Below are 57226 nucleotides of genomic sequence, written 5' to 3'. Positions count from 1 at the left end.
CGCGACCGCTCGCGGGTCGGAGCCTGGACCTGGTTCGCGTGTTGTTCACGGGAAGCCGCGGTCAGCAGACTGACCATCGAAAGGGTCGATTTTTCGGCGGCCAGGTCCACGGGCCTCTGACCGGCGTTGTCGCGGGCGTTGACGTCGGCACCAGCCTGGATGAGTTCGCGGGCGACGTCGAATTTGTTGTGGGAGGCTGCAGAGTGGAGGGGGGTGTTGCCGGCGTTGTCGCGCGCGTTGACGTCGGCGCCCGCGGCAATCAGGACCTTCGCCGCCTCGCTGGTGGCTTTGTGAAGCGGAGTGCGGTCGATGTCGTCGCGGGCGTGGATGTCGGCGCCGGCCTCGATCAGGAGCTGAGCCTTGTCGCTGTCAGCGTAATGGAGGGGGATGCAGCCGTAGGTGTCGCGAGCGTGGATGTCGGCGCCGGCCTGGATGAGGAGCTTGGCCATGTCGCTGTCGGCGTAATGGAGGGGGGTGTTACCGCCGTTGTTACGAGCGTGGATGTCGGCGCCGGCCTCGATCAGGAGCTGGGCCTTGTCGCTGTCGGTGTAATGGAGGGGAGTGTTGCCTTGGCTGTTGCGGATATTCACGTCGGCGCCGGCCTGGATGAGGAGCTTGGCCATGTCGCTGTCGGCGCGGTCGAGTGGAGTATCACCGAAGTCGTCGTGAGCATCGAGATTCGCGCCGGCGGTGATCAGGAGCTTTGCTGTGCCGATGTCAGCTTCGTGGAGAGGGGTGCGACCTTTCTCATCGCGGGCGTTGACATCGGCACCCGCGGCAATGAGGGCCCGGGTCGTCTCAAAATCAGCGTCGTGAAGGGTAATGTCAGTCATGGTGAAGGCTCCGGTGAGGACACCTCCAGCGTCCCAAAAAACCGCGAGTTGTCCAGCCCTCATGGCCAACTTTTTTCAGTGCTCGCATGCCGTCCAACGAAAGTATCGAGATAGGCAACTTTCATTGGACGAGCGGACGCCCAAAACGAAGCAAGCCGCCCGGAGCGGCTTGAGGATGTCGGGTTATCGGTCAACCGGTGTACATGCGGCGGGCCTATTCACTGGCCAGGTCATAAGTTGTCCGATCAGCGCGGCCTTCTGCATGACTTGTATACACAATACTGGAGCCTCGGCGAGTGGGTAGAACATCAGTTTGCCTACGACCTCATCCCCGAGATCGAGGTAGGTTGGGCGGGTGGTGTTCAACCAGACTTCGCGCGGCCGCAGCCAGTGAACCAGGCGGTGCCCGACATACCCCTCGGGGAACACCAGGCCGATTTCCTCACTCTTTACAAGCATCACCATCGTGTCGCCCGGTTGCTTGCTGGACTGTCGATACAACAACAGATCGTTGTAGCCCTCGAACCGCCGGTAGTTCTGGTGTCGCCAGGCCGGATGGGCAGGGAAAAAACGGAAATCGGCGAGATGGGGCAGGGTGGGGTCAGGCAGTGGATTGAACATCGCGAGGTGTTTCTTGAACAGCTCGGCGTCCACGATCCAAACCATTCGATCATAGAAAGCCTCGCGGCTGCGCATTTCTTCCAAGGGCATTTGTGAGTGCTGCAGCTCGATCACCAGTCCGCTTGGCAGCTTCACGTCGGCGATGTGCTTCTCGCCCGTCGAATCGAAATGGACTTGTTCGTGGCACTCTGGCGAAAACAGCGCCTTCCATGCACGGTGCCACGGTCCTTCGTTCTCCCACCACGGGTCGCACTGTTTGCGTCCCTTGTGCGCCCAGTGCCATAGGATCTGCTCGCCACACTTGGCCACCATCGCTTGGCCGCAGAACTGACAGGCACCCTTCAAGCCCGGCTCGGGCGTATGGCGCTCCCCTTCGACCAGCGCAAATTCCATGTTCTGACCTCCTGGTGTTGCCGCCGCGATAGCGAACTTAACCGCGCCACTTGAAAACATTGTGCGTTGAAATGGTCGTGACGGGATCCTTCGATTGCTCAGTGAGCGGGACCTTCACGGCCTCACGCTTGCCAGCGGATACCTTACTTATAGGGGCGTTTTCGGACATCGGAGGAGGGCCGGGAAGGAGCGCGACACGCGTATCTCGAACGCTGCTGTTTTGTGTCTCCGGTATGTCTCCCCCCAGTTGGACATCTTGCCACCTCTTGGCACTTTGAGCAGGATGGACAAATGGCGTGGTTGAGCCATTTGTCTCATTTTTGGCAGGGTGGGCGGCTCCCCGCCGATGGGCTCTTTGTTCACTCTTAATCAATTGGTCGAAGGTTCGAATCCTTCACGGCCCACCAATAAAAACAGGCACTTAGGCTACCTAAGTGCCTGTTGTTAATTGTTAGGGGACGATCATGTCTTCCCTAATGTCTCCCCCCCAAGGCCCCGCCATGGCTTCCCGTGGCTCTTCATGTCTCCCCCGGGATTTCCCCCCTGGCTCCCCCGTTGGGCGCTTCGCTAACCTGACCCGAGCCCAAGCGCGCCCCTGCAGCTGCCAGGGACGCACGCGATGGGTGCCAGCTTGGCCCACGTAGCGACGGATGGTCCTGAACCATGCTTCCGCTGGACTGTGGCCCTTCGCCCTAGTGGGGCGCCTACAGGCGCCCGTTGGACATCTGGACCACGATCCGTGGAGAGGCGCCCATGGCGCGCATAGACGGTCTGGGATGGCTTAAGGCTTACCCTGGGATGACTACCTGCGTGAGCGTCTCAGGGCCGCACAGGACGAGGACACGGCCGCTGACCAGGCCCGCCAGGGTTGCGTCTGAATTCTTCGTAGCGAACCCCAGCCACGGCTTTTGGGCACCGGTTCGCTGCTGCGCGGCAACCTGTGGGAGTGCACCGCCATGCCGGAAATCCGCACGGCGGCCAGCCGGCTTGCGCAGGCGCTGTCCGGGCTGGAGAGCACTGCAGATCTGAATTCCTCGACGCAAGGCTGACTCGATAACGGAAATATGACATTTGGACGTCCAAGCCGATACCTCATTACGATATATCCACATGCCAACTTGCGATTTCACAGCGCGCTTTACCCACCGCTAGCTTGATCGTTCCACTCGAAACGGGGAGACCAAGACGATGAACTTACGTACCGCGCTCGTGGCGCTTGTGGGCACACTGCTGACGACGTCCGTCCTGGCCAAGAACGTCACCTTGCTCAATGTGTCCTACGACCCGACCCGTGAGCTCTACAAGTCCGTAAACGCCGCGTTCGCTGCGCAATGGAAGGCCGAGCATGGCGACACCGTGACGATCCAGATGTCTCATGGCGGCTCGGGGAAGCAGGCGCGTTCCGTGGTGGACGGCCTCCCCGCCGACGTTGTGACCCTGGCACTGGCGTACGACATCGACGCCGTGGCTGATCACGGTCTGCTCGACAAGAATTGGCAGCAACGCCTGCCCGACAACGCTTCGCCGTACACCTCCACCATCGTGTTCCTCGTTCGCAAGGACAATCCGAAGGGCATCCACGACTGGAACGATCTCATCAAGCCAGGCGTGCAGGTGGTCACACCCAATCCGAAGACCTCGGGCGGCGCCCGCTGGAACTTCCTGGCCGCCTGGGGCTATGCGCTCAAACAGCCCGGTGGCAACGAGGCGAAGGCACGGGCTTTCGTCAAAACACTGTTCGAGCACGTGCCCGTGCTGGACACCGGTGCGCGCGGTGCGACCAACACGTTCGCCCAGCGCGGTATGGGTGACGTGCTCTTGGCGTGGGAGAACGAGGCTCTTCTCGCCAAGCGCGAACCAGGGGGCGACCAGTTCGAGATCGTGGTGCCCTCGATCAGCATCCTGGCCGAGCCGCCGGTGGCGGTAGTGGACAAGAACGTCGACGCGCATGGCACCCGTGCCGTTGCCGAGGCGTATCTGAAATTCCTGTATTCGCCACAGGCGCAGGAGATCGAGGCGCGCAACTTCTACCGTCCGCGTTCCCAGGCCATCGCCGCGAAGTACGCAGCCCAGTTCCCGAAGGTAAAGACGTTCACCCTGGCGGATGAGTTCGGCACCTGGCGCAAGGCACAAGCGACGTTCTTCGCGGACGGCGGTGTGTTCGACCAGATCGGGCCGGGCCACTGAGCATGCGCCGTCGCGTGCTTCCAGGTTTCGGTCTCAGCCTCGGGTACGCGTTGGCGTACCTGGGGCTGATCGTGCTGCTGCCCCTGGCCGCGTTGGTATGGAAGGCCAGCGGCATCGGTCTGCAGGGTATGGTGCATCTGCTCGCCGCTCCGCGCACGCTCGCTGCACTCAAGCTCAGCTTCGGGGGCGCGCTGGCGGCCGCGCTGATCAACGTGGTGGTCGGCTTGCTCGTTGGCTGGGCAATGGTGCGCTATCGATTCCCAGGGCGGCGCCTGCTGGATGCGCTGATCGACCTGCCGTTCGCCTTGCCCACCGCCGTTGCCGGCATTGCGCTGACCGCGCTCTATGCGCCGAACGGCTGGCTTGGGCGCTGGCTGGAGCCCCTGGGCATCAAGGTCGCCTACACCCCGTGGGGCGTACTTCTGGCCATGGTGTTCGTCGGGTTTCCGTTCGTGGTGCGCACGCTGGAGCCGGTGCTCCAGTCCCTGGAGCGTGATGTGGAGGAGGCTGCCGAAAGTCTGGGTGCGACGCGCTGGCAGACCTTTACGCGGGTGATCCTGCCGCTGCTGATACCAACGCTTCTCACCGGCTTTGCCCTGGCACTGGCGAGAGCGGTCGGCGAATACGGCTCGGTGATCTTCATCGCCGGAAACATTCCTATGCGCTCGGAAATTGTACCGCTGCTGATCGTGCAGAAACTCGAGGAATTCGACTACGCCGGCGCCGCTGCGCTGGGCGTGGTGATGCTGGCGTTTTCATTCCTGCTTTTGGTGCTGGTTGCGCTACTGCAGCGTTGGAGCCGGCGCTGGGCGGAGCGCGCCGCATGAATGCTCCGCGTCATAGCCCCCGGAGGGGCACAGGTCGTCGGCTCGGCCATGCGCTCATTATTGTGTCCGCAAGCCTATTTCTGGGCGTCTTCCTACTTCTGCCGCTTGCCTCGGTGTTCGTCGAGGCCTTTCGCCAAGGCGTGCACGCCTATCTGACCAGCCTGCACCAGCCAGAGGCGTTGGCAGCCATCCGGCTAACCCTGCTGGTGGCGGTGATCGCGGTGCCGCTCAACCTGGTGTTCGGCGTCGCCGCGGCCTGGGCGATGACCCGCTTCGAGTTCCGCGGCAAGGCGGCACTGGGCGCACTGATCGATTTGCCGTTCTCGGTCTCGCCGGTGATCTCGGGCCTGATCTATGTGCTGTTGTTCGGTGCTCAGGGCTGGTTTGGTCCGTGGCTGGTTGCACACGGCATTCGGGTGATCTTCGCCGTGCCGGGCCTGGTGCTGGCCACCGTGTTCATCACGCTACCCTTCGTGGCGCGCGAGCTGATTCCGCTGATGCAGGCGCAAGGCAGCGAGGAGGAAGAGGCCGCTCGCATCCTAGGTGCCAACGGGTGGCAGCTGTTCTTACGCGTGACATTGCCGAACATCCGTTGGGCACTGCTGTACGGCGTATTGCTCTGCAATGCCCGCGCGATGGGCGAGTTCGGCGCGGTATCGGTGGTCTCGGGTCATATCCGTGGCCTCACCACCACGCTGCCGCTGGAAGTGGAGATGCGCTACAACGAATACGACTATGTTGGTGCCTTCGCGGTCGCCTCTTTGCTGGCTCTGCTGGCCCTGCTCACCTTGGCCCTGAAGGCCCTGCTCGAATGGCGTTACCGGGGCGAACTCGCCGCGCATGCGCCGGGCGGCCACTGAGACCACGCCATGTCGCTAGTCATCGATAACCTCAGCCGCCGCTTTGCCGATTTCGCCGCACTCGACGACGTCAGCCTGCACCTGGCGCCCGGGGAATTTCTGGCCCTGCTCGGTCCATCCGGCTCGGGCAAGACCACACTCCTTCGCATCCTTGCCGGCCTCGACTATCCGGATGAGGGCAATGTGCGCCAGGGGAATCGCGACTTTCTGGCGGCAGGAGCCCGCGATCGCAATGTCGGGCTGGTATTCCAGCATTACGCGCTGTTCCGTCACTTGACTGTGCGTGAAAATGTCGCCTTCGGCCTTCGGGTCAGGCCGCGCTGTACACGGCCGTCCAAGGCGCAGATCCGTGAACGCGTGGAGCGCCTGCTCAAACGCGTCCAGCTCGAGGATTTCGGCGATCGCTACCCCACCCAGCTCTCGGGTGGCCAGCGCCAACGGGTCGCTCTGGCGCGGGCCTTGGCCGTGGAGCCCGAACTGCTCTTGCTGGATGAGCCGTTCGGTGCGCTGGACGCGCAGGTTCGCGTGGCGCTCCGCCGCTGGTTGCGCGAATTGCACGAGGAACTGGGTCTCACTACGGTGTTCGTCACCCATGATCAGGAAGAGGCGCTGGAGCTGGCCGACCGCATCGCTGTAATGAATCGGGGACGCATCGAACAAGTCGGGACGCCGCAGGCCATCTATCAGGACCCGGCCACCCCTTTCGTGTGCGAGTTCATCGGACGGACCAATCGCATCCCGCTGAATCGCGTCCGCGAGGGTTGGGCTGCCGGTGACTGGCCGTTGGCGATGGATCCCTGGGGCGGGCGTTATCAGCACGCAGTGGCTTACGTGCGGCCGGAGCATCTGGTTTTGGTCGTGCCGGAGGGGCAACCGGCATGGAGCGCGCGGTTGCGGCACGTCTATCCAGCGGGAAGCGTGACCCACCTCGATCTGCAGGTTGCCGAGATCGATCTCAGCCTGGAGGTCGACGTCGCCAGCGAAGACATTGCTCGTTGGGGCTGGCAATCCGGCGCCATCTTGCGTGTCGCACCCCAGCAACTGGTTGCGTTTCCGATCGAGAGCGACGCGGGCACCACGGTAGTCCGCGATCGCTGGACCTGGCGCCCACCCGACCTCTGTTGAAGCGCAAGACCTCCCCATGAACCGCGATCCGGCCAAGCGCCGGATCGCGCGGGACGGCGTGCGCCTGCGTCGGCCCGTCGACGGCTGCAGCTTCACGCTGCGGCGTGGCAGGCGCCACCAGAAAAGGGAAACCCCATGAAAAAGACGACACTGATGGCCGCCTTGGCGATGGCGATCCCGGCCGTGGCAAACGCTACCGGCGCTGCGGCGGGCAGCCACGACTTCACGGGCAACTGGCCGACTCACTATGTGTTCGACGATGGCACCGATCTGGGCCTCACGCTCAAGTATCAGTACGACGTCGATCGCTTCTCCATGGTGTCACGCACGATCCAGTCCTTAACGTGCGACGGTGTGGGCTCGGCGATCAGTCGGTGGCCGTCCCACTGGATGGACGAAGTCGAGGCTCTTTACCAGGGTAGCGGTGAGCTGGACCTTGATGATCTCGCGCTTGGCTGCGGACACCTTACTTATGGGGGCGTTTTCGGACATCGGAGGAGGGCCGGGAAGGAGCGCGACGCGCATATCTCGACCGCTGCTGTTTTGTGTCTCCGGTATGTCTCCCCCCAGTTAGACATCTTGCCACCCCTTGGCCCTTTGAGCAGGGTGGCAAAATGGCTCTGTTGAGCCATTTGTCTCATTTGGGGCAGGGCGGGCGGACACCCACTGATGGGCTCTTTGCTCACTCTTAATCAATTGGTCGAAGGTTCGAATCCTTCACGGCCCACCAATCCAGAACGCCGATCGCCTGCGATCGGCGTTTTGCTTTCCGCGGTGCGAAGGCTTCGCATCGGCACACTGGCGCCGTTACTGTGCTTGTGCAGAGGGCTGGTGCAACCGTAGAATGGTCCGCTTTCGTATAAGGGAATCATCGACTTAGGCGAGCGTAGCGGTGGGGCGCCTACAGGGTGCCCCGGCAGGCGACAATCGGTTTCAGAATCCGATGGTTACGCGCGTCTGGCGAGGGTGGCAAGGCGAGAGTGGCGGAATTGGTAGACGCACCAGATTTAGGTTCTGGCGGTTAACCCCGTGGGGGTTCGAGTCCCCCCTTTCGCACCATGCCCCGCTGATTCCTTGGTTTTTCTGGCGGCACGACCGCCCTGGCGCCGACGACAGGCCCACAACATCAGGTAGTACCAGGAGACGTCATGCAGGTTTCGGTTGAGAACATCGGCACGCTCGAGCGCAAGCTCACGGTGAAATTTCCCGCGGAGCGGTTCGAGACGCAGGTGAGCGCACGCATCGCGGAGATGGGCCGCACGGTGCGCCTGAAGGGTTTCCGTCCGGGCAAGGTGCCGACCACGGTGATCAAGCAGCGTTTCGGCGACCAGGTGCGTGGCGAGGTGTTGTCCGAGCTGATCGGCAGCACGCTGCGCGAGGCGGTGCAGCAGGAGAAGCTACAACCGGTCGCGAATCCGGCCATCGACACCACCGGCAAGCCGGAGAACGGCGAGATCGCCTATACCGCGACGTTCGAGATCATGCCGGAGTTCCCCGCGATCGATGTCGCCGGCCTCGAGATCACCCGCCCGGTGGCGGTGGTGACCGACGCCGACATCGACAAGATGCTGGAGACCTTGCGCCAGCAGCGTCGCAGCTTCGACGAGGTGGATCGGGCCTCGGCCGAAGGGGACTTCGTGATGTTCGAATACTCGGCCGAAGCCGGCGACTACCGTTTCCCGGCCGAAGGCCTGGAGCGTGCCGGCAGCGTGCTGGGTTCGGGCACCCTGTTCAAGGCGCTGGACGAGGCGCTGATCGGCCGCAAGGCCGGCGATGCATTCGAAACCGCGATTGACTTCCCGGGTGACTTCCGCAACGCGGAGTTGGCCGGCAGGACCGCCAAGGTCAGCTTCAGCATCCTGAAAGTGCAGGAGCCGAAGCTGCCCTCCGTCGACGCCGAGTTCGCCAAGTTGTTCGGCATTGCCGACGGCGACCTGGAGACGTTCCGCAAGGAAGTCCGTGCGAACCTGGAACGCGAACTGAAGGCAGCGCTGATGGCACGCCTGAAGTCCGAGGTGGCGGAGAAGCTGGCCACGGCGCACGCGGGGTTGGACGTGCCGAAACTGATGGTGCAGTCCGAGGCGCGCAACATGGCCGCCGGCAGCGCGCCGCAGGGCCAGCAGCCGCCACCGCAGCTGATCGAGGCCGTCATGCCGATCGCGCGCCAGCGCGTGATCGCCGGCCTGCTGATGGGCGAGATCGCGCGCAAGCAGGAGATCAAGATCGACCGCAAGCGCGTGGCCGAGCAGCTGGCGGCGATCGCCTCCACCTACGAGGAGCCGGAGAAGGTCATTGAACTCTACAACGGCGACCCCCAATTGATGTCAGGGCTGCAGAACCGCGTGATGGAAGACCAGGTGGCCGAGTGGGTGGCCGAGCACGCCAACACCACCCAACTGGACCTGAGCTTCGACGACGTGATGCGCCCAGCCAACGCCTGAGCAATCGGGCCCATCGAGCGGAGAGCTGCAAATATGGCCATGGATCCGATCCAGAACCTCAATTTGGTACCGATGGTCGTCGAGCAGACCGCTCGCGGCGAGCGCTCCTACGACATCTACTCGCGGCTGCTGAAGGAGCGGGTGGTTTTCCTGGTGGGCGAGGTCAACGACCAGGTCGCCAACCTGATCGTCGCGCAGATGCTGTTCCTGGAGTCGGAGAACCCGGACAAGGACATCAACTTCTACATCAACAGCCCGGGCGGTGCGGTCACGGCCGGTCTGGCGATCTACGACACCATGCAGTTCATCAAGCCGAACGTCAGCACGATGTGCATCGGCCAGGCCTGCAGCATGGGCTCGTTCCTGTTGATGGCCGGCGCCAAGGGCAAGCGTTTCGCCCTGCCGAACTCGCGCGTGATGATCCATCAGCCTTCCGGCGGCGCGCAGGGCCAGGCCACCGACATCGAGATCCAGGCCCGCGAGATCCTGTATATCCGCGAGCGCCTGAACAAGCTGTATGTCCAGCACACCGGCCAGACGCTGGAGAAGATCGAGGCGGACATGGAGCGCGACCGCTTCATGAGCGCCGCCGACGCCAAGGCCTACGGCCTGATCGACGAGGTGCTCGACAAGCGTGCCGGAGAAACGGTGAAATCGGCCTGATTTCCAGGTTTTAACCCAAGGTCGCGGGATGGGCTCTGCGTCTGCCTGCAGACGCGGGGCCCTGTGCTATTCTCGCGGCGCATTCAGATTTACCAGCGGGATCGAGAGTATGAGCGACGACCGGCAGGGGCGTTCCAGCGACAGCGGCAAGATTCTCTATTGCTCGTTCTGCGGCAAGAGCCAGCATGAAGTGCGCAAGCTGATCGCGGGTCCGTCCGTGTTCATCTGCGACGAATGCGTGGAGCTGTGCAACGACATCATCCGCGAGGAGCTGGAGGAAAAGGCGGCTTCCGGCCGTACGCAGCTGCCCAAGCCCAAGGAGATCCGCGAATCGCTGGATCAGTACGTGGTCGGCCAGACCCGCGCCAAGAAGGCGCTGGCGGTGGCGGTGTACAACCACTACAAGCGGATCGAGTCGCGCCAGAAGAGCGATGACATCGAACTGGGCAAGTCCAACATTCTGCTGATCGGCCCCACTGGCTCGGGCAAGACGTTGCTGGCTGAGACGCTGGCGCGCCTGCTCAACGTTCCATTCACCATCGCCGACGCCACCACGCTGACCGAAGCCGGCTACGTGGGTGAGGACGTCGAGAACATTATCCAGAAGCTGCTGCAGAAGTGTGACTACGATGTCGAGAAGGCGCAGTCGGGCATTGTCTACATCGACGAGATCGACAAGATCTCGCGCAAGAGCGAGAACCCGTCGATCACCCGCGACGTATCCGGCGAAGGCGTGCAGCAGGCGTTGCTGAAGCTGATCGAGGGCACGCTGGCCTCGGTGCCGCCGCAGGGCGGGCGTAAGCATCCGCAGCAGGAATTCCTGCAGGTCGACACCAAGAACATCCTGTTCATCTGCGGCGGCGCGTTCGCCGGGCTGGAAAAGGTCATCCAGCAGCGTTCCGAGAACACCAGCATCGGTTTCTCGGCCGAGGTGCGCAGCAAGGAACGCACCGAGAACCTGGGCAAGGTGCTGGCCGACGTGGAGCCGGCCGACCTGGTGCGCTTCGGCCTGATCCCGGAGTTCGTCGGACGCCTGCCGGTGGTGGCCACGCTGGACGAGCTGGACGAGGCGGCGCTGGTGAAGATCCTCACCGAGCCGAAGAATGCGGTCACCAAGCAGTTCAAGCGGCTGTTCGAGATGGAGGAGGTGGAGCTGGAGTTCCGCCCCGAGGCGCTGCAGGCGATCGCCCGCAAGGCGCTCAAGCGCAAGACCGGCGCGCGCGGCCTGCGCACCATCCTGGAACAGGTGCTGCTGGACACGATGTACGAGCTGCCTTCGCTGGAGCACGTCAGCAAGGTGGTGGTGGACGACGCGGTGATCGAGGGCCAGGCCGAGCCCTACCTGATCTATCGTGGCAACCTGCAGCAACGGGTTGCGAGTGACGGTGGCGGCGCCGCCTGATTTCCTGCCTCGGCGGTGCTGACGACGGCTCCGGCGGTTTCGCCGGGGCCGTTCTGTTTTGGTCGGCTGACTTGAGTAGGCTCCCGACCGCCTCCACTTGACGAGTTGCAAGGCCCGGCGCAGTGTCGGGACGAAACCAGATCCAAACCCGAGGGACTCTTCTTTACATGGCCAAGAACGCCCCCCTTCCTGTCGTGCTGGACGCTCTGCCGGTGTTGCCGTTGCGCGACGTGGTGGTCTATCCGCACATGGTCATCCCATTGTTCGTCGGTCGCGACAAGTCCATGCGTGCGCTGGAGCGCGCGATGGAGGGCGAGCGGCAGATCCTGCTGATTGCCCAGAAGAGCCCGGATATCGACGACCCGGAGATCACCGACCTGCACCAGGTCGGCACGCTCGCTGGCGTGCTGCAACTGCTGAAGCTGCCCGACGGCACGGTCAAGGTGCTGGTTGAAGGCCAGTCGCGCGTATTGGTGGAGGACTTCAAGGAAGAAGATGGCATGCTCACCGCCCGTTCGCGGGTGATCGAGCCGGTCTACAACGCCAAGGAGCGTGAGCTGGATGTGGTCTCGCGCACGCTGATCTCGCTGTTCGAGCAGTTGGTCAAGCAGAGCCGCAAGCTGCCGCCGGAAGTGCTGGCCAGTCTGTCCGGCATCGACGACCCCTCACGCGTGGCCGATTCCATCGCCGCGCACCTGTCGGTGCGCATGGCCGACAAGCAGAAGGTGTTGGAGACCGCCGACGTCGGTCAGCGGCTGGAATTGCTGATCGGCCTGGTCGACGGCGAGATGGACCTGCAGCAGGTGGAGAAGCGCATCCGCGGCCGGGTCAAGTCGCAGATGGAAAAGAGCCAGCGCGAGTACTACCTCAACGAGCAGATGAAGGCGATCCAGAAGGAGCTCGGCGACGGCGAGGATAGCCCCAACGAGCTCGAGGAGCTGCACAAGAAGATCGAAGGCTCCGGCATGCCCAAGGCCGTGCTGGCCAAGGCGCGGCAGGAGTTCAGCAAGCTCAAGCAGATGTCGCCGATGTCGGCCGAGGCCACCGTGGTGCGCAACTACCTCGACTGGCTGGTCGGCGTGCCGTGGAAAAAGCGCAGCAAGGTGCGCAAGGACCTTCAGCTGGCGCAGGAGGTGCTCGACGCCGACCACTTCGGCCTGGAGAAGGTCAAGGAGCGCATCCTCGAATACCTCGCCGTGCAGCAGCGCGTCTCGGTGATAAAGGGGCCGATCCTGTGCCTGGTCGGCCCGCCCGGCGTGGGCAAGACCTCGCTGGGGCAGTCGATCGCCAAGGCGACCAACCGGAAATTCGTGCGCATGAGCCTCGGTGGCGTGCGCGACGAAGCCGAGATCCGCGGCCACCGACGCACCTATATCGGCTCGATGCCGGGCCGCATCGTGCAGAACATCAACAAGGTGGGTACGAAGAATCCGCTGTTCGTGCTGGACGAGATCGACAAGATGTCGATGGACTTTCGCGGCGATCCGTCATCGGCGCTGCTGGAAGTGCTCGATCCGGAGCAGAACCACGCGTTCAACGATCATTATCTGGAGGTCGACCTGGACCTTTCCGAGGTGATGTGGATCGCCACCGCCAATTCGCTGAACATTCCCGGCCCGCTGCTGGACCGCATGGAAGTCATCCGCATCCCCGGCTACACCGAGGATGAGAAGCTCGGCATCGCGCAGAAGTACCTGCTGGCGAAGCAGCTCAAAGCGAACGGCCTGAAGCCGGAGGAACTCAGCATCACCGAGGATGCCTTGCGCGACATCGTGCGTTATTACACGCGCGAATCGGGCGTGCGCAACCTGGAACGCGAGATCTCCAAGATCTGCCGCAAGGTGGTCAAGGAGCTGGCGCTGGGCCAGGTGAAGAAGGCCAACGCGAAGGCCTCGCCCGCGAAGGCGGCCAAGGGCAAGGCGAAGGCAGGCCCCGACCGGGTCAAGGTGGATTCGTCCAACCTGGATCAGTACCTGGGCGTGCGCCGGTTCGACTTCGGCCGCAAGGAACTGCAGAACGAGGTGGGCCTGGTCACCGGGCTGGCCTGGACCCAGGTCGGCGGCGAGCTGCTCAGCATCGAGGCCTCGGTGGTGGCCGGCAAGGGTCGGCTGGTGCATACCGGTCAGCTTGGCGACGTGATGAAGGAATCGATCCAGGCGGCACTGTCGGTGGTGCGTGCGCGCGCCGACCGGCTGGGGATTGATCCGGAGTTCCATCAGAAGTTCGACATCCACGTGCATGTGCCCGAGGGCGCCACGCCGAAGGACGGCCCCAGCGCCGGCATCGCCATGTGCACGGCGCTGGTTTCCGTGCTGACCAAGGTGCCGGTGCGCTCGGAGGTGGCCATGACCGGCGAGATCACCTTGCGCGGTCGCGTGCTGCCGATCGGCGGCCTCAAGGAAAAACTGCTGGCGGCACATCGCGGCGGGATCACCACGGTGATCATCCCGGAGGACAACAAGAAGGATCTGGTGGACATGCCGGCCAACATCACCTCGTCGCTGGAGATCCATCCGGTGCGCTGGATCGACGAGGTGCTGGATATCGCCCTGGAGCGCCCGTTGCAGCCGAATCCGGCCAAGGAAACCACTCCCGCTGCGGTTGCCGGCGAGTCGACGGAAGGACACTCGTTGACGCACTGATTCGCCCGGCTCCGCTTCCCCAGTGGTGTTCCATCCGAAGTGCCCCGCCGTGCGGGGCACTTTTTTTGTTTTTCCCCGTGGGTCGACGAAGTTGTCCCGTTGCTCCCGCGGTATCGGTTTTGCAAGCGTTTCCGCAAGTCGCGAATCTTCGGGAAACCTTGCTGTGACTTGTGTTGCGGAGCCCGGCAGGGCACTGGTATAAAGGCGCTACCGCAGTCCCGGCGTTGTATGTCAGCGCAGCGATGCGGGGTTGCGTTACGGCCCAGGCATGAGCCAACCATCCATGTCGCTGCTGTCCGTCTCCGTACCGACCGCACCGACGAAATCCGAACAAGGGAGTTTTTCAATGAATAAAACCGATCTGATCAATGCCATCGCCGAGAAGGCCGAGCTGACCAAGGCCGACGCTGGTCGTGCTCTCGAAGCCTTCTTCGAGACCGTGCAGAAGTCGTTGAAGAAAGGTGAGGATGTCTCGGTGGTGGGCTTCGGTACGTTCACGGTGCGCAAGCGCGCTGCCCGTACCGGCCGCAACCCGCGCACCAACGAGGCGATCAAGATCAAGGCCTCGAAGGTGCCTGCCTTCAAGGCTGGCAAGACCCTCAAGGATGCCCTAAACTAAGCGGCTAACGCTTGGTTTCGGGTGCTTAGCTCAGCGGTAGAGCGTCGCCCTTACAAGGCGGTGGTCGTAGGTTCGATCCCTACAGCACCCACCAGAAAAATGCGGAGTGGTAGTTCAGTCGGTTAGAATGCTGGCCTGTCACGCCGGAGGTCGCGGGTTCGAGTCCCGTCCACTCCGCCACAGTTCGCAAGGGCGCCCGTGTGGCGCCCTTGTCATTTGAGCGATGTGCGCACGCGCGGTCCTGCACGCACGTCGGCAGGCGGTTTGTTCCATCCGCGTATCGCGCGCTTTCACCACCTTGCGGGAAGATTGCAATGCTGCAGGCAATGCGTAACAAGATGCACGGATGGCCGTCCATCATCGTGCTCGGCCTCGCCGTCCTGGCGATGTCGCTGTTCGGCATGGAGAGCTACTTCATGTCCAACGACGACGCCTTCGTGGCGAAGGTCGGCAAGCACGAAATCGACCAGCGCGCCTACCAGGATCGCGTGAACCAGCTGCGGCAGCAGGCAGCCGAACAGCAGGGCGAGCATTTCGATTCCAGCGCCTTCGAAAAGAACGAGACGAAGCTGCGCATCCTCGACGGCATGATCGACGAGCAGTTGCTGCTGCAGGCCAATACGGACTGGGGCCTGCGGGTTTCGGATCTGTCCATGCGCGATTACATCGCCTCGATCCCGGCGTTCCAGGTCAACGGCCAGTTCGATGCCACCAGCTACCGCGCATGGCTCACCAGCCAGTACAAGACGCCGGAGATGTTCGAGAACGAGATCCGCGCGTCATTGGCCACCCAGTTGCTGCCGGCGGCGATCAGCGCCAGCACCAGCACCAGTGACGCCCAGCTCGACGGCTTCCTGAAGCTGCTCAGCCAGCGCCGCGACCTGCGCTACTTCCAGCTGCCGCGTCCCGCGCTGGAGAACAACGCGGTCAGCGATGCCGAGATCGAGAGCTGGTACAAGGCGCACCAGGCTGATTACATGAACCCCGAGCAGGTCTCGGTGAAGTACGTCGAAGTCGTCGGCGCCGACCTGCCGCTGGCGGCCGAGCCGAGCGACGAGGAGCTGAAGAAGCGCTACGCGAGCGAGAAGCAGCGTTTCGTGCAGCCGGAACAGCGGCAGGTCTCGCACATCCTGATCAACGTGCCGGCCAACGCCACGCCGGAGCAGCAGAAGGCTGCCCTGGCGAAGGCCGAGAAGATCGCTGCGGAGGCCAACCCGGGCGACTTCGCCAAGCTGGCCGAGCAGGATTCGCAGGACCTGGGTTCCCGTCGCCTGGGCGGCGACCTGGGCTGGCTGGAAAAGGGCGTGACCAACGAAGCCTTCGATTCGGCCCTGTTCGCGATGCAGAAGGGGCAGATTTCCAAGCCGGTGCTGTCCTCCGACGGCTACCACATCATCTGGCTGCGCGACATCCGCAGCGGTGAATCGAAGCCGTTCGAGGAGGTGCGCGACCAGCTGGTCAAGGAAGCGACTACCGCCGAACGCGACCGCACCTACAACGACGTCGCGGGCAAGATGTCCGACAACACCTACCAGAACCCGACTTCGCTGGAGCCGGCCTCGGTCGCCCTGAAGCTGCCGATCAAGACCACAGCGCTGTTCACGCGCAAGGGCGGTGAAGGTGTGGCGGCGAACCCGAAGGTGATCGCGGCGGCGTTCAGTGACGACGTACTGGTCCAGGGCAACAACTCGGGGTTGATCGACCTGGGCAACAACCACTCGGTGGTGATCCACGTCGACCAGCACGTGGCCGCGGCGGCCAGGCCGCTGGCGGAAGTGCGGGCCGACGTGCAGCAGAGGATCCTCGACGCGCGCGTCGCCGCCATCGAGAAAAAGCAGGCCGACGACGCCTTGGCCCGCCTGCGCAAAGGCGAGTCGATGGACGATGTGGCGAAATCGCTGAGTGCCAGCATCACTACGGCGAACGAAGTGGTCCGGCGTGCGCAGATGCCGGCGCCGATGCTGACGCAGGCATTCCTGCTGCCGCACCCGGCGGCGGGCAAGCCGCAGTACGCCGCAGTGGATATGCAGGACGGCAGCTATGTGCTGCTGGCCGTCGACAAGGTGCAGGACGGTGACTTGTCGAAGGTGCCGCCGGAGCAGCGCGAGTCGCTGCGCCAGCAGATGGCCCAGTCGTACGGCTATGAAGCCACGCGCGAGCTGATCGACCAGCTCAGGGCGAAGGCCAAGATCAAGATCAACCAGCAGCGACTCTGAGCCGTCGGCGATCGGTCGCGACCGGCATCATGCAAAAGGGGCAGCCAGTTTCGGCTGCCCCTTTTTACCTATGGCGGATGGACTGTCGAGTGCTGCAGTGGAACACCGACGGCGCGGATGATGCGGCGCTTGCCGTTCGGGCAACGGAGCCAGGGGTGTCCCGATCTGGCCCGTCATCCCCGCTTTTGCGGGGGTGACGGCAGTTGTTCGGACCGTTTCTGGTCCGGCGCGCTTACCGTCAGGGTCTGACCAGGCTTCAGCGCATGGCTGCCCAGGCGGTTCCAGCGCTGCAGCTGGCTGACGCTGATCGAGTAGGCGCGGGCGATCTGCCACAGGCTGTCGCCGTGCCTCACGGTATGGGTCTTCCGGGCCGTACTCGGATCAGGCACCGGCGTGGCCGCGATGTCGCCACCGCCAAGGCTGGCCAGCAAATCGCCGCCGGCGCTGCTGGCTTGTTCGAGCAGGGCATCGCGGAACTGGCGGGCGTGGCGGGCCGGCAGGATCAGGTAGGGGGCCGTGCTGGCATCGATCGTGTTGCTGCGGAACGCCGGGTTGAGGTGTCTCAACGCCTCCACCGACATGCCGGCGTGATCGGCCGCCCGCGTGATCGGCATCGAGCGGGAGAGCTCGGTCCGCACCAGCTGCTGCTCGTCCGGCAGCGTGGGCAGGCTGACGTTGAAGCGTTCCGGTTCGCGCACTACGCAAGCCATGCCGAGCAGCCTGGTCAGGTGTTCGCGCGTCACCTTGCGCACGGGCAAGTGCGGGATCGCCGGCTGCTCCGCGGGCATGCCGTGCGTCTGGATCATCTGGCGTATCTTGAATTCGCCGGCGTTGTACGCGTAATCGGCCACGCGCCAGTCCTGGAACTGTTCGTGGTACTGCTCAAGCAGTTTCATCACGGCGTTGGCGGCGGCGGGCACGTCAAGCCGGCCGTCGTAGTGGCCATCGACACGCAGCCCCATCGCGCCGGCGGTCATCGGCATGATCTGCCACATGCCGGCCGGGCGGCGCTTGCGCGCAGCTACCGGCTGGAAGCGGCTTTCCACCCAGGGCAGCAGCACGAACTCGCCGGCGACGTCGTAGCGGTCCGCCACTTGTTGCACGTACACCAGGCGCGGCAGCACCGCCTGCAGCTGGCTTTCGAACTGCCGCGGATGGCGCGTGTAGTGTCTGGCCCACGCCAGCACAGCGGGGTCGGCGTCGCAACCCGGCATGGCAAAGCTGCTGCGCAACCGCTCCCAGACGTCGGCTTCGGGAGCGGGTGCAGGTGCGGCAGTCGGCGGCGCGGTTTCGGCAGAAGTCGCCGCGGTCGGCAGGTTCGCCGCGGTCGTTGGTCGCGGGCCGTGCGAAGGTGCACTGGCGCAGGCAGCGAGCAGCATCGCCAGGAATGCCGGCAGGAAGCGGGCAGGCTGTCTCATGCCTGGAATCCGTCTTTGGCACTGCGCACGGCGGCAAAGCGCGCGACGCGGCTCTGCCCGGCGCCCTGCCGCCCGCACCAGGCGATGACGGCATCGGCATCGACACGCAGGAACGGATTGGTCGCCCGCTCGCGGGCAAGCGGCACCGGCAGGGTGGGGCGAAGTTGCTCGCGCAGCGCGGCCACCTCCTGCAGCCGTTGTTGCAGGTCGGCGTTGGCCGGTTCGACCGTGCGCGCAAAGCGCCCGTTGGCCTCGGTGTACTCATGGCCACCGCAGACCAGGGTATTGCCAGGCAATTGCGAGAGGCGATCCAGCGAGGCGAGCATCTGCGCCGGCGTGCCTTCGAACAGGCGGCCGCAGCCCAGGCTGAACAAGGTGTCGCCGCACAGCAGGAAACCGGCGCCGACGTAGGCGACGTGGCTGAGCGTGTGGCCGGGAATCGCGATTACCTCGAAGTGCGCAGAGGGCGCGGCCAGCTCGACCCGATCGCCGTCGCGCACCCGCGTGGTCGCGCTGTCGATGCGTTCGTCGTCCGGCGCGTAGACCGGCACGTCGTGGCGCGCGCGCAGGGCCGGCACGCCGCCGATATGGTCGTGGTGGTGATGGGTCAGCAAAATCGCACGCAGCTGCAGACGATGCGTGACCAGTGCCTGTTCGACGACCGCGGCATCGCCCGGGTCGACCACGATGGCGTTGCCGTCGTCGTCGTGCAGCAGCCAGATGTAGTTGTCGGCCAGCGCCGGTAACGGGATGAGATGCAAGGCGGGCTCCGCTGCGTTTGAGGAACATCCGGCGAACCGGGTGTCTTCCCTGTGGAACGACAGACGCAGCCATCCGGGGCGCGCATGAGACGGTCGAATATAAAGGGGCGTCGATACCTGCTCGTTAGCAGAACGTTAACCAGCAGTGCAGCTGTTCAGCAGCGTGCGGCAGTTCCGTCTCGCCCGCGACCTGCTCTGCCCGCTGCCGCCAGCGGCTACACTCCTGCTTCAGATGAATGACCGGGTCAGCCGCAAGCAACAACGTGATGACCGCATCTATGCCAGCGCGCCGTTGCGCCGCTTGCTGGATGCGCAGACCTGCGCGCTGAAGCCGGCCCTGCAGCGTTGTGCCGGCGTCCACGCGCTGCTGCTGGGCGCCGTCCGCGGCGATGCGCCGCCGACATTGCCGATGCTCGGCTGCTGGACCAGCCTGCAGCTGTCGGAAGGATGCTTCACGGGCGATCTGCAGGCCGCCGCGGACGAACCCTTGCCCTTCATCGACGATGCGTTCGAGCTGGTGCTGCTGCGGCATGCGCTGGAGGTGGCGCCGCTGCCCTCGGGCCTGCTCGATGAGGCGGTTCGCGTGCTGGCGCCGGGCGGCGTGCTGGTGTTGACCGGGATGCACCCGTTCAGCGGCTGGTCGCCATGGTGTTGCTGGCATGCGCGTCGCAAGCGCCCGGCCCTGCAGATGCCGTGGCGGCTTCGACGCCAGCTCGAGCTGGCCGGCATGACGATCGAGCAGCTGCAGCGGGTGGGCAGTGTGTGGCCGGGAGGAAAGACCGCGCGGCGTACGCTCGCCGGCGCTTTCGGTGGCGGCTACGTGCTGGTGGCGCGCAAGCGTCGGCGTCTGGCCACGCCGCTGCGGCTCAAGCCGGCGCCGGTGCGCGTGCCGGCGAATGGTCGGCTGTCGCCGGGTACCCGGCGCAGCGCGGCTCTGTGATTTCCAATGGAGTACGTGGGCAACGATGAGCGAAGTGGAAGCATTTACCGACGGCGCCTGCCTCGGCAACCCGGGGCCGGGCGGCTGGGCTGCATTGTTGCGGGCTGGGAGCAGCGAACGCATGTTGGCCGGCGGCGACCCAGCCACCACCAACAACCGGATGGAGCTGATGGCCGCGATCGGTGCGCTGGAGGCATTGAAGCGGCCGTGCCGGGTGACCCTCACCACGGACTCGCGCTACGTGATGCAGGGCATCGAGCAGTGGCTGCCGAAATGGCGCGCGAACGGCTGGCGCACGGCCGACCGGAAGCCGGTGAAGAACCAGGACTTGTGGCAGCGCCTGTCCGATGCGATCGGCGACCACCAGGTGCGCTGGCAGTGGGTGAAGGGCCACAACGGCCACAGCGAGAATGAACGCGTCGACCAGGCCGCGCGCGAACAGGCCGAACTGTTGAAGGGCAGGGCATGAGGCAGATCGTTCTCGACACCGAAACCACCGGCCTGGAAGTGCGCCAGGGCCACCGGCTGGTGGAAATCGCCTGCGTCGAACTGGTCGAGCGCCGACTTACCGGTCGGCACTACCAGACCTACCTGAACCCGGATCGGGCGATCGACCAGGGCGCCCGACTGGTCACCGGCATCGAGGACGAGTTCCTGCTCGACAAGCCGCGCTTCGCTGAGGTGGCGACGGAGTTCCTCGCCTTCATCGACGGCGCCGAGCTGATCATCCACAACGCCAGCTTCGACATCGGCTTTCTCGATGCCGAATTGGCCCGGCTGGGTGAACACGCCGGCCGGATCGGCGACCGCTGCAGCGTGCTGGACACCCTGGCGATGGCGCGCGAGCGCTACCCCGGCCAACGCAACAGCCTCGATGCGTTGTGCAAACGGCTCGGCGTGGACAACTCGCGGCGCGACCTGCACGGCGGCCTGATCGACGCGCAGCTGCTGGCCGACGTGTACCTGGCGATGACCTCGGGACAGGTGGCCTTCGACCTTGGCTTCGAGGGGGCGAGCGAACAGCTCGACGTGATGGTGGCTGCGCCGGTGGTGCTGCATGTGCGGCCGCGGGTATTGCGTGCCTCGGCGGAGGAGTTGTCGGCACATGAACAACGCCTGGATGCATTGGACAAGAGCGGTGCGGATGGGCAGAGCGTGTGGCGGCGGTTGGGGTGAGTGTGCAGCGCCGGCTCAGCGGGAACGCACGATCAGCACGGTGATATTGTCGTCGCCGCCACCGTCGAGCGCGTCCAGCAGCAACTGGTCCACGCATTCCTGAGCAGCCAGCTCGGAGCGTGCAATCGTGCGCGCGATTGCCGTGTCATTGACGTTCTCGGTGAGCCCATCGCTGCACAGCAAGAAGGTCATACCCGGCTCCAGCTCGCCGCGGGCCATACCGATGTGCAACTGTTCGGCAGTGGTCACGCCGAGCGCCTGGGTGAGCACGTTGCGCTGGGGATGCTGCGATGCCTGTGCCGGGTCGAGCCGGCCAGCCTCGACCAGCGCCTGTACCAGCGAGTGGTCGTGGCTGATCTGCCGCAGGCCCTGTTTCCACAGGTAGATCCGACTGTCACCGACCCAGGCGACTTCGTAGCCGTCGTCGCTCGTCCGCAGCGCAGCAATCGTGGTGCCCATCGGCAGCACGTCGATGTTGTGCCGGCTTCGTGCCAGCAGCCGCCTGGCAGCGACGTGTATCGCCTCGATCAGGCTCTGGCCGCGGCCGACCACCTCGATCACGGTGTCGCGCACCAGGGCCGATGCGACTTCGCCGTGCTGGTGCCCACCCATGCCGTCCGCGACCAGGAACAGGCCGAGCGAGGCGTCGGCGTAGTAGGTGTCCTCATTGCGCGTGCGACGCAGGCCGACGTGGGTGCCGTGTCCGAATTCGATCATGGGAGGCGAGGCAGGATGGATGTGGAGGAGCATGACGGATGTTGGAGGCTGGTGCAAAAGCGCAGGCTGCGCGCGATGGTTGGGTGGGGATTGCCGGGGCCATTCATGGCCCCGACCCCTCCGCGCTGCGCGTTGCGGGACCAGCCTGCGGCTGTCCGAATTCGCTCCCGGCGAATTCGTCGCTCGCGAAGGCAGGATGCCGAAGCGAACATCGGCGTAGCCGATGGCCCGAAGGGTGAGGCGTAGGGTGCGCCGGATCACCCGGGTGGGTTCGTCCACACCACCCTCTCCGCCAGACACAAAAACGCCCCACGAAGGGGCGTTTTTGTGTCTGGCGGAGAGGGTGGGATTCGAACCCACGGTACGCTTACACGTACGCCTGATTTCGAGTCAGGTACATTCGACCACTCTGCCACCTCTCCGAAGGGGTGCGCGTGGTCCACGCGAGCCGGCAAGTCTACGCGGTGCTCCCGGTCATGACAAGCAGGGCGGACGCCCGCCTGTCGCGACCGGATGGGCGGCTCAGCCAGCCTTCTTCTTGGCCAGCCGCAGCCAGGTGTCGACGACGGTGTCCGGGTTCAGCGACAACGATTCGATGCCCTGTTCCATCAGCCACTCGGCCAGGTCCGGGTGGTCGCTGGGACCCTGGCCGCAGATGCCGATGTACTTGCCCTTGGCGCGCGCGGTCTTGATCGCCATCGCCAGCAGCTTCTTCACCGCCGGATCGCGTTCGTCGAACAGGCCGGCGACGATGGACGAATCGCGGTCCAGGCCCAGGGTGAGCTGGGTGAGGTCGTTGGAGCCGATCGAGAAGCCATCGAAGATGTCGAGGAACTCGTCGGCAAGCAGCGCGTTCGAGGGCACCTCGCACATCATGATGACCTTGAGCTCGTGCTCGTTCTGCTTGAGGCCGTTCTTTGCCAGCGCCTCGATCACCTTGCGGCCTTCACCGAGCGTGCGCACGAACGGGATCATCACCCACACGTTGGTCAGACCCATCGCCTCGCGCACGCGCTTGACCGCGCGACATTCCAGGGCGAACGCCTCGGCGAAGCTGGGGTCGACGTAGCGGCTGGCGCCGCGGAAGCCGATCATCGGGTTTTCCTCGTGCGGCTCGTAGCGCGAGCCGCCGATCAGACCGGCGTATTCGTTGGACTTGAAGTCGGACAGGCGCACGATCACCGGCTTCGGGTAGACCGAGGCGGCGATGGTGGCGATGCCCTCGGCGAGGCGGTCGACGTAGAACGACACCGGATCGGCGTAGCCAGCCATGCGTTCGTCGATCTTCGCCTTGGTCTCGGCATCCTGCTTGGCATATTCCAGCAGCGCCTTCGGGTGTACGCCGATGTGGCTGGCGATGATCATCTCCAGGCGGGCCAGGCCGATGCCGGCGTTCGGCAGCATGCCAAAGTCGAACGCGCGCTCGGGGTTGGCCACGTTCATCATGATCTTCAGCGGGGCCTCGGGCATCGCGCCGAGGTCGGCGGTGATGCGCTCGAACTTCAGGAGGCCTTGGTAGATCGTGCCGGTGTCGCCTTCGGCGCAGGACACGGTGACCTCGGCGCCGTCCGGGATCAGCTCCAGCGCGTTGCCGGTGCCGACCACGGCGGGCACGCCCAGCTCGCGCGCGATGATTGCCGCGTGGCAGGTGCGGCCGCCGCGATTGGTGACGATCGCCGAGGCGCGCTTCATCACCGGCTCCCAGTCGGGGTCGGTCATGTCGGCCACCAGTACGTCGCCGTTCTGCACCTTGTTCATGTCGGCCAGCGAGCGGACCACACGCGCCTTGCCGGCGCCGATCTTCTGGCCGATGGCGCGGCCCGTGGCAAGCACCTTGCCCTTCTCGTTGAGCTGGAAGCGCTCGAGCTGGGTGGCATGGGCGCGCGACTTCACCGTTTCCGGACGTGCCTGCACGATGTACAGCTTGCCGCTGTAGCCGTCCTTCGCCCACTCGATGTCCATCGGGCGGCCATAGTGCTGCTCGATGACCAGCGCCTGCTTCGCCAGCTCCTGCACGTCCGCATCGCTGATGCAGAAGCGGTTGCGCAGTTCGACCGGAGTGTCTTCGGTTTTCACCCGCTCGCCCGGCGCGCTGGAATAGACCATGCGCAACTGCTTGGCGCCGAGGCTGCGGCGGAGCAGGGCGGGCTTGCCGGCCTTCAACGTGGGCTTGAACACGTAGAACTCGTCCGGGTTGACCGCGCCCTGCACGACCATCTCGCCGAGGCCGTAGCTGCCGGTGACGAACACCACGTCGCGGAAGCCCGACTCGGTGTCCAGCGTGAACAGCACGCCGGCGGCACCCACGTCCGAGCGCACCATCAGCTGCACGCCAGCGGACAGGAACACGTCCTCGTGCTTGAAGCCCTGGTGCACGCGGTAGGCGATGGCGCGGTCGTTGTACAGCGAGGCGAAGACTTCCTTGACCTTGTACAGCACGTCGTCGATGCCGATCACGTTGAGGAAGGTTTCCTGCTGGCCGGCAAACGAGGCGTCGGGCAGGTCTTCCGCCGTCGCCGAAGAGCGCACCGCCACGGCGATATTGTCGGCGCCGGCGTCCTTGCACAGCTTGGCGTAGGCGTCGCGGATGGCCTGTTCAAGCTCGGCCGGCAGGGCGGTGTCGATGATCCAGCCGCGGATCTCCTTGCCAGCGGCCACCAGGGTGTCGACGTCGTCGACATCGAGCGACGCCAGTCGCTCCTGGATGCGCTTGGCCAGCCCGCTCTTTTCCAGGTATTGCTGGAACGCGCTGGCGGTGGTGGCGAAGCCGCCGGGCACTGACACGCCGAGCTTGGCGAGGTTGCCGATCATCTCGCCGAGCGAGGCGTTCTTGCCGCCGACCTTGCCCAGGTCGGTCATGCGCAGGTGGTCGAGCCAAAGCACCAGGTCGTTCAAGGGTGTCTCCTTAAGGGAAAGCACTGCAGGTAAGTGGAATGGGCGCGCCACGAAGGCCCGGAGCGGGTTGCAAAGAACTGGTATTGTCCGCTGCGGATGGTGCGCGGCACAAGAAGACCATTGCAGGCAGATGTCATTCCAACGGCATACCAGTCAGCTGGCGGTGGATTTCCCGCTTGCGCTAAGGTGCCCCCAAACGCTTTCCCCAAGCAGGACCCCGTATGCAGCGAACGGTTTTCTTCATCTCCGACTCCACCGGCATCACCGCGGAGACGATCGGCAACAGCATCCTGGCGCAGTTCGAGGACGTGCGGTTCGACAAGCATCGGCTGCCGTTCACCGACAATGCGCACAAGGCGGAAACTGCTGCGCTGCGGATCAAGACCAACTACGCGCAGACCGGGCAGCGGCCGATCGTGGTCAACACCATGGCCGATCGCGCACTGTGCGAGATCGTCGCCGCCAGTGGCGCGCTGATGCTGGACGTGTTCGCGCCGTTCATCGGCCCGCTGGAGGATGAGCTTGGCACCAAGCGCACCGGCCTGGTGAACCGCTCGCATGGGCTGGTCGATTTCGACAAGTACGAAGCACGCATCAACGCCACCAACTATGCGCTCACGCATGACGACGGCATCGACGTGAACTACGCCGAGGCCGACTTGATACTGGTGGGGGTGTCGCGCTCGGGCAAGACGCCGACCTGCCTCTACATGGCCTTGCATTACGGCGTGCGCGCCGCCAACTATCCGCTGACCGACGAGGACCTCGAGAAACTCGAACTGCCGTCGCGCCTGTGCCCGTACCGGGACCGGCTGTACGGACTGACCATCGACCCGGTGCGGCTGGCGCAGATTCGCGAGCAGCGTCGCGCCGGCAGCCGCTACGCCACCTTGCAGCAGTGCCGCTGGGAACTGAAACAGGCCGATCGGTTGATGCGCCAGGCCGGCATCCCCAGCCTCAACACCACGCATGTGTCGATCGAGGAGATCGCCAGCAAGATCTTCGACCGCTTCGGTATCGAGCGGACCATGTTCTGACAGGAGCCCGCGTTTCGCATGAGCGTCGTACTGGACAACCGCCGCAGCCTGTTGCCGGGACGCTTCGAGTTCCTGATGGGGCTGTACGCGGAGAACTATCATCGGCTGACGCGGCTGTTCGCGCCGCAGCAGCTGGCGCCGGGCCGCTACGTTTCCAATGTCGGCGACGGGCTGGACGTGCACCTGTACCTGCAGGAGTGCCACCCGTACACGCTGGAGCTGGAGCTCACCTACGATTTCGTCGACGCGCATACCGGCCAGCGCGCGCCGTCGGCACAGTTGCGCATGTATACCGACGCGCACGTGGCGGAAGCCTTGCACTGCCATCCCGGCCGGCACCTATGGCAGGTGCTGGGGCCGTTCCCACCGGCGCATACCGTGTTCCAGCATCGTCTGCGCATGAACGGGTTCCTGTCACGCTGGCTGGAGTATCTGGCCGAGCAGGGACACTCCGTCGGCACGCTGCAGCCGCAACCGGAACAGCCGAAAGGTGGCAGCCTTGTTTGAAAGTGCGGCCAGGGATGGCCGCCTTTTGACTTTCCAGCGCGCAGGGATGAGCGCATAAGTACAAGCAAGTGCAGCCATGGATGGCTGCCTCTTGATCTTTGCGCACATGGATGAGCGCACAAATACACTGACACCCACAGCAAAAAGCCCGCGCAAGGCGGGCTTTCTGCTTGGATGATGGCGGAGTGGACGGGACTCGAACCCGCGACCTCCGGCGTGACAGGCCAGCATTCTAACCGACTGAACTACCACTCCGCGTTTGCAACGCTTTCCGCGAGCCAACTTGGCGTCCCCACGGGGATTCGAACCCCGGTCGCCACCGTGAAAGGGTGATGTCCTAGGCCTCTAGACGATGGGGACGTTGCTTTTTCGAAAAGTCCGCACATGGAAGTGCGGGTTCTCGCAAAGGACTTGTACTGAATCATTGGTGGAGCCAGGCGGGATCGAACCGCCGACCTCCTGCATGCCATGCAGGCGCTCTCCCAGCTGAGCTATGGCCCCGCCGCTGGAAGCCGAGAAGAATAGGTGCGACCAGCATGTCCGTCAAGCCTTTTTTGCGCATGTCGATGCGAAATTGTTCGCCGCCATCGTCCCGTCCGGCGATCCGGCTGGATGCCGTCGTGCTTCGTTTAAGCTGCAGCGGTTCGCGCCTTCCTATGTAGAGTCGATGCATGCACGAAATCGGTTTCATCCGCGACCTGGCCGTGGTGATGATCGTGGCCGGTGCCACCACGATTCTGTTCCAGCGGATGCGGCAACCGGTGCTGCTGGGCTACATCCTGGCCGGCGTGCTGATCGGGCCGCACACGCCGGGCGTGCTGGTGGGCGATCCGCGCGCGATCGACGACATCTCCAATCTCGGCGTGGTGCTGCTGATGTTCACGCTGGGCCTCGAGTTCAGCGTGCGCAAGCTGCGCGAGGTCGGTGTCGGCGTGCTGGTCGCGGCCGTGGCCGAGGTCGGGCTGATGCTGTGGATCGGCTACGGCATTGGCGGTCTGTTCGGCTGGAGCGGCAAGGACGCGCTCTTTCTTGGCGCGATCATCTCGCTGTCCTCCACCATGGTGGCGACGCGCACGCTGGCGGAGGGCGGCCAGCGGCAGCAACCGTTCGCCCAACTGGTGATCGGGCTGCTGGTGGCCGAGGACATGCTGGCCATCGTCATGCTGACCTTGCTCACCGCCGTGGCGATCGGCGGTTCGGTGGAGGCGGAGACCGCGTTCGCGCTGGTCGGCCACCTGGGCCTGTTCGTGATCGTCGGGATGATCCTGGGCCTGCTGTTGCTGCCGCGGCTGGTGGATTATGTGGCCGGTTTCGATCGCGACGAAACGCTGCTGGTCAGCGTGCTCGGCATCTGTTTCGGCGCCAGCCTGTTCGCGGCATGGATGGGTTTCAGCGTGGCGCTGGGCGCTTTCCTGGCCGGCGCGGTGGTGGCCGAGTCGCGCAGCGTGGGGAGGGTGCTGCACCTGGTGGAGCCGCTGCGCGACATGTTCGCTGCGCTGTTCTTCGTGGCGATCGGCCTGAAGATCGACCCGGCGATGCTGCTGCAGTACGCGTTGCCGGCGCTGCTGATCGCGGCGGTCGTGATCGTCGGCAAGACGCTGACGTGCAGCCTGGGCGTCTTCATGGTCGGGCACGAACCACGCACGGCACTGCGTGCGGGGCTGGGCATGGCGCAGATTGGCGAGTTCTCCTTCGTCATCGCCACGCTTGGGCTCTCGCTTGGCGTCATCAGCAACTTCATCTACCCGATCGCCGTGGCGGTCTCGGTGCTGTGCATGGCTGCCTCGCCTTATCTGAACCGTTCCGCCGACGGCCTGGCCGATGGCCTGCGCAGGTTGACGCCGCGTTCGTTGAGGTTGCTGGCGACCAGCTACAGCGGTTGGCTGGAGAACCTCAAGCCGGTCGATGAAAACGCGGCAATCGCCGCCATGTTCCGCCGCCTGCTGTGGCATATCGGCATCAACGTGCTGCTGGTGGTGGCGCTGTTCGTGATCGGCGCCTACGTCAATGCGCACAACTGGAGCTGGTTCTCGATGCTGGGCATCGACCGGGAGCTGCGCCACACGCTGATCTGGGCCGCCGCGCTGTTCCTGTCCCTGCCCATGCTGATTGCGGTCTACCGCAAGGCCGGGGCGCTGGGCATGCTGCTGGCGGAGATCGGCATACGCGAGCGGTTTGCCGGCGCCTACACCCAGGCCATCCGCAACGTGTTGGCGAGGGTCATTCCGCTGGCCACCCTGCTGGCGCTGGCGCTGCTGGTGAGCGCACTCAGTTCGGCCATCCTGCCGCCCCGCGGCGTCGCGCTGTCCCTGCTCGTGCTGGGCGTGCTGGTGGCGGTGGTGCTGTGGCGCGGCCTGGTGAAGATGCATGCGCGGCTGCAGGCGGCGCTGAAGGAGACCCTGGAAAAGCCCACCCCGCCCGGGGACGGTGCGGGCTGACGCACGCGGCGCCCGGGAAGGTTGAACCTTTATCCCGACTGACGGTCACAGCCCGGACTCGTTGCCAAGACCAGACAAGCGCCGCACAATGCGGAGCCTGCCTCTATCGGAGGGGCTCGGACGGCAATGCCGGCATATCCATACATGAGGGAGTTACGAATGAAGCACTTTCTGCGTCCCACGCTGACGGCGGTCGCGATGGCCGTGGCGCTGGGCATGACGGCCAGCGCTGTCGCCCAGACCGCTGGCGCGGCCGGTACCGTCGACAAGGCGAAGGCCAGCTATGTGGTGGGTTGGGAGATTGCTTCCCAGGTTCCGCCGATCATGCGCGACGAACTGGACCCGAACGCGGTGGCCAATGCGGTGAAGGCGGCGCTGTCCGGCCAGAAGCCGACCATGAGCGAAACCGAAGCCAAGCAGGTGCACGAAGCCTTCATGGCCAAGATCCAGGCCAAGTATCAGGCCGAGATGACCAAGCTGGCAGCCAAGAACAAGGCCGAGGGCGACACCTTCCTGGCCAAGAACAAGACGGCGGCAGGCGTGAAGACCACCGCGTCGGGCCTGCAGTACCAGGTGCTCAGCCAGGGCACGGGCGCCCGTCCGGGCCCGAACGACACGGTCGAGATCAACTACACCGGCAGCTTCGTCGACGGCCAGGTGTTCGACGCCTCCGCCAAGCACAACCCGCCGGGCGCGGCCAAGATTCCGCTGGCCGGCGTGATCCCGGGCTTCCGCGAAGGCCTGCAGCTGATGCAGGTGGGCGGCCATTACAAGCTGTTCATCCCGGCTGCGCTGGCCTATGGCGCCGAGCCGCAGCCGCCGATGCCGCCGAATGCCACGCTGATCTTCGATGTGACCCTGGTCAAGACCGGTCCGACGCCGGCGGGCGCCCCGGCCGGCAAGTAATCTCGAAGTTCCACCGCCGCCTTGCGGCGACGATCCGGCGGAAGGGCGCGAAGCGATTCGCGCCCTTCCGTTTTTTCGTCGTTGGGCATGCTGCCGCCTGGCGCGTTCGAGCGGCTAGAATAGACGGCTTGATTTTCAAGGGATTGCTGCAGCGATGATGAAAGTCACCATCTTCGGTACCGGTTATGTGGGCCTGGTCACCGGTGCCTGCCTGGCGGAAATGGGCAACCACGTGGTCTGTGTCGACATCGACGCGGGCAAGGTCGGGCGGCTGAAGCGCGGCGAGGTCCCGATCTACGAGCCGGGCCTGGAGTCGATCGTGCAAAGCAACCACGCCAGCGGCAGGCTCGATTTCACCACCGAGGCGGCCCCGGCGATCGCCCACGGCGAGCTGATCTTCATCGCCGTGGGCACCCCGCCGGACGAAGACGGCAGCGCCGACCTGCAGTACGTGCAGAAGGTGGCCGCCACCATCGGCCGGCATCTGGAGCGTTACGCCGTGGTGGTGAACAAGTCGACCGTGCCGGTGGGCACCGCCGACCGCGTGCGCGAGGCCGTCGCGGCCGAGCTGGCGGCGCGCCATGCCGCGGTGGAATTCGACGTGGTGTCGAATCCGGAGTTCCTGAAGGAAGGCGCGGCGGTGGAAGACTGCCTGCGCCCCGACCGCATCGTGGTGGGCGCTTCCAGCACGCGCGCGGTGGCGTTGCTGCGCAAGCTGTACGCGCCGTTCAACCGCAACCACGACCGCATGGTGGTGATGGACGAGCGCTCGGCCGAGCTGACCAAGTACGCCGCCAACGCGATGCTGGCGACCAAGATCAGCTTCATGAACGAGATCGCGAACATCGCCGAGCGGGTGGGTGCCGACGTGGAGCTGGTGCGCCAGGGCATCGGCTCCGACCCGCGCATCGGCTACAGCTTCATCTATCCGGGCGCCGGTTACGGCGGTTCGTGCTTTCCCAAGGATGTGCAGGCGCTGGAGCGCACCGCGCACGCGCACGGCTACGAGGCGCACCTGCTCGGTGCGGTCGAGACGGTCAACCGGCAGCAGAAGGGCAAGCTGTTCGAGCTGATCTCGCGGCATTTCGACGGCCAGCTGGCCGGCCGCACGATGGCGCTGTGGGGTCTGGCGTTCAAGCCGAATACCGACGACATGCGCGAGGCCTCCAGCCGGCGCCTGATGGAACAGCTGTGGGAAGCCGGCGCGAAGGTGCGCGCGTTCGACCCGGAAGCGCGCGAGGAAGCCCGGCGGCTGTACGGCGAGCGCGCCGATCTGGTGCTGTGCGAACACGCCATGGACGCCGTGCAGGGCGCCGACGTGCTGGCGGTGGTCACCGAGTGGAAAACGTTCCGCAGCCCCGATTTTGCGGCGATCCGCGGGGCGCTGGCGGTGCCGGCCGTATTCGACGGACGCAACCTGTACGACCCGGCCGTGGTGGAGGAGGCGGGCCTGGCCTACTACGGCATCGGCCGCGGCCGCAGCCTGCAAGCGCCGCGATGAACGGCCCGAACGACATGCTCGCCCGCAGGCTCGACGAGATGGAGGTCAAGCTGACCTTCATCGACGAGGCAGTGCAGGCGCTGACCACGGCGGACGCCGACCAGTCGCAGCGGATCGCCGCGCTGGAGCGCGCGCTGCGCGACCTGCGCGGCGAGATGGCATCGATGCGCATCGCGCAGGGCGACGATCCGCACAACGAACCGCCACCGCCGCATTACTGAGCCAATCCATTCCAACCGTCGATCACGGACTACCCGCATGGCCGATTCCCTGCGCGATCAGCTGCTCAAGAGCGGCATCGTCAAACAGGTCCAGCAGGACCGCGCGCGCGAGCCCAAGCGCCCGCCCCCGCCGTCGTCGGGCAAGCCCGTACGCAAGGGCGGCAAGCCACATGCAGCGTCGCACGCCGCACGGCCCGCGGGGCAAAGCCAGCAGGACATCGACCTGGCCAAGGCGTACGCGCTGCGCGCCCAGACCGAAGCGCGCGAACGCCAGCAGATCGAACGCGAGGCCGCCGAACAGGCGCGGTTGCGGCGCGAGCGCAAGCAGCAGATCCAGCGGTTGCTCGAAGGCAAGGCGCTGAACAAGGCCGAGGCCGACCACCCGCGCAATTTCGAGTACGCCGGCAAAATCCGCCGCGTGCATGTGGATGCCGCGCAACTGGCGGCGCTCAACGCCGGTGAACTGGGCGTGGTGCAGCACGGCGGTCGTTACCTGCTGGTCAGCCGCGGGATTGCCGAGCAGGTGCGCGAGATCGATCCGCACCTGCTGGCGCTGCTGGTTGATCCGTCTGCCGGTGCGGACGACGATGGCGTGCCCGACGACCTGATGTGGTGATCGGGCGGGAGACGGCCTGGCCGCCTCCCATGTTCGCGGCTTGCTACTCGTCGCCCTGCGCCAGCGCCGGAAGCTCCCAGCCGTTCTTCGGCCGGAAGCGGTCGCCGTAGCGCTGCGCCAGCTGTTCGAGCCTGCCCTTGAGCTTGTCGGCGCCTTCGCTGCGCACGTACTGGATCGGGCCGCCGCGGAACGGCGCGAAGCCGGTGCCGAAGATCACGCCGGCGTCGAGCAGGTCGGCGTCGTCGACCACGCCGTCGGCGAGGCAGGCGACCGCCTCGTTGACCATCGGCAGGATCATCCGCTCCTGCACGTCCGGCGGCGCTACGTATTCCTTGTCGATCTCGGGCTTCTCCGGCTTGCCGCCCTGCCACACGTACAGGCCCTGGCCGTCCTTCTTGCCGCGCTTGCCGGCCGCGAGTTTCTCCTCCAGCCCCGGCGGCAGTTCCAGTCCCAGGAACGGCGCCAGTTCCTTGCTGACCGAGGCGCACACGTCCAGGCCTACCGTGTCGGCCAGCTCGATCGGCCCCATCGGCATGCCGAACTTCTTCGCCTCCCGGTCCAGTACCGGGCCGGGCACGCCCTCGCTGTACAGGCGCAGCGCTTCCAGCAGGTACGGCATCAGGATGCGGTTGACCAGGAAACCCGGCGTGCCCTTGACCGCCACCGGCAGCTTGCCGATCGCCTTGCAGAACGCCAGCGCGCGCTTCTCGATGGCCGGGTCGAGCCGGTCGTGGCGCACCACCTCCACCAGCGGCATCTGCGCCACCGGATTGAAGAAGTGCAGGCCGAGGAATCGCTGCGGCGCCTTCAGGTTCCCGCGCAGCTCGTCCAGCGGGATGCTGGAGGTATTGCTGGCGAGGATTTCGTCGGCCCGGAACTGCGGTTCGATGCTGGCATACAAGGCCTCCTTCGCCCGGGCGTTCTCGTAGATCGCCTCGATCGCCAGGTTGGCCGAGGCCACCCCGCTGCCCTCGACGTCCGCACGCAGGCGACGCATCGCGGCCTCGACCTGCTCCGGCGTCTTCAGTTTCTTCTCGTAAAGCTGGCGGGCGCGATCCAGCGCAGGCTGGACGAATTTCATCTCGCGGTCCTGCAGGGTCACCTCAAAGCCCTTCAACGCCGCCCACGCGGCGATGTCGCCGCCCATTACGCCGGCGCCGACCACGTGCACGTGCTTGATGCCGTGCTCGGTGCCGCTGCCCTGGGCCTTCAGCCGCTCCTGCAGGAAGAAGATGCGGATCAGGTTCCGTGCGGTCGGCGTCTGCGCCAGCTTCGCCACCGAGCGTGCCTCGATCTTCAGCCGCTGCTGGATGCCGGAACCGCCGCGCTGCCACACATCGATGATCGCAAATGGTGCCGGGTAATGTTCCTTGCGCACCTTCGCGGCGGTTTGCTTGAACACCATCGGCGCCAGGATCTGCCGGGCCAGCCAGGTATTGCTGGCCCACGCCTTGGCGCGCCGGGCGAACGGGCGGGGTGCGGGGTGGCGCAACAGCAGTTTCGCTTCGGCGAGCAGTTCGTTTGGGCGGGCCAGCCGGTCGACCACGCCGAGGCCCAGCGCACGCTTCGCCGACAGCGACTTGCCGGTCAGCATCAACGGCAGCGCCTCGGTGGCGCCGATCAACCGCGGCAGGCGCGCGGTGCCGCCCCAGCCGGGATGGATGCCCAGCATTACCTCGGGCAGGGCGATCTTCGTCTTGTCGTCGTCGGCAGCGATGCGCTGGCGGCAGGCCAGCATCAGCTCGGTGCCGCCGCCCATGCAGGCGCCATGCACGGCCGCCACGGTCGGGCAGGGCAGCCGCGCCAGCGCCTCGTAGACGCGCTGGCCGTGCTCGATGTTCTCCAGCACGCTGTCGTGCTTCGCGTACCCGATGAATTCCTTGACGTCGGCGCCGACGGCAAAGCCCGAGGGCTTCGCCGAATGGACGATGACGCCGGCCGGCTTCTCGATCGCCAGCCGCTCGACGATCTGTTCCAGCTCGTCCAGCACCGCGCGGGAAATCGCATTGACGCTGCTGCCGGCGCGGTCGAGGGTCAGCGTGACGACGCCGTCGTCGCCTTCGCTGGTCTTCCAGTGGTTGAAACGCAATCCTTCGAACATGGGCGTAGGGGCGTGGTGGTCGAGGCCTGAACCATACCGTTCCGCTGCCATGATTGCGAGATGTGACGTACTTGCTTGACCGTGCGCCGACGCCGGTGTGAAATCGGGCCCGGTTCCGCAAAACCGCCCGCCGCAGCCGGCCGGGCGGTCGCCAGCGGGGTGGTTTCACCGCCCACTATCGCCAGACGGCAGGACGCAGACGCAATGACTTCAGCACTGGCCTCCGTTCCGCCGCAAGCCGGCGCCGAGATTTTCGAGCGCGTCCTGGCCGCTCCCAGCGGTCTGGTGGTGCTGGACTGCAAGGACGTCCATGCCCTGATCGACCAGTTCCGCGCAATCGCCCGGCACACCGGGCAGGCGGTGTACCTGTGGCAGCCAGACACCGGCCTGGGCAGCCTGCGCGATGCGCAGGTGCGGGTGCCGGAGTGCCAGCGGCTGGGCAACGCGTTGCGCTACATGCAGCAGAGCATGCATTTCGGCGTGTATTTCCTGCTCGGACTGGAGCTGCCGCTGTCGGCGATGGACGCCACTTTGCTGCGTCAGCTTGCCCGCGCGCCCAAGGGCCACCTGCGCCGCGTGGTGCTGATCGACGCGCCAGTGGCGCTGGTCGAGCACCTGGGCGAACTGGCGACACGCGTGGGCAGCGAAGACAGCCAGCCGCGGCGACTGCGTCTGCGCGACGGTCGCTGGCTGGTTTGAGGCCGGTAGGCAGATGAATTCCGGCATTCTGGTGGTTGCCGCCCAGCGCGAACTGCGCCGCAGCCTGTTCGACGCACTCGACCAGGCGGGTTATCCGCAGATCCACAGCGCGCGCGACGTGTCGCACGCGGCGATCCTGCTCGAAGGCCGCGCCGCGCTGCCGCCGCTGCAGCTGATCGTGGTGGTGTTGGCCGGTGACGAGGTGCAGGCGCGCATTGCTTGCGAGCAGCTGCACCGCCTGCCGGGCGGCGCCGACACGCCGCTGATCGTGGTGCTGGGCGATGACGCCACGCTGGGTCCGAGCGACCTGCCGACCGGCGTCGCCGACTGGCTTTCGGCCGCGCAGATTGGCAACGAACTGGTGCCGCGCTGGCGGCGCTGGCAGGCCCGCAACGGCCAGCGGCGCCCTCCTGCGGCCGCCTCTGACGGTGACGCGCATGAGGATTACCGCTACGTGTTCGACGAGAGCGACAGCGAGTGGCTGATCGCCGATGCGCAGACCGGCCGCCTGCTCGAGGTCAGCCCCACGGTGGCGCGGCACAGCCGCATGCATGCCAGCCAGTGGGAAGGCCTGCCGCTGGCCGAGGTGCTGCGCTTCGAGGGCATTGCGATCGACCAGGTGCTGGCCGAAGCCAACCGCGGCTGGTATCCCTGCCAGCGCAAGTCGGCGATCGGCGCCGATACCGGCCAGGCCAGCGTGCGGCGCATCCGGCATGCCGGACGCGAGGCACTGGCCTTGATGTTCCGCAGCGATCGCGCCGACCTGCGGGCAGAAGCTGCGTTGTCGTTGCTGTCGCGCATCTTCGCCTCGACCAGCGGCGTCGACGCGCAGAACGCCGCCGGCCGCCTGCTGTTCGACGAGCTGGGCCTGGACTACCTGGCCGTCTGGTCGGCGCGCCAGGACGGCGACGCGCCGGTCCAGATGCTGCGGCTGTGGAACGGCGACGAGCCGGCATGGCCGCCGCCAACGCTGCAGAGTTCGCTGCAGTTGGTGCTCGGCGGCAAGCCCATCCTGTACCGCACCGACGCGAAGCGGCTGGCGTCAGTGGACCCGCTGCTGCAGCAACTCGACCTGGCCGGGTTTGCCGGCCTGCCGTTGTACGACGAGCGGCATACCGTGCTCGGCGCGATGCTGGCCGGCAGTCGGCGCGGCTTTGGCAAGATGGGCATCATCGAGCCGGTGCTGCGCTGCGCTGCGGCGCGCTTCGCGCAGATGCTGGAGCTGGGCCGCACCCGCGAGCAGGGCCGCGCGGAGGGCTTGGTCGACGCCCTGACCGGCCTGCCGAACCGGCTGCTGTTCAACGACCGGCTGGACACCATCATCCGCGAGGCGACCCGCAACGGCGAGTGCTTCGCGGTGCTGTTCGTCGATCTCGACCGTTTCAAGGCGATCAACGACACCTACGGCCATGCCGCCGGCGACCAGGTGCTGCGCATGGTCACCCAGCGCCTGTGCGGCAGCATCCGCGCTTCCGATACGGTGGCGCGCTACGCCGGCGACGAGTTCACCGTGGTGCTGCGCCATATCGTGAAGAACGACGACGTATTGCGCGTAGCCGAGAAGATCGTGCAGGTGATGGAGACGCCGCTGTTCCTGGAGGACGGCACCGAGCTGCAGGTGACCGCGTCGATGGGCCTGAGCTTCTTCCCTGACGACGCCGGCGACGCGCAGACCCTGCTCAAGCATGCCGACGAGGCGATGTACGCGGCCAAGCACCAGGGCCGCAATACCTTCCAGATCTACGAGGTGAGCCCGGAATACGCCCAGCAGCACGGCATGGCGCTGAAGACCCGCCTGCGCCACGCCGAGGGCAACGGTGAATTGCGCGTGGTCTACCAGCCGCAGGTCAACACCGAGACCGAGGACATCATGGGGATGGAGGCGCTGGTGCGCTGGGAGCATCCCGAGCTGGGCATGATCAGCCCGGCGGTGTTCATCCCGCTGGCCGAGGAAAGCGGCCTGATCGTCTCCATCGGCGAGTGGGTGATGCGCACCGCCTGCCGCCAGGCGAAGGAATGGGAACAGCTTTACGGCCTGCGCCTGCGCCTGGGCGTGAACCTGTCCGCGGTGCAGTTGATGGAACCGCAACTGCTGGAAACCGTGGCGACCGTGTTGCGCGAAACCGGGCTGGATCCCACCCTGCTGGAAATGGAGGTCACCGAGAGCATCAGCATCAAGGAGGCGCCGAACCTGGTCGAGAACCTGCACGCGCTGCACCGGCTGGGCTGCCACATCGCGATCGACGATTTCGGCACCGGTGCAGCCTCGCTGGACTACCTGCGCCGGCTGCCGGCCGACCGCATCAAGATCGACCAGAGCTTCGTGCGCAACATCGGGGTGGACCCCGACGACGAAGCGATCGTGCGCGCCACCATCGAGATGGCCCATCGGCTGAAACGCGCGGTGGTGGCGGAAGGCGTGGAGATCGAGCAGCACCTGCAGTTCCTGCGCCAGCACGGTTGCGACGAACTGCAGGGCTACCTGTTCTGCCGCCCGCTGCCGCCGGCAAGTTTCGACAAACTGCTGGCCGAGCGCCAGCGCCTGTTGAAGGCGCGGGTGGCCGAGCCGGCTTGAGCCGGCGGCCGGCGTCCCCATAACTTGGTCGACCCGTCACGGGTCCGGGGCACGCCCATGCCAGGCATGGCGTTGTGGTGGGGCGATACCCGGTGCATGCTGAACTCGGGCGCCGGATCGCGGTCTGAGCGCCGCGTTCAGTTCAAAACAGCTCCCGCAGCGGAAGACGGCATTGACGACGGATACGGCCCGGACGGGCGAAAACGAACTGGACCGCGCGCTGGTCGAGCGGGTCCAGCAGGGCGACCGGCGAGCCTTCGACCTGCTGGTACGCAAATACCAGCACAAGGTGATCGGACTGGTCTCACGCTACGTGCGAACCCACGCTGAATGCGAGGACATCGCGCAGGAATCGTTCATCCGCGCGTGGCGGGCGATCGGCTCGTTCCGCGGCGACAGTGCGTTCTACACCTGGCTGTACAAGATCGCGGTGAACACCGCCAAGAACCACCTGGTGGCGATGGGCCGGCGCCCTCCCTCCGGCGATATCGACGCGGACGAGGCGGAGTTCATGGCCGGCGCCGAACGCATGCACGACAGCGCCACGCCCGAGCGCGAGTTGATGCGCCAGGAAATTGAACAATCCGTGTTTTCCACTGTCCAATCTTTGCCCGAAGAGTTGCGGACCGCCATCACGCTGCGCGAGGTGGATGGCCTCAGCTACGATGAAATCGCCGAAGCGATGGGCTGCCCGATCGGCACGGTGCGTTCGCGCATCTTCCGGGCGCGCGAGGCGATCGACGAGAAGCTGCGGCCGCTGTTGTCGGACCGCGAGGATCAGACATGAATCAGGCAGGCACGAATCAGGACTCCCGGGAAAGCCTTTCCGCGGGCATCGACGGCGAATTGCCGAAGGAGCAGCTGCGCTTCCTGCTGCGCCGGCTCGATCATGACACCTCGCTGCAGCAGGCCTGGGGCCGCTACCACGTCGCCCGCGACAGTCTGCGTCGGCAGTTGCCGCCGCTGGCCGGCGCCGGTTTTGCCGCGCGGGTGATGCTGGCGATCGAGCAGGAATCGACGCCTGCCGCGACCTCGGCCCGGCGCAACCACTGGCTGCGCTGGTCCACCGGTGGCGCGATCGCCGCCAGCGTGGCCGCCGTCGCGCTGATGATCGGCCAGCCGACCGGCGACGCCGAGCGCCTGACCGCCTCGACCACCCAGCAGGAGGCCAGTACGGTTGCCGCCGCGCCGGCAAGCAAGCCGACAACCTCTCCCGCCGCGGTGCCGCCATGGCTCAGCGGCAATTCCGCCGGTTTGCTCAGCCAGCAGGCCTCGGCCACCCTCGGCGCGCCGTTCGGCCAGAGCCAGCCAGTCTATGCGCGGCGGCTGTCGGGTTATCCCTCGATGGCCCGTTACCGCATGCTCGACAACAACGACGGCAGCTACCTGCTGCTGCTCGACCCGGAGCGACAGGCCGCACCAGATCGCTCGCGCCGGGCTTCCGCCGTCGCGCAATGAAACGAGCCCGCGTGACTGCCCGCGGCTCGCTCTCGCCCCTTTTACCTCCACCGGCCCGTCGCACGGGCCGCTCGGCGGCGCGTGTCCGTATCGGGCACGCCGCCATCCGGATTACCCATCCACTCGAAGTCTACCGGCCGACATCAACCAAGGAGGAGTCATGAACCATTCCATCTTGCGCAGCCTGGCGTGCTTTGCGCTGCTGGGCATCGCCAGTGCCGGTACGGTGCAGGCGCAGGTGCCGGCCGCGGCGGCGCTGCCGGACTTCACCGGTATCGTGCAGAAGAACGCGCCGGCCGTGGTGCACGTCGAGGCCCGCTACAACGGCGAGCGGCAGGGCAACAGTCGCAGCATGCATGGGCAGACGATGCCCGGCCAGGGCATGCCGGACGACCCGCAGGCGGAGATCCTGCGGCGCTTCTTCGGCATGCCGATGATGCCGTCGCCGCAGGAGCAGAAGCACATCTCGCTGGGCTCGGGCTTCATCATTTCCGGCGATGGCTACATCCTCACCAACAACCACGTGGTCGACCATGCCGACAAGGTGACCGTGCGCCTGCAGGACCGGCGCACGCTGACTGCCAAGGTGATCGGCACCGACCCGACCTATGACATCGCCCTGCTCAAGGTGGATGCCGGCGGCAGCCTGCCAGCGGTGACCCTCGGCGACTCGCGCAGCCTCAAGCCGGGGCAGTGGGTGCTGGCGATCGGCTCGCCGTTCGGCTTCGACTACACGGTGACCCAGGGCATCGTCAGCGCGGTGGGCCGCAACCTGGGCCAGCGCGACCAGCCGTACACCTCGTTCATCCAGACCGACGTGCCGATCAACCGCGGCAATTCCGGCGGCCCGCTGTTCGACCTGCAGGGCCGGGTGGTGGGCATCAACTCGCAGATCTATTCCAACACCGGCACCTACTCCGGAGTGGCGTTCTCGATCCCGATCGACGTGGCGATGAACGCGGTGCAGCAGCTCAAGAGCAAGGGCTACGTGTCGCGCGGCATGCTGGGAGTGACGGTGCAGCCGGTCGACGATGACATGGTCAAAGCGTTCGGCCTGGACAACGGCGTAGGCGCGGCGGTGGTCGACGTCACCGCGGGCAGCGGTGCGGCCAAGGCCGGCATCCAGTCGGGCGACGTGATCCTGGCCTACGACGGGCGGACGCTGCAGCAGGCCCCGGACCTGCCGCCGCTGGTGGGCATGACCAAGCCGGGCAGCAAGGTGCCGGTGGAAATCCTGCGCAACGGCAAAAAGCAGACGCTCCAGGTCACCGTCGGCGAGGCCTCGCGCGACCGCAACGCGATGAATGGCCAGGGCGCGGCCCCGTCGCTGGCGCGCAGCGGCTCGGCCGTGCTGGGTCTGACCGTACAGTCGATCGACGACGACACCCGCACCCAGCTCGGCCTGAAGCCGGGGCAGGGCGTGGTGATCGGCGACATCACCGGGTCGGTGGCGGCGCAGGCGGGATTGCAGACGGGCGACGTCATCCTGATGGTCAACCAGCAGAAGGTCGGCAGCGTGGCCGAGTTCGAGGCGGCCACCAAGGGCGTGAAGGCCGGCAGCACGGTACTGTTGCTGGTGCGCCGCGGCGAACAGAGCAGTTTCATCGGCCTGACCGTACCGGATGGCGAATGACCGCGGCGGCGCGCGACTGGCGGTAACGCGGCGCCGCGTGGTTTGCGCATGGCGGCGGCGGGTTCTGCGATAATGCCGGGTTAGCGTCACTTTGTGCTGACGCGCCGCCACGCATGGTGCGTGATGGCAAGCCCAAGCCCGACAGGCCGCCCGCGCTCCATGGAATTGATCCGCAACTTCTCCATCATCGCCCACATCGACCACGGCAAGTCGACCCTGGCCGATCGCATCATCCATCTCTGCGGCGGCCTGGCCGACCGCGAGATGGAGGCGCAGGTGCTGGACAACAATCCGATCGAGCGCGAACGCGGCATCACCATCAAGGCGCAGTCGGTGTCGTTGCCGTACAAGGCGCGCGACGGCAAGACCTATCAGCTCAACTTCATCGACACGCCCGGCCACGTCGACTTCTCCTACGAGGTGAGCCGCTCACTGGCCGCGTGCGAAGGCGCGCTGCTGGTGGTGGACGCCGCCCAGGGCGTGGAGGCGCAGTCCGTCGCCAACTGCTACACCGCCGTGGAGATGGGCCTGGAAGTGGTGCCGGTGCTGAACAAGATCGACCTGCCCACCGCCGACATCGAGAAGGTGAAGGGCGAGATCGAGGCGGTGATCGGCATCGATGCCACCGATGCGGTGGCGATCAGCGCCAAGACCGGCCTGAACGTGGTCGAGGTGCTGGAGGCGATCGTCGCGCGCATTCCGCCGCCCAAGCCGCGCGATACCGACCGATTGCAGGCGCTGATCATCGACTCGTGGTTCGACAACTACCTCGGCGTGGTGTCGCTGGTGCGCGTGATGCAGGGCGAGATCAAGCCTGGCGACAAGCTGCTGGTGATGTCCACCGGGCGCACCCACGAAGTGGACGACGTCGGCGTGTTCACGCCCAAGCGCAAGAAGCTGGACAAGCTCGGCGCCGGCGAAGTGGGCTGGATCAACGCCTCGATCAAGGACGTGCACGGCGCGCCGGTCGGCGACACGCTGACCCTGGCCGGCAAGCCGGCCGAGAAGGCTCTGCCCGGTTTCCAGACCATGCAGCCACGCGTGTTCGCCGGCCTGTTCCCGGTGTCGTCGGACGACTTCCCGGCGATGCGCGAAGCGCTGGACAAGCTGCGCCTGAACGACGCCGCGCTGTTCTTCGAGCCGGAATCCTCCGAGGCGATGGGCTTCGGTTTCCGCTGCGGCTTCCTCGGCATGCTGCACATGGAAATCGTGCAGGAGCGGCTGGAACGCGAATACGATCTGAACCTGATCACCACCGCGCCGACCGTGGTGTATGAGGTGCTCAAGACCGACGGTTCGATCCTGATGTTGGACAACCCGGCCAAGCTGCCGACGAATTCCAGTCTGGTGCAGGAGATCCGCGAGCCGATCATCGTCGCCAACATCCTCACGCCGCCGGACTACATCGGCAACGTGATCACCCTGTGCGAGGAGAAGCGCGGCGTGCAGCGCTCGATCCAGTACCTGGCCACCCAGGTGCAGATCAGCTACGAGATGCCGCTGGCCGAAGTGGTGATGGATTTCTTCGACCGGCTGAAATCCGTTTCGCGCGGCTACGCCTCGATGGACTACCACTTCGAGCGTTTCGATGCCGGCCCGTTCGTGCGCGTGGACGTGCTGATCAATGGCGACCGCGTCGACGCGCTCTCGCTGATCGTGCACCGCAGCCACGCCGACCGCCGCGGCCGCGACCTGGTCGAGCGGATGAAGGACCTGATCCCGCGCCAGCAGTTCGACGTGGCGATCCAGGCTGCGATCGGTGCGCAGGTCATCGCGCGTTCCACGGTGAAAGCCCTGCGCAAGAATGTTCTGGCCAAGTGCTACGGTGGCGACGTCAGCCGCAAGAAGAAGCTGCTGGAGAAGCAGAAGGAAGGCAAGAAACGCATGAAGCAGGTCGGTCGCGTGGAAATTCCCCAGGAAGCCTTCCTGGCGGTTTTGAAAGTGGACAAATAGCCGGGATACGGGATTCGGGATAAAGGATTCGGAGCAGCCGCACTTTCGAATCCCGTATCCCGAATCCCGTATCCCGGCTCCGAAGGAGCCCCCATGGAATTCGATTTTTCCGCCATCCTGCTTGGCCTCACCGTGCTGTTCGGCGTGGTGTGGGGGCTGGACCGGCTGTTCCTGTACAAGAAGCGCAAGGCGCGGCTGGAGGCAGCCGGCGGGGAGTATCGCGACCCGGCCCCAGTGGACTGGTCGCGCTCGCTGTTTCCGGTGGTGCTGGTGGTGCTGCTGCTGCGCTCGTTCGTGGCAGAACCCTTTCGCATTCCGTCGGGCTCGATGATGCCGACGCTGGACGTGGGCGATTTCATCCTGGTCAACAAGTTCGCCTACGGCCTGCGCATGCCCGCGTTCAACAACAAGCTGGTCGATCTCGGCGAGCCGCAGCGTGGCGACGTGGTGGTGTTCCGCTTCCCCGGCTACCTGTGTGAGGAAGGCGGCAAGCTGGTGCGCAGCGGCGACATGAGCTGCAGTGATCCGCACGCGTCGGTGCCGGCGCAGAACTGGATCAAGCGGGTGATCGGCCTGCCGGGCGACAGCATCGAGGTGCGTGGCGCCGAGCTGTGGGTGAACGGCCAGCGCGTGAACGCCGAGGAGATCGGCCCCTATGTGGGCAACCCGCAGCGCAGCGTGGACCAGATCATGCTGAACATGGGCGCCACGGTGTGGACCGAACACCTGGGCAAGGTCAACCACATGATCGCGCGGATGCCGGCCTACACCACGCCCAATTCGATCCCGAACGACCGCGTGCCATCGAAGGTGCCGCCGGGGTGCTACCTGGTGATGGGCGACAACCGCTACGACAGCCTGGACAGCCGCTGGTGGGGCTGCATGCCGGAGCAGAACCTGGCCGGCAAGGCGTTCCTGATCTGGATGAGCTGGAAGGGCTGGGGCACTGGCGGGGTGGACTTCTCGCGCATCGGCACGGTGATCCACTGAAGCTGATCGTGGCGGCCCGGCTGGCGAAAGCGTGACGGGGTCGAACTGCCGCGCGCGTGGCCGCCGACAGTGCGAGAATCCGCAGGCATAATCGGCACGCCCGCGTGGGCGGCGACGGTCGCCGTGCGCGGATCACCACACACACAGGCACGCCGAGCAGGCGGCATAGCGAGGGGACTATGAAATCGAAGCAGTCGGGCATCACCCTGGTCGGGTTCCTGATGGTCATGGCCATCGTGGGCTTTCTGGCCTACATGGGCATGAAGCTGCTGCCGTCGTATTCGGAGTACATGGGCGTGGTGAAGGCGATGAACCAGGTCGCCACCGAGGGCACCAACGGCAGGTCGCTGGACGACATCCGCCGTGGCCTGATGTTCAAGATGGGCTTCCAGTATGTGGACGACGCCACCATCAAGCCGGCGAACATCACCATCGTGCGCAACAGCGGCGGCGCCAATCAGCTGCGCGTGGCCTACGACAAGCAGATTCCGTTCATGTACAACATCGACTTCCTGCTGCACTTCGAGAAGAGCGTGCCGCTGCAGGGCAACGTAGGCGAGTAACTTTTGGAACCGAACTACCGTTTTCGCGACCCGACGCTGGCGCAGCTGGCGCTGACCCACCGCAGCGTCGGCAGGCCGAACAACGAGCGGCTGGAGTTCCTCGGCGATGCGCTGCTCGGCGCGATCGTCGCCGAGATGCTGTACGAAGCCCACCCCAAGGCCAGCGAAGGCGAGCTGTCGCGGTTGCGGGCGCAACTGGTCAACGGCCAGGCGCTGGCTGTGGTGGCACGCGAACTGGCGTTGGGCGACGGGCTGAAACTCGGCCCCGGCGAATTGAAGAGCGGCGGCTTCCGGCGCGATTCGATCCTCGCCGACGCGTTCGAGGCGATGGTCGCCGCGGTCTACCAGGACGGCGGCTTCGACGCCTGCCGCGAGTTCGTGCGCGGGCTGTTCGCCGAACGCATCGTCGCCCTGCGCCGCTCCTCCAAGGACGCCAAGACGCGGCTGCAGGAATGGCTGCAGGCCAAGGGCCTGCCGTTACCGCAGTACGAACTGGTCGCCAGCCATGGCGAGGACCACGCCAAGACCTTCGACGTCAGCTGCAGCATCGGCGAACCGCTGGCGTTCATCGCCGAAGCGCATGGCGGCAGCCGCCGTGCCGCGGAGCAGGACGCAGCCGAGACCGTGTTGAACCGGCTGCTGGAACAGCAGCGCGACGCCTGACCTCGCTGCTTCCGCCCGCCGCGCCGCGTGCCGCCTCCGGCGAAGCACTACACTTGCCACCCGACCTGAGCAACCCGCGCCATGAACCACGAACTGGACCCCGCCGGCGGCACGCTGCCGCACGAGAACTTCCGTTGCGGCCTGGTGGCGCTGGCCGGGCGGCCGAACGTGGGCAAGTCCACCTTGCTCAACGCGCTGATCGGCTTTCGCCTGTCGATCACCAGCCCGCGGCCGCAGACCACCCGCCACCGCATCCTCGGCATCAGCACCAGCGAGGCCGGGCAGATCATGTACGTCGATACGCCCGGGCTGCACCGCGGCGCCAAGCGCGCGATGAACCGCAGCCTGAACCGCGCCGCGCGCTCGGCGATCAGCGACGTCGACCTGGTGGTGCAGGTGATCGAAGCCGGCCGCTGGACCGACGAGGACGAGGCGCTGTACGCCGCCCTGGTCGAGCAGCCGACGCCGCGCCTGCTGGCGATCAACAAGGTCGACCTCAGCAAGGACAAGTCGGCGATGCTGCCGTTCGTCGCCGGGCTGGCGGCGGAACACAGCTACGACGAGATCCACTACCTCAGCGCGCTCAAGCGCAAGGGCATGAAGGAGCTGGAGCGGGCGATCCTGCAGCGCCTGCCGGTGCGCCCGCCGGTATTCGGCGAGGACGAGATCACCGACCGCAGCGAGCGCTTCCTCGCCGCCGAGATGGTGCGCGAGCAGCTGATGCTGCGGCTCGACCAGGAGCTGCCGTACGCCACCACGGTGGAGATCGAGCAGTTCAGCGACCGCCCCGACGGCATCGCCGAGATCCATGCGGTGATCTGGGTCGAGCGCGACGGCCAGAAGGCGATCGTGATCGGCAACGGTGGCGCCCAGCTCAAGGCGATCGGCACGAACGCGCGGCGCCACATGGAGCGCATGTTCGAGCGCAAGGTGTTCCTGAAGCTGTGGGTGAAGGTGCGCGAAGGCTGGGTCGACGACGAGAACATGCTGAAGAAGTTCGGCTATACCGATTAGGGCCGGAATTCGGGATTGGGGATACGGGATTCGTAAAAGCCTCGAAGCCTGCACGCTCTTGCGAATCCCGTATCCCCAATCCCGAATCCCGGCTTTTACTCCATGCGCCTCGAACAGCAACCCGCCTACGTCCTGCATGCGCGTGCCTACCGCGAGACGTCGCTGCTGCTGGAGTGCCTGACCCGCGAGCATGGTCGGCTCGGCGTGGTGGCGCGCGGCGTGCGTGGCGAGCGCTCGCGCCTGCGGCGGGCGCAACTGGAGCCGTTCCAGCCGCTGGCGATGGATCTGCTGCTGCGCGGCGAGCTGGCCACGCTGACCGCGGTCGAGACGGTGGGTACGCCGACGCGCCTGCCGGGCGACGCCGGCCTAGCCGGGCTGTATCTCAACGAACTGGTGGTGCGCCTGACCGGCCGGCAGGACCCGTACCCGCGCTTGTTCGATGCCTATGCGCGCACGCTGGCACGGCTGGCCGCTGGCGAATCGCTGGCCTGGAGCCTGCGCCGCTTCGAGCGCGACCTGCTGGAGGCGATCGGCTACGGCCTGCAGCTGCTGCACGACGCGGAATCCGGCGAGCCGCTGGAGCCGTCGGTGTGCTACCGCTATCAGGTCGAGCAGGGCGCCGTGCGTTGCGTCGCCAGCACGCCGCGCGCGCTGCGCGGCAGCGACCTGCTGGCGCTCGGGCAAGACAGCATGCCCGACGCCCATGGCTTGAAAACCTTGCGCGACCTGATGCGGGAAGTGATCCGCTTCCACCTGGGCGGGAGCGAGCTGCGCGCCTGGCGGGTGCTGGCGACGGCGGTCTCCGGGCGCAAGGCGCCGTCCGGCTAGGAGCGTGGGCGGCAGAAGCCTTCGAGGCGAAGCAGACGCTTTTGCAGCCCGGAAGATTTCTGCCGCCTACGCTCCTAGTTGTCCAGCGCCTGCAACGTCGCCAGCAGGGCGCGGCGGAAGCGCGCCAGCGCGATCGGCGCGACGCCACGCTGCAGCAATTGCCGCTGCAGCAGCACGGTCTGCGTGGACAGCGCGGCCGCACCGCAGAAGCCGCAGGAGGAGCGCAGCCGGTGCAGGCGCTCGCCGAAGCCGGCAGGGTTGCGGCTCAGCGCATCGAGCTCCTGGTGCAGCAGGGCGAGTTCCTCGCGCAGCAGCAGGCGCAGGGCGCGCATGGTGGTGGCGTCGCCGGTGGCGGTCAGGGCGGCCTGGTCGTCCAGCATGCCGGCGGCCTGGCGTTCCGGCTGCACCAGGGCCAGCACCTCCTGCAATGCGGCCAGACCACACGGTTTCAGCAGGATCTGGCTGAAGCCGGCGTCGAGCAGCGACTGCCGCGCGCCCGGTTCCAGCTCGGCCGTGGTGGCCACCGCAATGCTTTCCGCCGAGCGGGCCCGCTCGTCCTCGCGCAGCGCGGTCAGGATCTGCAGCGCGCCGGCGCCGGGCATGCGGCAATCCAGCAGCAGCAGGTCGAACGGCTCGGCGCGCGCCCGTTGCAAGGCTGTCGTGCCGTCCAGGCAGGCCTCCGTGTAGGCACCCATCACGTCCAGCCCGTCGCACAGGAAACGGCAGCTGCCGGGGTCGTCGTCGGCCACCAGTACCCGCGCGCGGCTGGCAGGGGTGGGCTCGGAATCGGTATTGACGAGGGAGCTGCTCATGACGAAATCCATATCGTTCATCTTGATTTGGCAGAATGGCCCGACATGCGCCCGACTTCAAGCCACTTGCTGCTGTGCTGCTGCCTGCTGCTGGGGATCGGCTGGATGCTGCCTGCGCAGGCGCAGGTACTGCTGACGGCGAAGTCGATCAGCGTGCCGGGGGTGCGCCTGCAGGGGGTAAGCCTGCGCCTCGACGAGGAGGCTGCCGGAGGCTTGCGGCTGCGATTGAGCGCCGAGCAGGCGGATGTGCCGGCGATGGGCTGGCGGCGGCTGGGCCTGAACCTCGACGGCAACCTGCAGCGTGATGCCCGCTTGCGCTGGAGCCTCGACGGCAACGTGCGCCTGGCCGGCGCGCCGGGCGGGGCGCTCAGCGACGCCCGCGTCAACATCCTGCTCAGCGAGGCGGCCAACACTCTGCTGGTCGACATCACCCAGGGCAAGGCGCATGCCAGTACCGCGCTGCCGCTGGACCGGCCCACGCATGCGCAGATCAGCCTGGACAATCTTCCCGCCGGCTGGCTGCAGGGCCTGCTGGGCACGGTGTGGTCGGGGCGCCCCACCGGCGGCCGGCTGGATGCCGAACTGGCGCTGGACCTGCGCGATCCCGGGCTGCAGTCGTCCGGACAATTCAGCGTGGCCAAGCTGGGTTTCGATACCCCCGGCGGCACCTTGGCCGGGCAGGGGCTGGACGGCAACGGGCGCTTCAGTCTGGACACCACCGCCGGCCCGGCGCGGATCGAACTGGACTCCACCCTGCGCCGTGGCGAGCTGCTGCTGGGGCCGATCTACGCGAGGCTGCCGGATCATCCGGTCCAACTGGCGCTGCACGCGAGTGCGCAGAGCGGCACCTTTGAACTGAGCCACCTGCGATTGAACGATACCGACGCGTTGCAGCTCGACGGTGCGCTGGCCTTCGACGCGAAAGGCGCGCTGAGGAGCCTGCGGCTGGACCACCTGCGCGCGACTTTTCCGGCGGCCTACCAGCGTTATGGCGAGGCCTGGCTGAGCACGCTGGGGCTGCGCGACATGCGCATCGCCGGCCAGCTGAGCGGCAGCCTGGACCTGCGCGCAGACGGCCCGCATGCCTTCGCGTTCACCACCGAGGGGCTGAACCTGGCCGACGCGGATGGCCGGTTGGCGGTCGAGGGCTTGCAGGGCGGGCTGGATTGGGCGAGCGATGGCGAGCGGCCGGCCACCACCCTGGGCTGGCGCAGCCTGCAGTTCCATCGCCTGACCCACGGCGCCGCGCAATCGCGCTGGCAAAGCCGCGGCGGTACGCTCGGCCTGCAGCAGCCCTTGCTGGTGCCGGTGCTTGAGGGGCAGCTGCGGATCGGCCAACTGGACTGGCGCCCGGCGGCGGCCGAAGGGCAGCGGCTGGCGGCCTCGCTGGCGCTGACCGGCATCGATATGGCCGCGTTCAGCCGGGCGATGGGCTGGCCGGCGTTTCCCGGCACGCTCGCCGGGGCGATTCCATCGCTGCGCTGGGTCGACGACCGTTTCGAACTGGCCGGCGGCCTGTCGGCCAGCGTGTTCGGCGGTTTCATCGACGTCACCGCGCTCTCGCTGCAGCAGCCGTTTGGCGCCACCCCGGTGCTGACCGGCGACATCACGCTGAAGCAACTGGACCTGGCCGCGATCACCAGCGTGTTCGATTTCGGCAGCATCACCGGCCCGCTGGACGGGTCGATCGAGGACCTGCGCCTGGTCAACTGGAGCCCGGTCGCGTTCAAGGCCAGCCTGCTGGCGGGCACGGGTGGCCGGATCAGCCAGCGCGCGGTGAACAACCTCACCAGCGTCGGTGGCGGCGGCATCGCCGCCGGCCTGCAGGGCGCCGTGCTGAAGCTGTTCAAGAGCTTCGGCTACAAGCGCATTGGCCTCAACTGCACGCTGCAGGGCACGCTGTGCAAGATGAGCGGTCTGGAAGCCACCGACGACGGCTACACTATCGTCGAAGGCAGCGGCCTGCCGCGGTTGCAGGTGGTCGGACACCAGACCCAGGTCGACTGGCCGACCCTGGTACGGCGCCTGCAGGATGCCATCCACGGTGAAGCGCCGCAGATCCGCTGAACGAAGTGCGGGTGGCGGCGCTTCCCACCCTTTCAACCACAGGAGTTGGTCATGCGCAAGCTCGTTTACGTCGTCCTGACTTCGCTGGCCGTGGCGCTGGTCGGTTGCGTCACCATCAACGTGTACTTCCCCGAGGCGGCGGCGCAGAAGGCCGCCGACCAGTTCATCGGCAACGTGCTGAATCAGGCGACGCCCGCCGCGCCGGCGCCGAAGATGCCGAAGCCGACGGCGAAGGACGGCGGCGCGCAGCCATCGGCGATGCTGCTCGACTTGCTGCTGCCGGCCGCGCACGCCGCCGAGACGCCGGACATCCGCATCCAGACCGCCGCCACCGAGGCGATCCGCGGCCGCATGCAGGGCCGCTTCCAGGGCCCGCTGGGCGACTTGCTCGACAGCGGCGCGGTGGGCTTCACCCGCGACGGCATGGTGGCCATGCGCGACGCCGCCAAGGTGCCGCTGAGCCAGCGCGCGCAGGCGAATACCACCGTGGCCGACGAGAACCGCGACCGCACCGCGCTGTACCGTGAGATCGCCAACGCCAACAACCATCCGGAGTGGGAGGCGCAGATCCGCGCCACCTTCGCCAAGAGCTGGATCGAGAAGGCGCGCGCCGGCTGGTATTACCAAGACGCCTCCGGCGCCTGGCAGAAGAAATAAATGTAAGGAGCGCACCTTGTGCGCGATGCCTTTCGTCAGGTGACGAAGAGCATCGCGCACGACCGAAGGAATTCCCCTGTGGACAGGGTGCGCTTCTGCAGGGCGCCCATCGGCCCGATCTGGGATAATCGGCGACCAATCCTCCTGTTTGCGCCTCATGTCCCGATCCAACTCCGCGCCCTCCACGCCTTTCGAAGCCCATATCACCGCCCTCGCACATGACGGCCGCGGCGTGGCCCGCATCGACGGCAAGACGGTGTTCGTCAGCGGTGCGCTGCTCGGCGAGCAAGTGACGGCGAAGCTGCGCAAGCGCCATCGCCACTTCGACGAGGCGGAGGTGGTCGAGGTCCTCGTGGCCTCGCCGCACCGGGTCGAGCCGCGTTGCCGCCACTTTGCCGAGTGCAGCGGCTGCTCGCTGCAGCACCTGGACGCCGCCGCGCAGATCGAGGCCAAGCAACGCGTGCTGGCGGAAAACTTCGAGCGCATCGGCAAGGTCGCTCCCGCGTCATGGTTGCCGCCGCTCACCGCCGAGCCGTGGGGCTACCGGCGCAAGGGCCGGCTGTCGGTGCGCAACGTGGCGAAGAAGGGCCGCGTGCTGGTCGGTTTTCGCGAGGAGCAGAACCCGCGCTTCGTCACCGAGATCCAGCAGTGCGAGGTGATGCACCCGGCGCTCGGTCCCAAGGTCGGCCTGCTCGCCGAGCTGCTCGGCACGATGGACGCGGTCAACGACATTCCGCAGATCGAGTTCGCTGCCGGCGACGATTTGATGGCGCTGGTGTTCCGCCACATGCAGCCGCTGAGCGAACACGACCTGGCCGCGCTGACCGCGTTCGGCCAGCAGCACGGTTTCGCGATCTACCTGCAGCCGGGTGGCACCAGCAGTGTGCATCCGCTGTGGCCGGAACACCCGCGGCTGGCCTTCCGCATCGCCAGCGGCGACGCACGCTACGCCGACGTCGAGCTGGAATTCCAGCCGCTCGACTTCGTGCAGGTCAACGCCGGCATGAACCAGCTGATGATGGCGCGCGCCATGGAACTGCTCGATCCGCAGCCCACCGACCGCGTACTGGACCTGTTCTGCGGCCTCGGCAACTTCACCCTGCCGATCGCCCACCGCGTGGCCGAAGTTGTCGGCGTGGAAGGCGAGCATGGCCTGGTCGAGCGCGCCGCGCAGAACGCCGCGCGCAACGGCATCGCCAACGCGTGCTTCCACGTGGCCAACCTGTTCGAGGACCAGCGCGCCGCCGACTGGGCGAAGCAGCCCTGGGACAAGCTGCTGCTCGATCCGCCACGCGCCGGCGCGGACAAGCTGCTGGACTACCTGCCGCACAAGCAGACCCGCCGCATCGTCTATATCTCCTGCCATCCCGCCTCGCTGGCGCGCGACGCCGGCATCCTGGTCGAGCGGCACGGCTTCAGGCTGGCCGCGGCCGGGGTGATGGACATGTTTCCGCACACTTCGCACGTCGAGTCGATAGCGCTGTTCGAGCGGTAGCCATGTATGGAAGAAAGGTGACCGTGTCGGTTGGAACGTCCAGACAAGCCGTCATTCCAGCGAGGCGCTTTTCAACGGCCGAAGGGCCGGTCAAGCTGGAATCCAGCGTCTTGCGTCTGGCAGGGCCAGCGGATCCCGGCTTTCGCCAGGATGACCAGAACAACCGGAGCTATGCGAACTGCAGGGCGTCGACCAAAATCATGGCGATAGAGATCGAACGAAAATTCCTGTTGAACGGCGACGGCTGGCGCGCCGGCGTCGAGCGCAGCGAGCCGATCGCGCAGGGCTACCTGGTGGGCGCGCAGGCATTGCGCGCGGGGCTGGCGCATGCCTCGGTGCGCGTGCGCCTTGCCGGCGAGCGGGCCTGGCTCAACGTCAAGGCCGCCACGCCTGGTATCGCGCGGGCCGAGTTCGAGTACCCGATTCCGCTCGACGAGGCGAAGGCCATGCTGGCCACCTTGTGCGATGGCGTGCTGGAGAAGACCCGCCACTACCTGCGCTTCGACGGCACGTTGTTCGAGATCGACGAATTCGCCGGCGACAACGCGGGCCTGGTCGTCGCCGAGGTCGAACTGCCGGCGGTCGATGCGCCGTTTCCGCGGCCGCCGTGGCTGGGCAGCGAGGTGAGCACGCTGGTGCGCTACTACAACGTCAACCTGATCGCGCACCCGTACCGGCAATGGTCGCCGGCGGAACGCGTCGTGGAGGGTGCTGCATGCTGATGATCGGCGTGGCCGGGCTGCAACTGGCCGAGCACGAGCAGCGCTGGCTGGCCGCGCCCAGCGTGGCCGGCGTGCTGCTGTTCGCGCGCAACTACGCCTCGCGCGAACAGCTGATCGCGCTGTGCGAGGCGATCCGCGAGGCCGGCGGCGAGGACCAGCTGATCGCGGTCGATCAGGAAGGCGGCCCGGTGCAGCGCTTCCGCGACGGCTTCACCCGGCTACCGCCGCTGGCGGCGATCGGCGCGGTATACGACCGCGATCCCGGGGAAGCGGTGCGCCTGGCGGAAGAACATGCCTGGGTGATGGCCAGCGAGCTGCGCGCCAGCGGCGTCGATTTCAGTTTCGCGCCGGTGGTGGACCTGGCCCGCGGCAACGCGGTGATCGGCCTGCGCGCGTTCCACGCCGACCCGGTGGTGACCTCCGAACTCGCCCAGGCCTATGTGCGCGGCATGCACCTTGGCGGCATGGCGGCGGTGCTCAAGCACTTCCCGGGCCACGGTTCGGTCGCCGCCGACACGCACAAGGCGCAGGCGATCGACCCGCGCAGCCTGGACGCGATCCGGCGTGATGACCTGCTGCCGTTCGCCGAATGCATCGAGGCGCGGGTCGATGCGGTGATGATGGCGCACGTCATCTACCCGGCGGTGGACAGCCGCGCGGCCGGTTATTCGCGCATCTGGATCGGCGACATCCTGCGCGGCGAGCTGGGTTTCACCGGCGCCGTGGTCAGCGACGACATCAGCATGGCGGCCGCCGGCGCCGCCGGCAGCGTGGGCGAGCGTGTGCGCGCGCACCTGGATGCCGGCTGCGATCTGGTACTGGCCTGCTTCCCCGAGGTGGTGGAGGAGGCGATTGCCGCGCTGCCGGCCGACACTCCGCCAATGTCGCCGTCACTGGCTGCCCTGCGCGGCGCGCTGGGTTCCAGCTGGGCCGGCCTGCTGGACAACCCGCAGCGCGACCGCTTCGTCGCGCGCATCACGGCACTGCACGCCGATCAAGGAACCGCATGAACACTCCGACCCCTTCGCTGGCCGACGCCCTGGCGCAGGCCGAACTGCTGCACGATCGCGCCACACTGGAAAGCGTGATCGCCGACATGGGTCGGCGCATCGACACCGCACTGGACGGCGAGCGCGCGGTGTTCCTCACCGTGATGAACGGCGCGCTGATCTTCGCCGGCCAGCTCGCGCTGGCGATCCGCACCGACCTGGAGTTCGACTACGTGCACGCCACCCGCTACCGCGGCGCCACCAGCGGCAGCGAGCTGCACTGGCTGCGCGAGCCGGCGGTGCCGCTGGCCGGCCGCACGGTGCTGCTGGTCGACGACATCCTCGACGAAGGCCACACGCTGAAGGCGGTGCGCGACGACTGCTACCGGCGTGGGGCGAACAAGGTGCTGATCGTCAGCCTGTGCACCAAGCGCCACGACCGCCTGGTCGAAGGCATCGCGTCGGATTTCAACGGCGTCGAGCTGCCGGACCGCTACGTGTTCGGCTACGGCATGGACTACTACGAGCAGGGCCGCAACCTGCCGGGGATCTACGCGTTGAAAGACTAGAGCGGAGAATAGGGGCCTGCATTTACTCCTCCCCCTGCTCGCAGGGGGAGGTTGGCGACCGAAGGGAGTCCTTCAGGTGAGGGGGTAAAGCTCTTGTTCTTTGTCTTGAAGATCAAGAGCGACCCCACCCCAGCCCTCCCCTGCTGCGCAAGGGAGGGGGCAAAGCCGGCATTCCCGTTGACTTCACCCGAACATGGATCACCACGATGCCTCACCTTGACCACGCCTCCATCGACCTGGCCGTCATCGGCGGCAGCGGCCTGTACAAATTTCCGGGCCTGGAAAACACCACGCGGAAGGCGGTGGACACGCCCTACGGCGCGGCGTCGGGCGACGTCGTGCTCGGCGATTTCGCCGACAAGCGCCTGGCCTTCCTGGCCCGCCACGGCGAAAGCCACACGTTGCCGCCGCACCGGGTGAATTACCGCGCCAACCTGTGGGCGCTGCACAGTCTGGGCGCGCGGCGGGTGGTCGGCGTGAACGCGGTGGGCGGCATCCGCGGCGACATGGGGCCGCGGGTGATCGTGGTGCCCGACCAGTTGATCGACTACACCCACGGCCGCACCACCAGCTATTGCGATGTCGAGGGCGCCGAAGTGAGGCACATCGATTTCAGCGAGCCGTACACCGAGGCGCTGCGCCTGCAACTGCTGGCGGCGGCGCGGGCGGCGAACGTCGAGGTGGTCGGCGGCGGCTGCTATGGCGCCACCCAGGGGCCGCGGCTGGAAACCCGCGCGGAGATCGCCCGCATGAAGCGCGACGGCTGCGACCTGGTCGGCATGACCGGCATGCCGGAGGCCGTACTGGCGCGCGAGCTGGGGCTGGAGTATGCCTGCCTGGCGCTGGTCGCCAACTTCGCCGCCGGCTGCGGCGACGAGGCGGAAATCAGCATCGAGGAGATCTTCGCGCACCTGGCGGCGGCTACCGCCGAGGTGCCGCGCATCCTCGCCGCCATGCTGAAAAACTGAGCGCTGCAGCGAATTCATGCAATGGCGGGTATTTTCGTATTGCGCTCGGCCTTCACATATTGATACTTTCCCCCGGCCAGGGCGGCGAACCTCAGGGGGAGACTAGGGTTCAGTGCAGATCCTGGCACACCCAATCCATGGATCCAGAGGTTCACGCAATGCGTTTCGGTACGGTCAAATGGTTCAACGACGCCAAGGGTTTCGGTTTCATCGCGCCTGAGGATGGCGGGGAGGACGTGTTCGTCCATTTTTCGGCCATCAACTCCAAGGGCTTCCGCAGCCTACAAGAAGGCCAGCGCGTGCAGTTCGAAGTGACCCAGGGCCCGAAGGGCGCCCAGGCATCGGCAGTCGAAGCCGCCTGATCTTCCAGGCTAGCGTTGTAAAGCACGAACGAAGCCCCGCATCCCGTGCGGGGTTTCTTTTTTCCGGATCACGTTCAGCTGCGAGCGCGTGCTGACCCTGGGCGCAGGCCAGCGCCATCGAGGCCTCCGCATTGATCCGCGAGCTGGTGGCGCAGGCGAACGGGCGCCTGGGCGGTGGTGCCCCGCCGGCGTCACCGCACAGAACATCGCGGCGCTGGCTGCCGCCACCGGCGCGCACAAGTTCCATGCCTCCGCCAAGCATCGACTTCCATCCGGCATGCGGCATCGCCGGACGCTGCTCGCCGACAAGCCGGCGAACTGCGCAGCGATGTCGCACAGGTCCGCGCCCCGGCCGCCCTGTGCACCACCATGTAGGAGCCCGCTGGCGGGCGATGCTTTGAAAGCCGGGATTCGGGATTCGGGATTCGGGATTCGCAAGAGCAAAAGCATCGCCCGCCAGCGGGCTCCTACCAGGGAGCCGAGCCGCGGGCGATTCCCTACGGCAGCGCATGGCGGCCCTGCTTGGTTAATATGACGAACTGCCCATCCGCATCCGAATACAGCAGGAGCCATCGAGTGATCATTAAGCCCAAAGTCCGCGGTTTCATCTGCGTCACCGCCCATCCGGTCGGTTGCGAGCGCAACGTGCTCGACCAGATCGCGATCACCGAGGCCGCCGGCCATGCCAGAAGCAAGGGCCCCAAGCGCGTGCTGGTGATCGGCGCCTCCACCGGCTACGGCCTGGCCTCGCGCATCACCGCCGCGTTCGGCTACGGCGCCGCCACGCTCGGTGTGTTCTTCGAGAAGCCCAGCAGCCACGACAAGACCGGCACCGCCGGCTGGTACAACGCCGCGGCGTTCGACAAGGCCGCCAAGGCCGCCGGCCTGTACAGCAAGTCGATCAACGGCGACGCGTTCGCCCATGAAACCCGCGCCAAGGCCATCGAGATCATCAAGAACGAGATGGGCGGCCCGATCGACCTGGTGGTCTATTCGCTGGCCTCGCCGGTGCGCAAGCTGCCCGACACCGGCGAAGTGGTGCGCTCGGCGCTCAAGACCATCGGCGAACCGTTCCACAACACCTCGGTCGACACCAACAAGGACATGGTGATCGAGGCCACCGTGGAGCCGGCCACCGAGCAGGAGATCAAGGACACCGTCACCGTGATGGGCGGCGAGGACTGGGCGCTATGGATCGACGCGCTGAGCCAGGCCGGCGTGCTCGCCGAACACGCCAAGACCATCGCCTACAGCTACATCGGCACCGAGATCACCTGGCCGATGTACTGGCACGGCACCCTCGGCCAGGCCAAGCAGCACCTGGACGACACGGCGAAGCAACTGCGCAGCCGCCACCCCGACCTCGAGGCCTACGTCGGCGTGATGAAGTCGGTGGTCACCCAGGCCAGCGCCGCCATCCCGGTGATCCCGCTGTACGTCTCCATCGCCTTCAAGATCATGAAGGAGAAGGGCATCCACGAAAACCCGATCGAGCAGGCCAACCGCCTGTTCCACGACCGCCTCTACCGCGCCGACGGCGCCGCCGCACTCACCGACGACGAAGGCCGCATCCGCCTGGACGACTGGGAACTGCGTGCCGACGTGCAGGAACCCTGCAAGACCCTGTGGCCCACCGTCACCACCGAAAACCTGCGCGAAATCACCGACTACGCCGGCTACAAGCACGAGTTCCTGAAGCTGTTCGGCTTCGACCGCGACGACGTGGACTACGACGCCGAGGTGGAGGCGGACCGGCGGTTTGATTGTTTGGAGGGGTGAGGAGGCTGGAAGCCACTGAGGTCTAGTGACTTCAGTAGCTTCTTCGTCCCTAATTGGTATGAAGGGGACAGGGTCGTGGCAATTTGTAGTGCCGGGCTCTCCCGATTGGTGGCCCGTTCATCTGAACGAGCTGCCACCCTTTCGTGTCAATAAGCGTCTTGCATTTTTTGGCGAGGGCTCAAAACCAAAACGGGGTCAGGTTCACTTACGATCCGGCGGCCGCCTGATCACCTTTCGCGCCCGACAAGGCAGTACACAGGAGAAGCCCCGCATCGCGGGGCTTCTTTTTGTGGCTCATCGCGGAATCGTGTGAGCACCCACGGCGCCAAAGACTTGCGTAAAGCCCTTCTGGCAAGCCATTTTCAGC

General features: G+C 66.2%; 50 protein-coding genes and 7 tRNA genes (1 of these 57 cut by a window edge). 45 read left to right on the top strand and 12 right to left on the bottom strand.

Annotated elements, in window-relative coordinates:
- Both AC3WTD_RS11170 and AC3WTD_RS11165 read right to left on the bottom strand, forming a co-directional pair.
- Window positions 1-833, bottom strand: partial view of an ankyrin repeat domain-containing protein gene (locus AC3WTD_RS11170; protein WP_492613837.1) — the 5' portion only. 19 nt of this gene lie to the left of the window's left edge; 833 of the gene's 852 nt are visible here — the first part of the coding sequence; it begins with the start codon at window positions 831-833; its stop codon lies off the left edge, out of view.
- A 183-nt stretch (window positions 834-1016) separates the two neighbouring features.
- Complete coding sequence (locus AC3WTD_RS11165; RefSeq protein ID WP_492613836.1) at window positions 1017-1847, bottom strand: competence protein CoiA; 831 nt, start codon at window positions 1845-1847, stop codon at window positions 1017-1019.
- Window positions 1848-2755: 908 nt separating this feature from the next.
- On the opposite strand from AC3WTD_RS11165, the gene AC3WTD_RS11160 reads away from it, so the two are divergent.
- From AC3WTD_RS11160 to AC3WTD_RS11090, 15 genes are all read left to right on the top strand, one after another.
- Window positions 2756-2896: a hypothetical protein gene (locus tag AC3WTD_RS11160; protein WP_185754618.1), complete on the top strand. Its 141-nt coding sequence runs from the start codon at window positions 2756-2758 to the stop codon at window positions 2894-2896.
- A gap of 139 nt (window positions 2897-3035) precedes the next feature.
- On the top strand, window positions 3036-4034 hold the full coding sequence (locus AC3WTD_RS11155) for a sulfate ABC transporter substrate-binding protein (protein WP_492613835.1): 999 nt from the start codon (window positions 3036-3038) through the stop codon (window positions 4032-4034).
- Between the two features lie 2 nt (window positions 4035-4036).
- Complete coding sequence (gene cysT / locus AC3WTD_RS11150; protein ID WP_492613834.1) at window positions 4037-4861, top strand: sulfate ABC transporter permease subunit CysT; 825 nt, start codon at window positions 4037-4039, stop codon at window positions 4859-4861.
- Entirely contained in the window at window positions 4858-5721 is an 864-nt protein-coding gene (gene cysW / locus AC3WTD_RS11145; RefSeq protein WP_492613833.1) for a sulfate ABC transporter permease subunit CysW, read from the top strand. The genes cysT and cysW overlap by 4 nt, the downstream gene beginning before the upstream one ends.
- A gap of 9 nt (window positions 5722-5730) precedes the next feature.
- Window positions 5731-6846, top strand: a complete 1116-nt coding sequence (locus tag AC3WTD_RS11140; RefSeq protein ID WP_492613832.1) for a sulfate/molybdate ABC transporter ATP-binding protein — start codon at window positions 5731-5733, stop codon at window positions 6844-6846.
- A 135-nt stretch (window positions 6847-6981) separates the two neighbouring features.
- On the top strand, window positions 6982-7473 hold the full coding sequence (locus AC3WTD_RS11135; RefSeq protein WP_185754619.1) for a hypothetical protein: 492 nt from the start codon (window positions 6982-6984) through the stop codon (window positions 7471-7473).
- Between the two features lie 347 nt (window positions 7474-7820).
- Window positions 7821-7905, top strand: a tRNA-Leu gene (locus tag AC3WTD_RS11130).
- Window positions 7906-7994: 89 nt separating this feature from the next.
- The gene (gene tig, locus AC3WTD_RS11125; protein WP_492613831.1) at window positions 7995-9287 is read left to right on the top strand and encodes a trigger factor; all 1293 of its coding nucleotides are present in this window, start codon (window positions 7995-7997) and stop codon (window positions 9285-9287) included.
- A 33-nt stretch (window positions 9288-9320) separates the two neighbouring features.
- Window positions 9321-9950 (top strand): ATP-dependent Clp endopeptidase proteolytic subunit ClpP, encoded by a 630-nt coding sequence (gene clpP, locus AC3WTD_RS11120; RefSeq protein ID WP_008434771.1) that lies wholly within the window; start codon window positions 9321-9323, stop codon window positions 9948-9950.
- 109 nt (window positions 9951-10059) lie between these two features.
- Window positions 10060-11352 carry an ATP-dependent Clp protease ATP-binding subunit ClpX gene (gene clpX, locus AC3WTD_RS11115; protein WP_027492330.1) on the top strand — a complete coding sequence of 431 codons (1293 nt, stop codon included), beginning with the start codon at window positions 10060-10062 and terminating at the stop codon, window positions 11350-11352.
- A gap of 167 nt (window positions 11353-11519) precedes the next feature.
- The gene (gene lon, locus AC3WTD_RS11110) at window positions 11520-13994 is read left to right on the top strand and encodes an endopeptidase La (protein WP_492613830.1); all 2475 of its coding nucleotides are present in this window, start codon (window positions 11520-11522) and stop codon (window positions 13992-13994) included.
- A gap of 346 nt (window positions 13995-14340) precedes the next feature.
- Complete coding sequence (locus tag AC3WTD_RS11105) at window positions 14341-14613, top strand: HU family DNA-binding protein (RefSeq protein WP_007511239.1); 273 nt, start codon at window positions 14341-14343, stop codon at window positions 14611-14613.
- Window positions 14614-14632: 19 nt separating this feature from the next.
- Window positions 14633-14707: transfer RNA gene (locus AC3WTD_RS11100), tRNA-Val, on the top strand.
- A 9-nt stretch (window positions 14708-14716) separates the two neighbouring features.
- Window positions 14717-14793 (top strand) — tRNA-Asp (locus AC3WTD_RS11095).
- Window positions 14794-14927: 134 nt separating this feature from the next.
- Entirely contained in the window at window positions 14928-16829 is a 1902-nt protein-coding gene (locus AC3WTD_RS11090; RefSeq protein WP_492613829.1) for a SurA N-terminal domain-containing protein, read from the top strand.
- Between the two features lie 173 nt (window positions 16830-17002).
- Here the strand turns inward: AC3WTD_RS11090 and AC3WTD_RS11085 are convergent, their stop codons facing one another.
- Window positions 17003-18043 (bottom strand): transglycosylase SLT domain-containing protein, encoded by a 1041-nt coding sequence (locus AC3WTD_RS11085; protein ID WP_492613848.1) that lies wholly within the window; start codon window positions 18041-18043, stop codon window positions 17003-17005.
- Between the two features lie 200 nt (window positions 18044-18243).
- Window positions 18244-19008 (bottom strand): hydroxyacylglutathione hydrolase, encoded by a 765-nt coding sequence (gene gloB / locus AC3WTD_RS11080; protein ID WP_027492334.1) that lies wholly within the window; start codon window positions 19006-19008, stop codon window positions 18244-18246.
- Window positions 19009-19153: 145 nt separating this feature from the next.
- Between gloB and AC3WTD_RS11075 the strand changes: the two genes are divergently transcribed.
- The 3 genes from AC3WTD_RS11075 to dnaQ are packed head-to-tail and all read left to right on the top strand — an operon-like array spanning window position 19154 to window position 21124.
- Window positions 19154-19948: a methyltransferase domain-containing protein gene (locus AC3WTD_RS11075; protein WP_492613828.1), complete on the top strand. Its 795-nt coding sequence runs from the start codon at window positions 19154-19156 to the stop codon at window positions 19946-19948.
- 25 nt (window positions 19949-19973) lie between these two features.
- The gene (rnhA, locus tag AC3WTD_RS11070; RefSeq protein WP_027492336.1) at window positions 19974-20417 is read left to right on the top strand and encodes a ribonuclease HI; all 444 of its coding nucleotides are present in this window, start codon (window positions 19974-19976) and stop codon (window positions 20415-20417) included.
- Window positions 20414-21124 (top strand): DNA polymerase III subunit epsilon, encoded by a 711-nt coding sequence (gene dnaQ, locus AC3WTD_RS11065; protein ID WP_027492337.1) that lies wholly within the window; start codon window positions 20414-20416, stop codon window positions 21122-21124. The genes rnhA and dnaQ overlap by 4 nt, the downstream gene beginning before the upstream one ends.
- Before the next feature lie 15 nt (window positions 21125-21139).
- On the opposite strand, the gene AC3WTD_RS11060 is transcribed toward dnaQ, so the two are convergent.
- The 3 genes from AC3WTD_RS11060 to ppsA all read right to left on the bottom strand — a co-directional run bounded on the left by AC3WTD_RS11060 (window position 21140) and on the right by ppsA (window position 24736).
- Window positions 21140-21841 (bottom strand): PP2C family protein-serine/threonine phosphatase, encoded by a 702-nt coding sequence (locus tag AC3WTD_RS11060; RefSeq protein WP_027492338.1) that lies wholly within the window; start codon window positions 21839-21841, stop codon window positions 21140-21142.
- Between the two features lie 332 nt (window positions 21842-22173).
- Window positions 22174-22263 (bottom strand) — tRNA-Ser (locus AC3WTD_RS11055).
- 100 nt (window positions 22264-22363) lie between these two features.
- The gene (gene ppsA, locus AC3WTD_RS11050; RefSeq protein WP_492613827.1) at window positions 22364-24736 is read right to left on the bottom strand and encodes a phosphoenolpyruvate synthase; all 2373 of its coding nucleotides are present in this window, start codon (window positions 24734-24736) and stop codon (window positions 22364-22366) included.
- A 221-nt stretch (window positions 24737-24957) separates the two neighbouring features.
- Between ppsA and ppsR the strand changes: the two genes are divergently transcribed.
- Complete coding sequence (gene ppsR, locus AC3WTD_RS11045) at window positions 24958-25773, top strand: posphoenolpyruvate synthetase regulatory kinase/phosphorylase PpsR (protein ID WP_235642168.1); 816 nt, start codon at window positions 24958-24960, stop codon at window positions 25771-25773.
- Between the two features lie 18 nt (window positions 25774-25791).
- The gene (locus tag AC3WTD_RS11040) at window positions 25792-26280 is read left to right on the top strand and encodes a DUF1249 domain-containing protein (protein ID WP_027492340.1); all 489 of its coding nucleotides are present in this window, start codon (window positions 25792-25794) and stop codon (window positions 26278-26280) included.
- Between the two features lie 178 nt (window positions 26281-26458).
- Here the strand turns inward: AC3WTD_RS11040 and AC3WTD_RS11035 are convergent.
- The 3 genes from AC3WTD_RS11035 to AC3WTD_RS11025 form a co-directional block, all read right to left on the bottom strand.
- Window positions 26459-26535, bottom strand: a tRNA-Asp gene (locus AC3WTD_RS11035).
- A 29-nt stretch (window positions 26536-26564) separates the two neighbouring features.
- Window positions 26565-26640: transfer RNA gene (locus AC3WTD_RS11030), tRNA-Glu, on the bottom strand.
- 65 nt (window positions 26641-26705) lie between these two features.
- Window positions 26706-26781 (bottom strand) — tRNA-Ala (locus tag AC3WTD_RS11025).
- Window positions 26782-26951: 170 nt separating this feature from the next.
- Here AC3WTD_RS11025 and AC3WTD_RS11020 point away from each other — a divergent pair.
- The 5 genes from AC3WTD_RS11020 (at window position 26952) to AC3WTD_RS11000 (ending at window position 31962) form a co-directional block, all read left to right on the top strand.
- Window positions 26952-28718, top strand: a complete 1767-nt coding sequence (locus tag AC3WTD_RS11020) for a cation:proton antiporter (protein WP_492613826.1) — start codon at window positions 26952-26954, stop codon at window positions 28716-28718.
- 159 nt (window positions 28719-28877) lie between these two features.
- The gene (locus AC3WTD_RS11015; protein ID WP_492613825.1) at window positions 28878-29624 is read left to right on the top strand and encodes an FKBP-type peptidyl-prolyl cis-trans isomerase N-terminal domain-containing protein; all 747 of its coding nucleotides are present in this window, start codon (window positions 28878-28880) and stop codon (window positions 29622-29624) included.
- A gap of 157 nt (window positions 29625-29781) precedes the next feature.
- Window positions 29782-31125: a UDP-glucose dehydrogenase family protein gene (locus AC3WTD_RS11010; protein ID WP_492613847.1), complete on the top strand. Its 1344-nt coding sequence runs from the start codon at window positions 29782-29784 to the stop codon at window positions 31123-31125.
- Complete coding sequence (locus tag AC3WTD_RS11005; RefSeq protein ID WP_008434801.1) at window positions 31122-31346, top strand: SlyX family protein; 225 nt, start codon at window positions 31122-31124, stop codon at window positions 31344-31346. The genes AC3WTD_RS11010 and AC3WTD_RS11005 overlap by 4 nt, the downstream gene beginning before the upstream one ends.
- 37 nt (window positions 31347-31383) lie before the next feature.
- Window positions 31384-31962 (top strand): DUF2058 domain-containing protein, encoded by a 579-nt coding sequence (locus AC3WTD_RS11000; RefSeq protein ID WP_492613824.1) that lies wholly within the window; start codon window positions 31384-31386, stop codon window positions 31960-31962.
- 43 nt (window positions 31963-32005) lie between these two features.
- On the opposite strand, the gene AC3WTD_RS10995 is transcribed toward AC3WTD_RS11000, so the two are convergent.
- The gene (locus AC3WTD_RS10995) at window positions 32006-34063 is read right to left on the bottom strand and encodes a 3-hydroxyacyl-CoA dehydrogenase NAD-binding domain-containing protein (RefSeq protein ID WP_492613823.1); all 2058 of its coding nucleotides are present in this window, start codon (window positions 34061-34063) and stop codon (window positions 32006-32008) included.
- A gap of 204 nt (window positions 34064-34267) precedes the next feature.
- On the opposite strand from AC3WTD_RS10995, the gene AC3WTD_RS10990 reads away from it, so the two are divergent.
- The 11 genes from AC3WTD_RS10990 (at window position 34268) to recO (ending at window position 46439) form a co-directional block, all read left to right on the top strand.
- Window positions 34268-34762: a hypothetical protein gene (locus tag AC3WTD_RS10990; RefSeq protein WP_492613822.1), complete on the top strand. Its 495-nt coding sequence runs from the start codon at window positions 34268-34270 to the stop codon at window positions 34760-34762.
- 13 nt (window positions 34763-34775) lie between these two features.
- Window positions 34776-37337 (top strand): putative bifunctional diguanylate cyclase/phosphodiesterase, encoded by a 2562-nt coding sequence (locus tag AC3WTD_RS10985; protein WP_492613821.1) that lies wholly within the window; start codon window positions 34776-34778, stop codon window positions 37335-37337.
- Between the two features lie 172 nt (window positions 37338-37509).
- Window positions 37510-38124, top strand: coding sequence for an RNA polymerase sigma factor RpoE (gene rpoE / locus AC3WTD_RS10980; RefSeq protein WP_008434808.1), 615 nt, complete (start codon window positions 37510-37512; stop codon window positions 38122-38124).
- Window positions 38121-38795, top strand: a complete 675-nt coding sequence (locus AC3WTD_RS10975; protein WP_492613820.1) for a sigma-E factor negative regulatory protein — start codon at window positions 38121-38123, stop codon at window positions 38793-38795. Before rpoE ends, AC3WTD_RS10975 begins: the two co-directional genes overlap by 4 nt.
- Window positions 38796-38955: 160 nt before the next feature.
- Window positions 38956-40428, top strand: a complete 1473-nt coding sequence (locus tag AC3WTD_RS10970) for a Do family serine endopeptidase (protein ID WP_492613819.1) — start codon at window positions 38956-38958, stop codon at window positions 40426-40428.
- 159 nt (window positions 40429-40587) lie between these two features.
- Entirely contained in the window at window positions 40588-42381 is a 1794-nt protein-coding gene (gene lepA, locus AC3WTD_RS10965) for a translation elongation factor 4 (RefSeq protein WP_492613818.1), read from the top strand.
- Between the two features lie 93 nt (window positions 42382-42474).
- Entirely contained in the window at window positions 42475-43371 is an 897-nt protein-coding gene (gene lepB, locus AC3WTD_RS10960; protein ID WP_027492351.1) for a signal peptidase I, read from the top strand.
- A 179-nt stretch (window positions 43372-43550) separates the two neighbouring features.
- Window positions 43551-43934: a DUF4845 domain-containing protein gene (locus AC3WTD_RS10955; protein WP_008434816.1), complete on the top strand. Its 384-nt coding sequence runs from the start codon at window positions 43551-43553 to the stop codon at window positions 43932-43934.
- 3 nt (window positions 43935-43937) lie between these two features.
- Entirely contained in the window at window positions 43938-44597 is a 660-nt protein-coding gene (rnc, locus tag AC3WTD_RS10950) for a ribonuclease III (protein ID WP_027492352.1), read from the top strand.
- Between the two features lie 81 nt (window positions 44598-44678).
- Window positions 44679-45611, top strand: a complete 933-nt coding sequence (gene era, locus AC3WTD_RS10945) for a GTPase Era (RefSeq protein WP_492613817.1) — start codon at window positions 44679-44681, stop codon at window positions 45609-45611.
- A gap of 102 nt (window positions 45612-45713) precedes the next feature.
- Window positions 45714-46439, top strand: coding sequence for a DNA repair protein RecO (gene recO / locus AC3WTD_RS10940; protein WP_492613816.1), 726 nt, complete (start codon window positions 45714-45716; stop codon window positions 46437-46439).
- Window positions 46440-46513: 74 nt separating this feature from the next.
- Here recO and AC3WTD_RS10935 read toward each other — a convergent pair whose 3' ends face one another.
- Window positions 46514-47251: a response regulator gene (locus AC3WTD_RS10935; RefSeq protein ID WP_492613815.1), complete on the bottom strand. Its 738-nt coding sequence runs from the start codon at window positions 47249-47251 to the stop codon at window positions 46514-46516.
- 45 nt (window positions 47252-47296) lie between these two features.
- On the opposite strand from AC3WTD_RS10935, the gene AC3WTD_RS10930 reads away from it, so the two are divergent.
- From AC3WTD_RS10930 to fabV, 9 genes are all read left to right on the top strand, one after another.
- Window positions 47297-49318 (top strand): translocation/assembly module TamB domain-containing protein, encoded by a 2022-nt coding sequence (locus AC3WTD_RS10930; protein ID WP_492613814.1) that lies wholly within the window; start codon window positions 47297-47299, stop codon window positions 49316-49318.
- Window positions 49319-49369: 51 nt separating this feature from the next.
- A complete protein-coding gene (locus tag AC3WTD_RS10925; protein ID WP_492613813.1) occupies window positions 49370-49975 on the top strand; it encodes a YdbL family probable chaperone protein in 606 nt (201 codons plus the stop codon).
- A 157-nt stretch (window positions 49976-50132) separates the two neighbouring features.
- Window positions 50133-51470 carry a 23S rRNA (uracil(1939)-C(5))-methyltransferase RlmD gene (gene rlmD / locus AC3WTD_RS10920; protein WP_492613812.1) on the top strand — a complete coding sequence of 446 codons (1338 nt, stop codon included), beginning with the start codon at window positions 50133-50135 and terminating at the stop codon, window positions 51468-51470.
- Between the two features lie 200 nt (window positions 51471-51670).
- A complete protein-coding gene (locus AC3WTD_RS10915) occupies window positions 51671-52192 on the top strand; it encodes a CYTH domain-containing protein (RefSeq protein WP_492613811.1) in 522 nt (173 codons plus the stop codon).
- Window positions 52186-53202 carry a beta-N-acetylhexosaminidase gene (nagZ, locus tag AC3WTD_RS10910; protein ID WP_492613810.1) on the top strand — a complete coding sequence of 339 codons (1017 nt, stop codon included), beginning with the start codon at window positions 52186-52188 and terminating at the stop codon, window positions 53200-53202. Before AC3WTD_RS10915 ends, nagZ begins: the two co-directional genes overlap by 7 nt.
- Window positions 53199-53750 carry a hypoxanthine-guanine phosphoribosyltransferase gene (locus AC3WTD_RS10905; protein ID WP_027491529.1) on the top strand — a complete coding sequence of 184 codons (552 nt, stop codon included), beginning with the start codon at window positions 53199-53201 and terminating at the stop codon, window positions 53748-53750. Before nagZ ends, AC3WTD_RS10905 begins: the two co-directional genes overlap by 4 nt.
- Before the next feature lie 206 nt (window positions 53751-53956).
- Window positions 53957-54718, top strand: coding sequence for an S-methyl-5'-thioinosine phosphorylase (locus AC3WTD_RS10900; protein ID WP_027491530.1), 762 nt, complete (start codon window positions 53957-53959; stop codon window positions 54716-54718).
- Between the two features lie 158 nt (window positions 54719-54876).
- Window positions 54877-55080 carry a cold-shock protein gene (locus tag AC3WTD_RS10895; RefSeq protein ID WP_008434829.1) on the top strand — a complete coding sequence of 68 codons (204 nt, stop codon included), beginning with the start codon at window positions 54877-54879 and terminating at the stop codon, window positions 55078-55080.
- A gap of 576 nt (window positions 55081-55656) precedes the next feature.
- Window positions 55657-56859 carry an enoyl-ACP reductase FabV gene (fabV, locus tag AC3WTD_RS10890; protein ID WP_492613809.1) on the top strand — a complete coding sequence of 401 codons (1203 nt, stop codon included), beginning with the start codon at window positions 55657-55659 and terminating at the stop codon, window positions 56857-56859.
- Window positions 56860-57226 lie beyond the last annotated feature (367 nt).

The organism is Rhodanobacter sp. FW106-PBR-R2A-1-15, assembly GCF_058789735.1.
Note: the sequence above shows the minus strand (reverse complement) of the source record. Positions and strands in the feature narration are given on the sequence as shown.

Coding starts and splice junctions, on each gene's coding strand:
- AC3WTD_RS11165 (WP_492613836.1), bottom strand. CDS start 1,847: ATGGAATTTGCGCTGGTCGAAGGGGAGCGCCATACGCCCGAGCCGGGC.
- AC3WTD_RS11155 (WP_492613835.1), top strand. CDS start 3,036: ATGAACTTACGTACCGCGCTCGTGGCGCTTGTGGGCACACTGCTGACG.
- cysT (WP_492613834.1), top strand. CDS start 4,037: ATGCGCCGTCGCGTGCTTCCAGGTTTCGGTCTCAGCCTCGGGTACGCG.
- cysW (WP_492613833.1), top strand. CDS start 4,858: ATGAATGCTCCGCGTCATAGCCCCCGGAGGGGCACAGGTCGTCGGCTC.
- AC3WTD_RS11140 (WP_492613832.1), top strand. CDS start 5,731: ATGTCGCTAGTCATCGATAACCTCAGCCGCCGCTTTGCCGATTTCGCC.
- AC3WTD_RS11135 (WP_185754619.1), top strand. CDS start 6,982: ATGAAAAAGACGACACTGATGGCCGCCTTGGCGATGGCGATCCCGGCC.
- tig (WP_492613831.1), top strand. CDS start 7,995: ATGCAGGTTTCGGTTGAGAACATCGGCACGCTCGAGCGCAAGCTCACG.
- clpP (WP_008434771.1), top strand. CDS start 9,321: ATGGCCATGGATCCGATCCAGAACCTCAATTTGGTACCGATGGTCGTC.
- clpX (WP_027492330.1), top strand. CDS start 10,060: ATGAGCGACGACCGGCAGGGGCGTTCCAGCGACAGCGGCAAGATTCTC.
- lon (WP_492613830.1), top strand. CDS start 11,520: ATGGCCAAGAACGCCCCCCTTCCTGTCGTGCTGGACGCTCTGCCGGTG.
- AC3WTD_RS11105 (WP_007511239.1), top strand. CDS start 14,341: ATGAATAAAACCGATCTGATCAATGCCATCGCCGAGAAGGCCGAGCTG.
- AC3WTD_RS11090 (WP_492613829.1), top strand. CDS start 14,928: ATGCTGCAGGCAATGCGTAACAAGATGCACGGATGGCCGTCCATCATC.
- AC3WTD_RS11085 (WP_492613848.1), bottom strand. CDS start 18,043: ATGCCGGGTTGCGACGCCGACCCCGCTGTGCTGGCGTGGGCCAGACAC.
- rnhA (WP_027492336.1), top strand. CDS start 19,974: ATGAGCGAAGTGGAAGCATTTACCGACGGCGCCTGCCTCGGCAACCCG.
- dnaQ (WP_027492337.1), top strand. CDS start 20,414: ATGAGGCAGATCGTTCTCGACACCGAAACCACCGGCCTGGAAGTGCGC.
- AC3WTD_RS11060 (WP_027492338.1), bottom strand. CDS start 21,841: ATGATCGAATTCGGACACGGCACCCACGTCGGCCTGCGTCGCACGCGC.
- ppsR (WP_235642168.1), top strand. CDS start 24,958: ATGCAGCGAACGGTTTTCTTCATCTCCGACTCCACCGGCATCACCGCG.
- AC3WTD_RS11040 (WP_027492340.1), top strand. CDS start 25,792: ATGAGCGTCGTACTGGACAACCGCCGCAGCCTGTTGCCGGGACGCTTC.
- AC3WTD_RS11020 (WP_492613826.1), top strand. CDS start 26,952: ATGCACGAAATCGGTTTCATCCGCGACCTGGCCGTGGTGATGATCGTG.
- AC3WTD_RS11015 (WP_492613825.1), top strand. CDS start 28,878: ATGAAGCACTTTCTGCGTCCCACGCTGACGGCGGTCGCGATGGCCGTG.
- AC3WTD_RS11010 (WP_492613847.1), top strand. CDS start 29,782: ATGAAAGTCACCATCTTCGGTACCGGTTATGTGGGCCTGGTCACCGGT.
- AC3WTD_RS11005 (WP_008434801.1), top strand. CDS start 31,122: ATGAACGGCCCGAACGACATGCTCGCCCGCAGGCTCGACGAGATGGAG.
- AC3WTD_RS11000 (WP_492613824.1), top strand. CDS start 31,384: ATGGCCGATTCCCTGCGCGATCAGCTGCTCAAGAGCGGCATCGTCAAA.
- AC3WTD_RS10995 (WP_492613823.1), bottom strand. CDS start 34,063: ATGTTCGAAGGATTGCGTTTCAACCACTGGAAGACCAGCGAAGGCGAC.
- AC3WTD_RS10990 (WP_492613822.1), top strand. CDS start 34,268: ATGACTTCAGCACTGGCCTCCGTTCCGCCGCAAGCCGGCGCCGAGATT.
- AC3WTD_RS10985 (WP_492613821.1), top strand. CDS start 34,776: ATGAATTCCGGCATTCTGGTGGTTGCCGCCCAGCGCGAACTGCGCCGC.
- AC3WTD_RS10975 (WP_492613820.1), top strand. CDS start 38,121: ATGAATCAGGCAGGCACGAATCAGGACTCCCGGGAAAGCCTTTCCGCG.
- AC3WTD_RS10970 (WP_492613819.1), top strand. CDS start 38,956: ATGAACCATTCCATCTTGCGCAGCCTGGCGTGCTTTGCGCTGCTGGGC.
- lepA (WP_492613818.1), top strand. CDS start 40,588: ATGGAATTGATCCGCAACTTCTCCATCATCGCCCACATCGACCACGGC.
- lepB (WP_027492351.1), top strand. CDS start 42,475: ATGGAATTCGATTTTTCCGCCATCCTGCTTGGCCTCACCGTGCTGTTC.
- AC3WTD_RS10955 (WP_008434816.1), top strand. CDS start 43,551: ATGAAATCGAAGCAGTCGGGCATCACCCTGGTCGGGTTCCTGATGGTC.
- era (WP_492613817.1), top strand. CDS start 44,679: ATGAACCACGAACTGGACCCCGCCGGCGGCACGCTGCCGCACGAGAAC.
- recO (WP_492613816.1), top strand. CDS start 45,714: ATGCGCCTCGAACAGCAACCCGCCTACGTCCTGCATGCGCGTGCCTAC.
- AC3WTD_RS10935 (WP_492613815.1), bottom strand. CDS start 47,251: ATGAGCAGCTCCCTCGTCAATACCGATTCCGAGCCCACCCCTGCCAGC.
- AC3WTD_RS10930 (WP_492613814.1), top strand. CDS start 47,297: ATGCGCCCGACTTCAAGCCACTTGCTGCTGTGCTGCTGCCTGCTGCTG.
- AC3WTD_RS10925 (WP_492613813.1), top strand. CDS start 49,370: ATGCGCAAGCTCGTTTACGTCGTCCTGACTTCGCTGGCCGTGGCGCTG.
- rlmD (WP_492613812.1), top strand. CDS start 50,133: ATGTCCCGATCCAACTCCGCGCCCTCCACGCCTTTCGAAGCCCATATC.
- AC3WTD_RS10915 (WP_492613811.1), top strand. CDS start 51,671: ATGGCGATAGAGATCGAACGAAAATTCCTGTTGAACGGCGACGGCTGG.
- nagZ (WP_492613810.1), top strand. CDS start 52,186: ATGCTGATGATCGGCGTGGCCGGGCTGCAACTGGCCGAGCACGAGCAG.
- AC3WTD_RS10905 (WP_027491529.1), top strand. CDS start 53,199: ATGAACACTCCGACCCCTTCGCTGGCCGACGCCCTGGCGCAGGCCGAA.
- AC3WTD_RS10900 (WP_027491530.1), top strand. CDS start 53,957: ATGCCTCACCTTGACCACGCCTCCATCGACCTGGCCGTCATCGGCGGC.
- AC3WTD_RS10895 (WP_008434829.1), top strand. CDS start 54,877: ATGCGTTTCGGTACGGTCAAATGGTTCAACGACGCCAAGGGTTTCGGT.